Source organism: Aequorivita marina, assembly GCF_031631895.2.
Taxonomy (GTDB): Bacteria; Bacteroidota; Bacteroidia; order Flavobacteriales; family Flavobacteriaceae; genus Aequorivita; species Aequorivita marina.
In genome coordinates this window covers 345,629-399,449 of the sequence record NZ_JAVMBW020000002.1, presented here as the reverse complement: position 1 = coordinate 399,449, position 53,821 = coordinate 345,629, and the positions used below count along the sequence as shown (strand labels likewise).

Sequence of the window (53,821 nt, the reverse complement as noted above, 5' to 3'; positions counted from 1 at the left end):
GGTGGGGATTTCGGCCACAACTTCCGATGGCGGCACACCTATTTGGGAAGTAACCAATGAGGATATGATTGGCCAGCCAGCAGCTTATAGCACTGGTAGTTGGTTTGATTTGTACGATACCTCAAAAGATGGGGTGTATGTATTCTCTGCTGAATGCGAACCTAGGGAGACAGGAGGTGGAACGACCGACTGCGGTACGGAAATAACGAGCAGTGGTTTTTCCGACGGCATTGAATGTAACGAAGCCAACGGTGAAATTGCGGCCAATGACATTCTTGTGCCTGTTGATTCCGATCTTACCCTAAATAGCATAATGGCAAATATGGCCATCGCAGAAGGAGAGACCATAACCTCTGCCACTATTTGGATTTTTGAAGATGAATATGGCTATCCATATATGTATCCAGGATATGAAATTACCTCCCAAGTAGTGGTGCCCACTTCTCACACTTTTCTTTACAATGACGCAGATATGGACCTTTATGAAGTTTTGTGGGATCTTACCCCCATTGTTCTTGAAGGCCAAAGCGAATACGAAACCCGCTATTGGGTGGGGATTTCGGCCACAACTTCCGATGGCGGCACACCTATTTGGGAAGTAACCAATGAGGATATGATTGGCCAGCCAGCAGCTTATAGCACTGGTAGTTGGTTTGATTTGTACGATACCTCAAAAGATGGGGTGTATGAATTCTCTGCTGAATGCGAGCCAAGAGAAGGTGGAGGCGGAGGAGATCCTGGAGGTGACCCTGGAGAAGAGTGCGATATTGCTTTAGAAACTGATACAGACTTCCTTGGAGAAGGTGTAAATTGTATATTTTCTGGTCATAGTAGTACTAGATATGCAGCAAATGACCTCACTGTAGAACAAGGAACCGATAAGGTTCTTACAGCCATTAAGCCAAGTATAATTCTAGATGCTGGAGTAGGAATAGACGCCGTTCAGATTAGAGTCTATAAGGACAATAGTGGCTTGCCGGGAGAAGAAATTAATGAACAATATGTAGGCGTTACGTCGATGGATTTAAGAACTACTTTTGACGATAAAGAAGTATATGAGGTACTGATAGATATGGAGCCTGTGTTCTTAAGAGGTTATGAAGATGAGGACACGGTTTACTGGGTGGCAATAGCGGTATCAACTTCAGACAGCAGTATCCCATATTGGGAAGTTACCTATGAAAACAGTTTAGGAAACCCATCAGCACTAAATACGGGAGCTAATTATTCAAGTCCTAACCCCAATCAAGATGGGGTCTATACCTTTTATGCCACTTGTTTTGATATTGATGGCAATAACGGACCTAACGATGGCTATTGCCCGTTTTCATTTGTCGATGTAGAACAAACCCAGGATAATGATTGTTTTGGAATGGTGAGTGACGGTGGCATGTTTCAATCTTTTACCGCCGCAGAAGTAGAATCGTCTGGAGCGGGAATAAAGTTCACCGATCCCTCTCGCGGTATTGAAGTAACTCTATCCCTGTGGGACGGTCTTTCCACCCAAGGAGGAATTATGTTGGCTTCTCAAACAACACAAACATACGGCGAACAGTGGGTAGATGTTTTCTGGGGTGAAGCTGTCGATTTGGAAGTAGGAACGGAGTATTTCATTAGAGTAGAAGGCGATGACGAACTATCCTGTATTCGTGCTGCCCTAGATCCCTATCCAGGAGGTCAGGCTTATTCTAGATTTCAAGCCTATCCAGACTATGACTATACATTTAGAACTTATTATTGTAATGATATCAGTTGTATTCAGAGTGATAGCGGTTATACAGGTTACGATGAAAATAGTACGCTTACCTCAAAAGATCAAGATAATTTATTAGCAACCGATATAACAGTTCCCGTAGGTGAAAATTTCACTATAGATAAGTTATCAGTATTTGTTTGGGTGCTGCCAGGCGCCAATATTAACGATGCGGATATTGTTTTCTATCAAGACGACAACGGGTCGCCGGGTGAAGTAATGACAATCTTTGAAAACGTAGAACCCGTTTCCGAATATGTAAATACAAAATACGGTTTTGATATCTATGAAGTGGATTTTGAAATAGCTCCACTGTTTTTAAGTGGTGAAATTGATAACATAAGCACCTATTGGGTTAGCCTCAATATTGGAGCCAATTTGGGCAGTGCTTATATGAGTATAGGTTCCAGTAGAATTATGGGGAACGAAAGCTATAATTCACCTGATAATGGAATTACCTGGGAAGTAATAAGCGGTTGGGAAACAAGGTATGAGTTTTCAGGTTTATGTGAAACCATAGTACATAATCCTTGTGAACTTCCAGAATTGGCTATTGACCAATCTGCGGGTACAGGGTGTATAACCCATGCGCATACAGGAGCAGCTCAATCTTTCACAGCAACCATGGAGGCCTCTGCAGGGGCAGGAATAAAGTTCCTTGCCCCCTCAAATTCTCTTAACGTAACTTTATCACTCTGGGACAATCTACCAAATCAAGAAGGAAATATGCTTGCTACCAAAACGGTTCAAACTGTAGGGGAAAACTGGGTAGAGGTCTTTTGGGATGAGATAGTCCCTCTTGAATTAGACGCAGTTTACTTTCTTGTCATCGACGGAGATAATGGATTGCCTTGCTTATCTGGCAGTTTCGAAGATGTGTACCCTGGTGGACACTTATATGTTACAGACTATGAACCTTACCCAGACTGGGATTATACGTTCAGGATATATAGTTGTAATGTAGAAGATCCAGCAGGAAATTGTGAAGAAGAAAATCCAAACGATTTCACTTTTGAAACAGGAACAAACGCTTCTCCATATTCAGAATTTAGGACAGCGAATGATCTAACAGTTGCGGCAGGTGAAAACTTTACTTTGACCCAGATTGTGGCAAGTGTCATTTCCAACTATCCTATTATGGAGGTAGATGTGCATTACTACACCGATGATTCAGGCTTTCCAGGCGAGGAGATAGCAAGTGAAACTGGAATACCTGTAACAAGACAACGATTACTCGGGCAGCGTCAAACTATGAATGTTTATGAAATCTTTCTAGATGTAGACCCTTTTCTTTTCGAAGGGCAAATAAACGAATCCACAACCTATTGGATTAATATTCAATATACAGATCTCGGAAGCACTACAGAAGTTTATTGGATGATAACTTCTTCAACTTCTGTTGGTAATCCGGTGGCCTCTAGCGAGCTAGGTGGTGATTGGTATAATGTTAACCCTGACTATGATGGGGTTTATACGTGGATAGGTGAGTGCGAAGATGTTCTAAGTATAGATACGAGTACGCAGCATGAATTCTCTTTTTATCCAAACCCTACAAATGGGGAGCTCAATCTAAAGAGTAATGAGATTATGGAAGTTGTAACCTTATATAATATGCTTGGGCAAGTTGTTCAAGAGTATAGAATAAACGCCTCTTCTTCTAGTATTGATGTGTCAGGGCTTGCTGCTGGAGCTTATCTGATGAAGGTGTCAATCAATGGACAAATAAGTAGCTATAAGGTGTTGAAGGAGTAAATTGCTTCCTACTTTAATATTCCCTAGGGTCTTCTATTTATTTAGAAGACCCTTTTATATCAGGTGATTTTAGAAGGAATAATTTTAAAAAATACTCCCGTTAAATTCATTATTCAATCATTTGAATGGTAGCCCCTAATTTGAAAAAATATGTGTTATTATGCCTTATATGCGCTTAAGCCAATGTAGCACAGATCTTATGAGAAACTGGTAGTTATTAATTTTACGACAACCTCATCATTTCTTGCATTAGTTGATCTAGTGGTAGTTGTTTAGTGAGGTGCTTTAACGAGCTCTTTGCATTTTCTTTCATTTTATAGGTTTGGCTTCCTGTGATGTTGAGGTCTTCGACATTTTTGATTGAGGTTTCCATGACCACTATGTTTAGCAATCTTCTCATTTGATCTGAGCTTTAGGGAAAGAAATAATTGGAACGCTAGCGGACTCGCGCACCAGCGGGGGTATAGTTGAATGCTTTTCTTGGTTTGATATGGGATTATTTATTGCTGATTATAGCACCTCAATTTGATTGTAAAGGGACCTCAGCTTTAGATGGTTTATTGATTGAAGTGATTTGGGTTGGTTTTTAACATTAAATGGTTGATGTTAACATTTCATTTGGTTTATAAATAGGATTCGGGTACATTTGAGGTTAAATCAGTATAAACAGAAGTGTCCAATTAGGGATATATATATGCCAGGCTTTATGGAAATGAGGTTTATATGATTGTTGGCAATAATTTAAAACTAAAACTTTCATATGAAAAACATAATCTACATTTCATTACTTCTTATCAGTTATTTAAGCAATGGACAAAATGGTATCTTAAATGATTCTATTTTAAAACCTGGAATTTATTTAACAGTTGACCAAATTGTAAATAACCGTCCTATTCCAGCTCCGAATCTCATCTTTGAAAAAGATAGTGTTCATACTATGGTCAATTGGAAGAATACAGACATAAACATTTATCATTTGAAACTTTCTTGGCAACAAGCCGAGCAAACCACAAAACAGGGAGGAATATTAGGTTTTTGTGATGGAGAAAACATCTATTTATCTTCAACATTTAAAAAAAGTGATAGAGGACGATCATTTTACAAGGCGGAGCAAATTTGTCATTTCCTGTATTATGAAGGAATTAGTCTAGTATACATAAATTCTCGACCGGATCCTTTTGATAATTCTAGTCATTATTCACAAAGTATAGTCGATTTAAATAAAAAAGAGTTGAACATTGACGTAAATAACTCTAAGTTTAAAAAAATCATTTCCGACAATCCTAAATTACTTGATGAGTTCAAAAATGAAGACGATAAGTCAACGGTTTATAAAGAGTATTTAAAAAATTATTGTAATGAGTAAAACTATTGCCAACACTGTATAAAAAAAATAGGGCAAGTAAGTGCTAAACCCAATGTTTCAAGCACTTTTGCGAGGTCGCCAAATCTTTTGATTTGGCTTTTAGAACAAAAATATAAAACAAAATGCAAAAGATTTGGCTTGTGGATAATCCGAAAAGTAATCGCTTATTTACTGCCCTACTTCTTTTATACTAAACGTTGGCAATAATATTAAAAAAAATAATGGAAGAATATTTTAACACTTTGAACTTCGACAAATCGATTGGTCTTATAGGTTTTATTTTAACATTATTAAGCCTTCTATATGCGTTATTTGAAAGTAATAGAAATAAAACCAAGAAGACTATAGCGTTAAATTACGGTCAAACATTTTCAATATTTAAAAGTAATCCAACATTAAAAACAGAAGAACTAAAATTAATATGGAATAACAAAGAAGTCGGAAATCTTTTTCTTTTAGATATCTATTTAAAAAATAGTGGAAACACATCTTTAAAAAAAGAGGATTTTTTGAATCCAATATCAATAACTTTCGACAAGAATGTTGAAATTCTAAAAACTAAATTATTTTCTTCATCTGAATATACATTATTGGAATGGGAAAGTACTGAAAATGATATAAAAGTTGAAATAGACCGGCTTGAAAAAGGGAAATTAATTAAGGCAGAAATCATCTATACTAATGAATCAATTTCTCCCTTAGATGTTGATATTGCAATCTTAGATGGGAATATTGAAACAGTATCACTAAAAACAACAGAGAGCGAAAATACTGATAGAGAAATGGATGCCAAACTTTATAGCATTAGTGCTTATTATGGTAGAGTTTTAATTTTTATATTTTTACCATTGCTGGTAATGGCGGGTGCTAATAATATATTAGAGAATTATGGTTTTTTCACATCTACTCTAACCAAAATATTGATATTAGCTCCATTAGCTGTTTTAAGTTTATATAATTTATTTAAATATTACGGAGAAAGTATGAGTTTTAGAGACGTGAAAAATTGGATTGAATTTGAGAAAAATGAATAAATACTATTGCCAATAACTAAGCACTCCCCGATAAAATTCGGGGCAGGCTGTGTGGCCGGTACTGCCTGTCCCGATTTTTCGGGAACCGAATATGAATGCAGTGTTGACTGAACCGGTGTAAGTCGATTTGCCTCTATGGGGATTGGTCTGGTTTGGGATGGGTTTTCAGGAGTTGGTTGTTCCAGTTTTGGTTATACCGGACTCTTATACTTCTCTGTAATAAAAAAACACGTTGCTTTTTGTAGTTTTTCTACTCTGTTTTTCAGTTCAACGCATTGGAACGCGATGCAATCGCGCACCAGCGGGGAAAGTTTTTCAAAAATAGCCAAATTGGACTGTCAAGTCCTATAAACAGGCTTGAATATTGATTTTATCAAGAAAATAAGTCTGTTTTAAACCTTAGTTCCTGTTGCGGTTTACCCCTTATTCTTTTAGCACCTTCTCCGACCTGGTTGCAGACGTAATCAAGGGTAAGGTAGAATGTGAGGCATATTCTTATTTTTTCTACGAAATTGGAAAACGCGTGTTTTTTCCTGGCAATCGTCCTTAGGATTAGCTGGAGCAGAAGATATGTAATCAGGGCAATGTATATCTGGGACTTTACCGCATTCTCACTTGTGCCGACAAAGGTCTTGATCTGTAGGTTTTGCTTGATGGCCTTGAAGAACAATTCGATGTCCCACCGCTTTTTGTACAGGTCCGCTATAGTTCTGGCCGTCCAGTCCAGTTGATTGGTTATGATTTCTATTACCTTGTTCTCATCTGCCTTGTACACGTGTACCAACCGAAGTGGCACTTCACTAATTCCCGTCTCAACGGCCTTTTTGCTGGAAAGGATTATAATCTCATCTTTCAGGATATCCTGGTCGCAATTCTCCGGAAGTTCCAATTCCCTGACCGTTTCAAACACGGTATTGGTCTTAATGCGCGTTACGAATACATTCTCCGCAATTTCCCTCTGCAGCATCAGATGGAAATCAAAATAGGCCCTGTCCTCAACGACTACCGTCCCTTTTGGAAAGACCAATTGCTCTAGGCCATGCCTGTCGTGGAGCTTGGCCTGTGTGATATTGACCACGTCTGGTATCATCATGGTATCGTCCCAGCAGGTATGTATCTTAATACCTCCCTTTGCTGTCCGAAACTTTGCCCAGTCGAACATCGCCAGGCACAGGCTGATAACGGTACTGTCAATGAGCTTAATGTTTCGGTCTTTGATCTCTTTAATAATATGCGACTGATGGCGCTTGGAAAGGATGGCTTCATAATGGGTCAACAGCCTGTGGTATAGGGTCTCGAATACCTTATAGCTCCTTTTCCTGTTTCCGTCGCTCATCGTTGAGCGAGCTGGGCTCTGCCCAAGCCCCAAACTCGATATAAACGCCTCTGAGACCCCGATACCAGTAGAAATATCGCTCAAGGTCAGACACTTATTGAGCTGTCCGAAAGTTAAGGCCACAAATTGGTCCAAAGTCTTATACCTGCTGCACCCCTTGTCACTTTTATATTGCTCGGCACAGCGCGCAAGCATCCAAGAAGGAACTAGGTTTAAAATTTGGCGGATTAAAGGAGTGTCAGTATTTTTGGTTCGCTTGAAGAGTCCCATAAAATGTATTTTTAGTTCGCAAACCAAAAATACGGGATTCTCAAGCTATTGTAAAAAACAAACTTTCGGATAGTTGTGAATTTAAGTATAATAACCCAACTGAAGTCCTGCAAAACAAATGTTTTAAACTTCTGGGTTGAACTCATCAAGAAAAACATATACGCTCTAAACCCGTTATGAAGTCCATTTTTATAGCACTTTTTCTATTACTGAATGCGCAGCAAGAAACTAGGCAAGAATGTAATGTGAATATACAAACAGCCATAGAAGCTATGCACAAGCAGGAGCATACCAAGTCTTTGGAGCTTCTTATCAAGGCCCAGACGATAGCTCAGGAAAATAGGTGGTACAAGGAATTATTTTTATCTCTAAATAATATTGGAGCCAATTATTATAAGTTATCAGATTATGGGGAGGCACTCGAAAATTATCTCGCAGCCTATGACGTTGCCCTTGTCCATCTAGATTCCAAACAAGAGATGGTAGTTCTAAACAATATAGGTGTTTTATTCTATCAAAAAAGTAACCTGAAAGAAGCTGAAAATTATTTTTTTAAAGCCTATGAAATTGCTGTAGCGCATTCAGATAGTTTTAAAAGAGGTTTATATGCTATAAACTTAGGGTTGGTGTATAATAATGCAGAACGGCTGGAGGAAGCACATTCCTATTTGCAAGAAGCCTTGCCGTTGTTAGAAAACAATCAAAACGTTCTTTTACAAGGAAAATATGCGCTTGTGGAAAATCTTTATTTAAAAGGTGAATACCCAGAAGCGAAAAAATTATTGGAGATCTTAATTCCAGAGTTAGACCGTACAGAGTTTATTGAACAAAAAGCATCTGGTCTGTTATTGCTTTCCAAGATGGTCCAAAGTGAAGGAAATATTGAAAAAGCAAAGAATTATGCTCTTGCTGCTCGAAGTAGAAATAATAGTTTAGATGTTCAAATATTAGTACATCAACAGTTATCCAGTTTGACCTATAACAATAAGAACTATGATCTTGCACGAACTTATAAAGATTCGGTTATTTTACTTCAGGATAGTTTGCACAGCCTAAATGGCAACAGTCAATTTGAAGCCAATCGCGTAAAGTTTGCTCTACGCAATTATGAAATGGAAATTATTGAAAAAACGAAAAATTTTCAGACGGAACGAAAACTGTTATATATTATGTTTGGAGGGATTGTCATCTTGCTTCTAATATTAATTTGGGCTTGGCGAAGCAATGTTATTAAATTCAGACAGAAAAAAATTATAGAAGAAAGAAACCAAAAGATTAAAATACTGGAGATGGAGAGTGAGCTGGAAGCGAAAAACAGAAAATTAGCCGCAAAAGCATTGAATCTGTCCAGTAGAAACGAAATGCTGCAAGAGGTAATTCAGAATATAAAGGAGCAGCCAGATTTGGCTGACAAACCTGAAATTCGCCAATACGTTTCAAAATTAAACAAGTATTTAAAAAAGGACACCGCCAAGGATGACTTTCTAATACATTTCAATGAAACCAATTATGGATTCTTAAGTTCCTTACGCGAAAAGCATCCAAGTCTCAATGCCAACGATATTCGTTTTATTTCCTATTTATATATGAATTTATCTATAAAAGAAATATCCTCCTTGTTAAACATAACTCCGGATGCAAGTAGAAAAAGAAAGGAACGCATCGCAAAAAAGATGAATCTACAAGAAACGGCAGAATTATTTTCCTATCTCTCAACTATCTAAAACAAAGGGTTGTCGCATAATTTATTGTGGTATGTCCTACTTATTCGTGTCTTTTTTCGGTTGAAAATGATATGTATTTGGCAATTTAGCGCTATCAATCATTTTAAATAATAAACACTATGAAAAAACAAATTACACACTTCTCATTTTTTCTCCTAATCTTTTTGGCATGCAATCCATTCTATGGGCAATTAGAATTTATAGGGTCATCAGATTATGGACGTATTTTTAATATAACCTACGACCCTTTGGTTGAAAACAAACTTTATGCAACCTCTTTAAACAACCATATTCTCGCTTCTGAAGACAACGGAGAAAATTGGGATGTTTTATTTTCTATGACCTATGGAGAGGTAACAGAATTTCAAAAACTGAGGATGACAAATAACAATACAGCCTTGAGCTTTATTAAATACAATCAAGATTCTCCAGATAATACAATTTTAATTTTCGACTTAGAGACTGAAACTGTAATAAACGAAATTGAGATACCTGCAACTTCAAATATAAGTACCATTCAATCTTATAGTATTTATCCGCAGGATCCTGATATCATTTTAATGAATACAGTGTTGGATTTCGGAACATTGGAAAACACCTACTATACAACAGATGGAGGCCAGAATTGGGACGTTGTCTATTCCAAGAGCGATTTCAACGATGTTTCCTTAAACGATATTGCAATTAACCCAGAAAACCCACAACAATTAATTTTAACCCGAGGTTTTGGTCCCAATCGGGAAGAGGGGGGTATATTAATCTCCAATGATGCCGGTCAAACGTGGGATGAAAAGCTGGAGGGGGTTATTTTGAACCCAATAAGCTTTAATCCATTTAACACAGATGAAATTTATATAGGAACAGGGATGAGTTTTGGAAGCACTCCAGAAAACCTATACCGTTCCAGTGACGGTGGAAATACTTGGGAAATCATTCCGTTAATGTGGACGGCTGGAGAATTGGACAATATCAATTATATAGCATTTAGCCCAATTAATGAAGGTCAGATAATCGTACTGGAAGAAAATGAAATCGTAATTTCTATGGATAATGGCGTTTCTTGGACAAACTATGTATATGACATGAACGATGTCCATACCTATTATTCTGGATGGAATCTTTCTTTCAATCCTTATAATGAAAACGAAGTATTTATTAACAGTGATTATTTTCCGTTATTTTCGGAAGATGGAGGGGCAACTACGGTCTGGAAAAAGAACAACTATTTTAGGTCTACAGGAACTTTAGAATTGTTTTCTGGCACTACAGATCATCTGTATTATGGAGTTCAACAAGGCTATGTGCACCGCAATCTTTCTACCGGGGATGAAGCAGACTTTGACATCCTGCCTTTGACGGCCTATTCGCAAGGGGGAGCTCCTCCATTGTTTGTAGATAAAACCACGGAAAGCAGAGTGTTTATCTTTAGTGCTGGATGGTTGGGTGCCGACTTAAAAGTGAGTGTTGATCACGGGCAAACACAACATCAGATGCACAATACATATATGGACTATGTTGATGCGTTGGAAGCAAACCCTTTAAATACAGATGTAGTTTGGTATTCTTTATCTAACAATATGGGCAATGTGGAATTTTGGAAAGCCGATTTGAGCGATCTCAATGCGGTTACCACCACCCCAATAGAAATTCCAGATACAGGAACGGTTAACGGAATATATTTTGATGATGCTGTTTCAGGCAGGGTCATGATTGCCATTGGCACCCATATTTACAAAACTGAAGATGGTGGAGAAACTTGGACGAATTCTAGCGGAGGTCTGGAAGAATTGGTTGCAGATGTCGATTTAATTATAGACCTAGCAGTTAATCCATTAAATCCAGACCAGTTTAGTATTTCAACCAATAAGGGAATCTTTACGAGTGTTGATGGCGGGGATAATTGGACTAAGATATATGAGGATCTTGTTTACAAAACGTACCACTCCCCAGTTACGGAAGGCCACATCGTGGGGATTGTTCTCAATTCGGCCATTTCAGACTTTTCCCTTGTCTATTCTAGCGATGCCGGAGAAACCTGGGAGGAATTGGAAAACGACGACCTTCTTAAAACAGCCGCTACTGATGCCACCGTAAAGTTTCAGGAAGAGAGTGCTGAGGTTTATATAGGGAGTATAGATCTTGGACTCATGCTATATACAATCGATTTACATGAATTGGGAAATGAAGGAATACCTGCGATTTCTTCTTTGATTGAAGCCTATCCCAATCCGGTAAATGATATTTTAAATCTGGAGAGCGACGCGAATATTTTGACCGCAAGCCTGTACTCCTTAACAGGGCAGCTTTTACTTACAAAGCCTATCGGCAGTACCTCCACCCAATTGGATGTAAGCTTCCTGGCTGATGGAATTTACCTGCTTAGAGTTGAAAACGAAATAGGTTTTGAAACACTTCGAATAATAAAAAAATAGGCCAGAAAACAACGCCTATCTTAAGTTGGAAATATATTAATAAGGGTTTGACTTCGGGAAAAAGTCAGACTCTTTTTTTGTTGACCATTACGTTTATTTTATTCATACCTTCGCACCACATTTGGTTTGCTTTTGAAAACTTTCAGAGCAATTAAAAGGGAATCAGGTGCTATTGGTTTACACCAATCTAAACCTGAGCTGTTCCCGCAACTGTAAGCTTTGTCCATCGATGGTGGATGCCTGTAATTAAATCTTCAAGAATTCCACTGTTCGCCTCGGCGAATGGGAAGGAGAACTACCGGACGCGAGCCAGGAAACCTGCCACTTGTCAATCAATTTAAATACGTTGGCTTTCGGGTAAAATGCCTCGGGTTATGAAAGAAATTTTCTACATCCTGTTTTTTTACATGGGCTTTGGTCAGATGATTTATTCTCAAGGGAGTAGAGGTGTTTAACAATCTGGTTTTGAGTATTGATAGTGACAAAATAGTTTCTGTATCAATCTACCCAAACCCGACTACAAGTTACCTTTACATGAACACAAAGCATGCAGTGCAAGCAACCATCTATGAGATGAAAGATAGTATTATTTTGTTTTAAGTGAATAACGGGCAACACGGTTTAAGCATTTCCGCAATTCAAAATGAAGTACAAGTTTTACGTATAGGTTTCAAGAATAAAATGAACCTATTTAGATTTACAAAGAAGTGTATTTAGTTACTTATTAAATAATTAAAATGAATATAGAAAAACGAATAGAAAAATCGGAAACGCGAATTTTCAAGGCAGTATTCCCCAACACTACAAATCATTACGATACTCTTTTTGGAGGCACCGCTATGCAGCTCATGGACGAGGTGGCATTTATCACTGCTACTCGCTTTAGTAGGCAGCGTATGGTTACAATGTCTTCAGATCGTATTGATTTCACAAAGCCTATTCCTTCGGGGACTATTGTAGAGTTGGTTGGCAAAGTCTCCTATCTGGGCACAACGAGCCTAAAGGTTAAAGTAGAGATATATATAGAGGAAATGTATACCTATAGCAGAGAAAAAGCTGTTAGTGGCGTTTTTACCTTTGTAGCAATAGACAAAAATAAAAACCCTATTAAAGTTTTAAAATAATCGATTTATTTAAAAATCAACGGATTATCAGAGTAGAATAGATGGGTTTTTCAACATCAAAACAACAATTCGCAGCTTTCTATTAAACGATCACCCCAGCCTATCTCTCTACGAAACTTCTAAATAAATCATAACCCCATTCTACTTTAAACCTCCCAATCACTACCGCATAAGCGGTGAGTCAAAACTGGATTTTCTGGCAGTTCTTTGCTCGTCCAAAGCTTTTGCACAGGCGGGTGGGTGTGGCAGTTATCTGCACGCTTAACTTGCGGGCTGCAGAAAGCTAGGCACGTGGAGGTAAAATGTCGCATTATTTAAGTCCAATACCTGACACTGTGAAGCCGAAATCACCATCCCCTCAGCTACCGTGCGATTGCACCTCAAATCCGCAACTCTATAAAGAAGCATAGAAGTTTCTATGATTTCTCCTTCTAAAACTGTAAAAAGCAGAGATTGGCAATTTTAGGTGATTTTTTAGCTCTGTAAAAAGCGTACCTTTCCCTTTAAAGGATTTATTCTTTCTAAATTTATTGTTGAATGTTAAAGAACTTTTGGCACGAAAGGAATTGGTCAAATTTCCCAAAGGATAGTTCCATAGACCCTGAGGTGCCACTGTCTGGAACGATAGACCCACTTTGCCGGAACGGCAATAAATCTAAAAATGAACTTCTTGACCCTGTATTTTGGATGTAGGCCTTTTACTTTTTTGGAAAACAGGTTTATCAGGTAATGATAAATATTTCGGCAAATAGCAGTAATCTGTAAATAGACCTGATATTGCTCTAATGTGGAAAAAGGCAGTTTTTGCCACCCAAAATCATATTTTAAAACTTCAAACTCCCTTTCTATTGTTCCTCTTTGATTGTAATAGTGAACAATGTTTGGTTCGTCCATCTTTATTGTTTATAGTCTGGGATGGGTGAAGCCTGAACGGTGGTAGTAAGGCTCGTATTTGTTAGGATAGGCGAAGTCCTTTTTTAAATATTTATGGACTTGCTTTTCTGTTTTAGTTAAGGCGGTTTCGTAGCACATATTTTGTAGATTTGAGATGTGAGGCAGAGATGGTGCAGTTTTGCCCTTCGGCTCCGCTCAGGGATTAAGGTTCAGCCCTTTGATTGTTCTTCGGCTCTGCTCAGGAAAGGCTGATCGGGGTGAAGGTTTTAAGTTTGTGATAATTTCATTATTTCTTGCATTGGAACGCGATGCAATCGCGCACCAGCGGGAATCATAACAGAAATCGAAATCGAAATCGAAATCGAAACCGAAAACTAAATCTTAATTCTGGAATTGGGTGTTGTAGGGTGGGAGATGAGGGAAAGCTTGGGTACTGGAAAGGCAATTGTTAGGAACGCGAGCGGACTCGCGCACCAGCGGGGGTTTTGAAATACTGGGTGGCAGACATTTTACGACCAACGACGCACTGGCTTTCCAGAATTTAATACCGATGGTGGGGGAGTGGTTAACAATGGTAAAATTGCCAAACGTTTTGTGTACCTTCAAAATGAAATAGTAAAAAATGCTACAAACCTATATAATGCCATAAATAATTAATTTCCGAATGGCGATAATATAAACGAAGTGATGTAGTTGTTAAACTAAAATTAAGTGATAGTTTAAATTAGCGAAGGCCGTTTTAAACCTTGAGACAGCTTTTTTATTTTGTCAATTTCAAGTATTGTAAAAGACTTTGTTGATTATCGACTCTCGCTCCCGCACGAATCCTTAGTGTGGTGATGCACTCATTCTTTCACAGTTTTCTAAGTCTCAAGTGGTAAACCTATATCAGGAGGTGTACATCCCTACTTAGTGTTGACCGTTTTTAAATAATTTTCATATAACGTATACTAGGATGCATAAAACTGTTTGTTTAAATAGTTAAGTTTACAGCGTTCTATTTAAATAGTTTTTTATGTACCCCAAAATTGAATCCTACTTTTCTATTTTAATGCTTTTCGGTGCTTCACAGGCTTTTACTGGTATATATCTTTTATTTAAAGATAAACAAAGGCCCTATTCCAACAATATGCTTGCCTTGCTTCTTTTTGCTTGGGGGTTTTCGTGTTATTGGTTTTTTGCATTTATACATAAAGAGCCATTTTTCAGTGTTACTCTTACTACATTTATAGGACCGATGCTAGCACTTACCTTGTTTCCGCCTATATATTTGTATGTAAAATTCATGTTTTATGAATACAAAAAATTTCAATTTAAAGACCATTTACATTTTTTACCCATTTATATTTACTTAGGATTTACACTCTATTTATTTATAAGTAGCGACTTCTCCATAGCAAATATGCGTGAACACGAGTGGTATAATATTAGAATGAATATAAGTTCATATGTAGCAACCCTACAGGGGCCTTTCTATTTTATTAAAACTAATCGAATTCTAAAGAAAAGGTACCAAATCCTCCAAGAACAATACTCCGAAATAGAAAGCAGGAAGCTAGAATGGTTCCATGTTATTAACTATAGCTTCGCTTTAGTTTTTATAATAGGTGGAATTTCGGCAATAATTAAAATTACTTATATAGACCCCTATTTATTGTATATGGCGTATCATGCTGTAATTGCAATTAGTATTTTTTATATAACACTTATGATATATAAATATCCAAAACTTTTTAGTCAACCTATTCCTATATCTGAAGTCAGCTCAATAAATACAGTAAAACCTTTTGAAATGAAGCGTGATAAGGAATCAGGTGTAACTCACGAATCCTTTAACAAAGAAGCTGAAATAGAAAGTGAAATAATAGAAAAGTTAGACAAATTAATGAAAGAAAAGAAGCTGTATAAAAACCCAAACTTTTGTCTAAACGATCTAGCGACTGAAATGTCAGAAAAAAGGAATGCAATTTCATATGTGCTAAACCACAATCTAAACAAAACGTTTTATAATTATATAAACGAGTTGCGAATTGAAGAAAGCAAAAGATTGCTTTCAGATAAAAATCTTCTTCACTACACCATCGAAGGTGTTGCTGCAGAATCAGGATTTAAAACAATGTCGGTCTTTTATAGATTCTTTAAGGATATGGAAAACGTAACTCCAGCAGTTTATCGTAAATCTCGCCTTAATTTGTAGGTTGCTAATTGTCAATTTGTTGTGTTCAAAAGTGTTTGTTTGGGACTAAAAGGAGGACTATAAATTGGCGAATTACCCTTAAATCGATTAGTTTGCTAAGCAATTAAATTACACCCTTCTTTGGGTGCTAATAATTTTTTTAATCTAAAATTCAATAATGAAAAAAACTTACACAATTATTCTCTTGGCTTTGCTCTTTGCTTTCAAAGGGTGGTCACAGGATTTATTACAACCTTTTATAGAGGATGTAGAACAACAAGCAGATTTTTCGCAAACCAATTTAGAAGGATGGACTTCACTTGATTTGGATGGTTTAAATACAGCCGGACCATTTCAAAGCTTCCCTGGAAAGGGGGGACCCTTAGGCTTTTTTGTTTACACGCCTTCACAAACAAATCCACCAAATACCTTAGAGGCTTATATACCTCATTCTGGTGAAAAATATTTTGCTAGTGTTTCTTCATATAGTGGTCCTGCAAACGACTGGTTAATTTCCGATGAACTTCAAGATCATCCTGGAGGAGTGCTTTCTTTTTATGTAAAAAGTTCATTCGATTATTCTGGGCTCGATGAGTTTAAAGTAGGATATTCTATGTCGGGATCAAATACCGAAGACTTTACTTTGTTTAATGGAGGAAATACTACCTCGCCTACCACTAATTGGGCTAAGTATGAGTATGTAATTCCTCCTGGAGCAAAACACCTTGCGATTAACTGTGTTTCTCAAGCTGTTATGATGTTGGTAGACGATATTCAATTTGTCCATAATGTAGATTCACAAGCCCCAAATGCAATTACAGACTTATCTGTAAATACTGTATTAGGAAATGATATAGAAGTTACTTTCAATTGGAATAACCCAGAGATTGATAAAGCTGGTAATCCTTTAACTGACATAACAGGGGTGAAAGTTTATAGAGGTACAAACCCTATGAACTTGACCGAAATTGCAGATGTAAGCGGTGCTGTAGGTGAGAGTATGACCTATGTTGATTTATTACCTGAGGGCGGTTCATATATTCACAGGATGGTACCGTACAATAACTCAGGAAATGGAGTTGTGCATACAACCCCACTTACTTTTTTTGGGTATGAAACTATTCCTGGAGCCCCTAACAATATTACTTTTACTCAAAATGGAAGTTTACAAACAGTGATTTCTTGGGATGAAGTTGATTACGGTGTTTTAGGGGGTACGCTTGAAGATCCTGTAGTTGGATATACTATCATTAGAAAGCTAGGGAGCCAAACAGAAACTCTTGTCGAAATGTATGCAAATACAACGTATACTGAAACAGAAATTCCAGATTTTAACCTTTATACTTATGAAATAATTGCACAAACTAGCCCTAATAATTTAGGAATACCTGCAGTTGTTTCAGCCTATTCAGGAATGGGTGAAAATCAAATGTCTGTTACTAATGGTAATAAAGCTTCAGATCAAGGGTTTGAACTAAGTAGAGCATCTATTATATCACAAAGTATTTATACAGCCGATCAGATTAGTAGTACAGGTCTTATCACTTCGCTTTCTTACTTTGGTAACTTAGGAACTACTAGTTCAAGTCGTTATAAAATATACATGAGTACAACAAATAGGGAAACATTTGGTACAAGTTTGAATAATGCGGTTTGGGAGTATTTTGGAGATCAAAAACTCTTATATGATGGAGATATTGAGTTTTTGGAAGGTAGAAATGCCATTACAATAGATTTAGACCAGCCATTTTATTATGATGCGGCAAGTGGTGAAAATGTTATTATAACTATCGTCAAACCGCTATTGGAAAACCCACCTTCGGTAAACCCTAGAGAGTTTTATAACACTCCTGTAGAAGGGATGCGTACATATTATTCTATTGGTTATACTACAGACTTAAGTTTAATAACAAACCAACCGCCAGCTTGGTCTACAGAGGAGGTGACTACTATACCAAGTATAGTTATGGAAAAAAGAACCGACTATGGTAGCCTTGCAGGGACAGTTTCGCTTTTAGATGATAACTCTCCTATAGAAGGAGTAACAGTTACAGTTACACCAGAAGGAGCTTCAGCATATCAAACGGAAATAGTACTAACAAATGAGTTAGGGGTTTATACAGTTCCAGCATTAATGCCAGGAGATTATTTGGCTACATTTAGTAAGGATACTTATAATACTTATGAAACAAGTTTTACTATTACAGCAAACCAAGAGCTTATTTTAGATGCAATGCTTACCAATGCAACCCCAATTGTAATTTCTGGGTCTGTAATGGATGAAGATGGAACAGCAATCCAAGGAGCTACTTTAACGCTAGCTGGCTATTCTGACTATATAACAACTACTGATGCTTTAGGGAGCTTTACTTTAGATGCATTCGGAGAAAAGGGATACGAACTCGAAGTATTTCACCCGCTTTATGAATCAGAGAATATAACTTTTACTAGCGAAGAAGCAGATTATACTCTAGATCCTTTTCAATTAGAACTAGCATTGCATAAACCTGTTGATATTGCAGCTGTAAACAATAATGGAGTAGGCGATGTGGATTGGAATACACCGGTAGGATACTTCAATGAGAAAACCATTGGCTGGGGAAGTTTTAATACTACAGGCGAAAAATGGGGTAATGGAGGAGATCCATTTATTTCTGGAATTAGGTTCGAAACTTCTGATTTAGAAACTTTAATTGACGAAGATGCTAAACTTACACATGTTAAAGCATATATCTCTAATAATGCCGAAATTATCGTAAAGGTTTTTGAAGGTGAAAATGCAGAACAATTAGTGTATTCTCAACCTGCATCTATCACTGAAGAAGGGTGGTATATCTTCGAGCTTTCTACCTCTATACCTATAGATGTGTCAAAAGAGCTGTGGATAAGTATAGAGTTTTTAGCCGGACAATACGGAGCTTACCCTATAGGTCTAGACGACGGGCCTAGTGTACCTGGAAGAAAGGGCGGAATGAAATATGAAAATGGTGTTTGGACAGGCCTAAACCTTACTAATAAAAACTGGACTATATATGGTATTGTAAACAATACTATGGATGCTAACCCTTCTGGGTACAAGGTTTACAGAAGTCCTGCAGCTGTAAATGATTGGACTGAATTAACACCTGCACCAATTACTGAAACTACTTTTAGTGATACCTCTCTAATTGACCAAGAACCTAATATGTATAAATATGGAATTAGCGCTCTTTATGAAACGGATCTACTGTCAGAAAAAGGAATTTCAAATGAAATTCAACATAATATGTTTTTTGATTTCACTCTAGAAATAAACACTGATTTTGGAAGTGCTGAAGGTGCTTATATCTCTATTTGGAATGCGGATAATTTTGTTGAGGGCTTTATTCCTAATGGTACAAACTCGTTAACCTTCCCTGACTTATTAACAGGAGATTATACAGTAAGCGTAGAATTAGAGAACTATGATGTTGTAGAGCTTACAGATGTAACTGTAGAAGATACTAATACCATAGTTGTACCACTTACACTTTTAAAAGTACAGCCATCAAACCTCATAGCTGCCATAGAGGGGGCGTCTTCTGCTAGACTAGATTGGACGCTTCATCAATCTTTTACAGATAAATTTGAAAAGTATGAAGATTTTGAGCGCGAGAATATAGGTGAATACATACTCAAGGATTTAGATGGACTTGAAACGCATACTTATACAAACTTCACTTGGCCAAATGCTGGGGCACCAATGTCTTTTATGGTATTTAATCCATATTCAACGACTCCTGCAATTGACCGTGAAGCATTATCAGGACGTAGATATCTAACTGCCTTTGCTGGGCCAAATGGTGCAAATAATGATTGGCTGATAATTCCTGCAGGTCCTGGTGAATTTAGTTTTAATGCCTCATCGCTTGTAGGATCAGATCCTGAAAAAATAAAAGTCTTATATTCTACTTCAGGAAGTGAACCTTCGGATTTTACGGCTTTTGGTGGTGAAATCACTGTGCCAGAGAATTGGACTGAATATAGTTTTGACGCTCCAGAAGAGACTAAATATGTTGCTATTAACTATGTAAGTAACGATACGTATTTCGTTTTGATTGATGATGTTGCTTATGAAAGGAATTACAGTCATGAACTTTCATATAATATATACCTAGATGGGGAACTGGTTTCTTCATCCGTAACCGAAACAACATTTACTTTAGAAAACTTGACAAGTGGATCGCATTTGGCTGAGGTTGAGGCAGTTTATGAAACAGGAGTATCTGAAAAAACTGAAGTGTTATTCACCTTGCTTGACATAGAAAGTTACAATAAAGATGCTTTTCAGATATATCCAAACCCTACATCAGGGATATTTTCAATAGTACTTGCCGAGCAAGCTGATGTAAGTGTAATAGATATGCATGGTAGAGTATTACGCAAGTCTGTAATAGAAGCAGGTACATCTTTAATGAACCTAGACCTTTCTTCAGGCACCTATATTATAAATGTAGTGTCGGAAAATGGAATGTCTTCTAAAAAACTAATTGTGCATTAATTAATGCTAAAGTCATAATTATTAAAGCTGTCTTATTTTTAGGAATTAGGCAGCTTTTTTATTGGTAATAACTAGATGCTTACCTTCATTTTTAACAATCTCCTGCTCCCGCACGTATCCTTGGTGCGACGATATACATTTGCTTTCACAGTTTTCAACGTCTTAAGTCATCAACCCATATCAAGGTCGTACACTTTGGCAGTTCCTATTCAGAATTACCAGATCATGCTCCCGAAGGTTGTGGTAGGTAGGTAGCGGGAAGATTTATGAATGGATGATATCTCGGGGGCTTTAATATTATAAATGTATAAGGAATTGGGGGGGTGAATGCTATGCAATCGCATGCCAGTGGGGAGATGACGAGAATTTAAGTTTGATGAGAAAAGAACGCGAGCGGGGGAAATCCAAACGGAAACCGATAGCCCTTACTATTGGAACGAAATCGAAGTCTTAGAGTTGGGTGTTGTAGGGTAGGGGTTGTATGGGAGTTTGGGTACTTGGTACTGGAATGAGACTTGTTAGGAACGCGAGCGGACTCGCGCACCAGCGGGGGAATTGAAACCGAAACCGAAACCGAAAACCAAATCTTAATTTTAGAGTTTAGATGGTTTATTGATTGTAGTGATTTGGGTTGGTTTTTAACATTAAATGGTTGATGTTAACATTTCATTTGGTTTATAAATAGGATTCGGGTACATTTGAGGGTAAATCAGTATAAACTGTAGTGTCCAATAGGGATATATATATGCCAGGCTTTAAGGAAATGGGGTTTATATGATTGTTACCTGCAAGCTGAAAAGCCAACGCGCAGTCAAGCCCATTTTGTTTTTCTCGTACCTCAAAAAACAAAAAGAGCTTGCCTTTACCAACCACTTACGAAATTTGAAATTTATTTTATACTCATAATATGAGATATTGAAAATACTTTTTATACATTAGACGACTGAATTAAAATGATTCAAAAATGAACCGAATAAAGGAAGTTCTAGAGCAAAAAGGGAAAAAGCAAGTTTGGCTAGCTGAACAGTTAGGTAAAAGTTACAATATGGTAAACTCATATGCTCAAAACCGAAGACAACCGAGTATAGAAATACTTTATGAAATTGGAAAGATTTTAAAAGTAGATGCTAAAGAACTATTAATAAGTTCAAAATTATTAGCGCATAATGAATAGTCCTTTAAAAAACAGTTTTCGCGTTCAAATTGAATCTCTAAATTTATTCAAATTTCAGGATTTTATAACTGAACTTTTTATTTTAAGATATGGTTCTGAAAACTATATTCCACCAAGAGAGATAAAAGATAAAGGTGCAGATGGAATTATAACTTCATCAAATACATTAGTTGCTTGTTATGGTCCAAAAAGTGTTGACAAAAATAGATATTTAAAAAAAATTGAGGATGATTTTGAATCATACGAAGAAAATTGGATAGACGATTATAAAAATTGGATGTTTGTAACGAACAATGATATTCCAGAATACGCTATAAAAAAAATAAATGCTTTAAAGCCTGATGCGACTCAAATTGGTATTAAAAACATACTACAGTTTATTGAAGAACTAACTAGCTCTCAAAAAAGAACATTAGGCACTTTTTTAAATATCAATCGTGATTTATTCGCCAGAGATTACTTGAAAGAGCTAATTGAAGATTTAATAAAAGATGCAGAGTTTACTATAGAGAACGTTGATTATAAAACACAAATCTATTTTCCTGATAAAGTTTCTATAAATTTTAAACAGAAAGACATTAATAAGGTTTTAGACGAATATGATAGTTATTTCGAAAATGGAGTTTTCAATGTAATAGGCGGTTTGTTATTTGGTTATGAAGACGAAGATTTTGAAAAGTTAAAACACAAAATAAAATACGATTATACAAATGAATCAGGAAGCTTTAAAAAAAGATTAAAGCAAATGATAGATAAGTACTTAAACAAATATGCATCTGAAAATGACGATGAATATTTATATTATTTAAGAGCCATTTTACTATATTTATTTGAGCAATGTATTATTGGAGATAAAACCAAAGCAGAGAAATGATTTTACCACATCCAGAAACAGATTTTTCAACCAACATTTTAGTTGTTGCATCTGATATTATTAAAGAACTTCAAAAACATAAGACATCTGTTCTTTTAGAAAAAATTATGGACTCTTTTTTGAAAAAAGACATAAAACGTACACCAGATTTATTTATCAAAAGCATTACTTTTTTATATAGTTTCGGTTTGATTGAATACTCAAACTATAAGGTAAAATTAATTCCAAAAGAACCTAAACACCAACAACAGAATCTATTTTAATAAAAAATGCTAAAAAAATTATTTTCAAATACAGGATTAATAGATGAAGTTGTTTTTCACGCTGGAATTAATATTATTCTTGGTAAATATTCTAAAGACAAAGAGGCTCAAGGAATAAATGGAATTGGTAAATCTACTTTAATTCGATTAATAGATTACACCTTTTTATCAGATAGTGCTCAAAAAATATTCTTAAATAAAAAATATGATTTTTTAAGAAAAAGTGAACACGAAATCACATTAGAATTTGAAATAAATAACAAACCTTATTTCATTCAAAGGGATTTCAGTACTAAAATGAAAATTCAATTTGGCTCTTCACTTCATAAGTTAGATAATTTTGAAAAAAGTGAATTGAAATCAATATTGACTAATTTGTATTTGCCTGTTGAAAAAAATGACGTATTCTTCACAGGTAACAAATTTAGAACGCTTTTTGACTTCTTTATAAAAGATGATTTAGACAATCAAAAAAGATTTGAACCTCTCAATTTTCTTAAATACAATGCAAATTTAAAAGAAAAAGCAATATTCAATTTTTTCTTACTTGACTTACCTACTTCACATTTGATAGACTATAACGAACAATCAAAAGAGTATGATAAATTCAAATCTGCAATTGATACATCAGAACAAAAAATAAAGATTGACACAGGTAAATCTATTCAAGAATATAGAAGTGAAAGATTTAATATAGAACAAAGAATTTCACTTTTAGAAGAAAGTTTAGATAGCTATCAATTTATAGAAAAATATAAGGATGTAGAAAAACAATTAGCAAAAGTAACTAAACAAATAAATGATAAACTGAAAGAATATAATTCTTTAGATATCAAAGTTTCAAAAATAAAAGAAAGTTATGATTTAGACCAGAATGTGGAAACACAAGAAATTAGAAAAATCTATAACGAAGTATTAGAAAATTTTGGAAATCAAGTTGCAAAAACATTAGAAGAAGTTATTGATTTCAAGAATAACATTCTTAATAATAGAAAAAAGTATTTATTACAAAAAGAACAAAAATTACAGTTAGTAATCGATAGCGTACTTCAAGACATTTCAATACTTGAAAACAAAAGAAGTCAACTTTACAAGGCTTTAGATGAAAAAGGAGCACTTGACAGTATAAAAAACACATACGAAGAACTAGTAATCGAAAAAACAGACCTTGAAAAAAACCTTCAATTAATTAAACAAATTGATGAGTACCAAGAAATGTTAACCAACCTCAATGTTTCAATTAGTGAAGTAAGAAGATTAATTTCTGTAGAAATAAAGGAATTTCAAAGACATATAGATGACTTAAGAAAGTTATTTATAGATATTCTCAAAAATGCAATATTTGTAGATGAATCTTACGAAAATGCATATTTTGATATTACACCTAATCCTTCTTCTAACAGAAAAAAATTACCGTTTAATATTGAGATTGAGATACCTAAAGCTGATGCACTAGGACAATCAAGACTTAAAATTGTTGCCTACGATTTAATGGTTTTTTTATACAATATTGAAATTAACAGAAAGGTTCCTGATTTTCTGATTCACGATGGTGTTTTCCACGGAATTTCAATGAAGACGAAAATTAATACAATCAATTATGTTTATCATAAATATCTTGAACATATTGACAAAAAACAATTCCAATATATTTTGACATTTAACGAAGATGAAATAATCACAAATGATGATGACTCGGAGTATGGAATTTTTGATTTTGATTTTCACAAAAGTGTAATAGCTGAATTTCAAGATGTCCAAGATAAAACTATATTTAAACGAATTTTTGGATAGTGGAATTGCCAACGCTTAAAGCCATACACATTTACAGTCGCTTAAGCCAAAACATCACCAAAACTGTAAAAGAGTATAGCTCTGCCAACGCTAGCAAGTTTGCGGAATGAAAAGCCAGCAGGTAACACCGTATATAATTTATTGCTGGCTTCTCGCCTACTTACGAAAGTCCTCGCGGACTTTCTTGGTTGGTAATTATTTACTAAATTAGTTGCTTAAACCACGCAACAAACCATATACAAACACGTTGGCAACAATTAGAAAAAAAAATCAAGAAAGAATAATTATGATTAAAATTAGATTAATAATTCTGTTAATTTTAATTTCAAATTCATTATTAGCTCAAAATGAAAATGAAATTATTCAATTTAATGATAAACTAAATAAATTTAACAATGTACGAGATTTCTGTATTTCTAACGATGGAGCTGAAGCTTTTTTTACTATACAAAGTCCTTTTTCAGAAATCTCACAAATTGCAAGTATCAGAAAAGAAAATAACGAATGGCTAGAACCTGAACTATTACCTTTTTGCGATTCCTATATGTATTTAGAGCCTTTTTTATCAGCAAATGGAAACCGCCTATTTTTTGTTTCGGACAAACCAATAGATGTAAATAATAATAATAAAGATTTTGACATTTGGTATGTTGACAGGAATAATAAAGATGATAAATGGTCTGAACCTAAAAACATTGGAAAACCTATTAATTCAGATTTAGATGAATTTTACCCTTCAGTTAGCGACAATAACAATCTATATTTCACAATGGATTCCCCAAATGGTTTTGGGAAAGATGATATTTATTTTTGTAAATGGGAGAACGATAAATATTTAGCTCCTATCCTTTTAAGTAAGAATATAAATAGTAATGGATATGAATTTAATGCTTTTATATCCAAAAAAGAAAATTTTCTGTTATTTACAAAATATAATGAGAAAGATGGACACGGAAGTGGTGACTTATACATTTCAAAAAAAGATAAAAGTGGAGAATGGCAAAAAGCGAAAAATTTAGGGACTCCTATTAATACGAAATATATGGAATATTGCCCTTTCTATGATGAGGAAAACCAAATCTTATATTTTACAAGCAAAAGAAACAATCTTAATCCCAAAAAATTTAACAATATTTCAGAATTTAGAAAATATATTACAGAAAACTCAAATGGCTTGAGTAAAATTTATTCAACATCAATAAAATTAAAATAATAACTGTTGCCAATAACTAAGCATTCCCCGATAATAATCGGGGCAGGCTGTGTGGTAGGTACTGCCTGTTTCGATTTTTCGGGAACCGAACATGAATGCAGTGTTGACTGAACCGGTGTAAGTCGATTAGCCTCTATGGGGATTGGTCTGTTTTGGGATGGATTTTCAGGAGTTGGTTGTTCCAGTTTTGGTTATACCGGACTCTTATACTTCTCTGTAATAAAAAAACACGTTGCTTTTTGTAGTTTTTCTACTCTGTTTTTCAGTTCAACGCATTGGAACGCGATGCAATCGCGCACCAGCGGGGGATTAGAAAACTATACCTTGACTCCGCTCGGCCACCGGAGCTTCGAAACAAAATTTTAAAACAATAAACCAGGTGGAGTAACCTCTTTAAGAATATGAGGTTTGTCCGTATTGATGCTTCGTTTGTAAAGATCGGTGCTTACGGGGTGGGCTTTGAATTCTTTTGAGGTGAAGCCGTTAGCAATTAATTCTAAGATATTTTCTTCATTTAGATTGGGGTTGAACCATTCGTTGTATAGGCCTTCGTCTATGACGAAGGGTTGGCGTTTTTTTATATTGTGAACCTCAGTAAAGAAGGGATTGGCTTCCATTGTCAAGATGGAACAGGAAAATTGGTTGGTATCTTTTTCCATTTCGGAATAGATGCCACCAAAAGCGAAGAGGTGACGGCCATCTTCAAAATTTTCGGAGGGAATATAACAGAAGTAGGGGATGGAGGTTCCTGCGGTTTTATGAGGTTCAAAAAAGCCGTCTGCTATTATTAAACAGCGTTTGTCATTTGCTCCTTCTTTGGAGAGGCCTTTAAAAAGGCTTTCGGAGCGTATGTTTAGTGTGTTATATTTTTTTTGAAACGCAGGGATGTCTTTCATTCCCCAAGTAGGGATATATCCCCAACTTGCAGGATAGATGGTGTTAGGCTCGTCCATTTTTATTATTTGTAGCTTGGGATGGGTGAAGCCGGAACGGTGGTAATATGGCTCGTATTCATCTGGATCAGCAAACTTTTTATGGAAATATTCCTGGACTTGGGATTTCATTTTTGTGAGGGCGGTTTCATAACACATTTTTTCTAGATGTTAGATATGAGACGTGAGATGTTAGATGATTTAGTTTTGTGATAACCTCATCATTTCTTGTATTAGTTGATCTGGTGGTAGTTGTTTAGTGAGGTGTTTTAAAGAGCTCTTTGCATTTTCTTTCATTTTATAGGCTTGGCTTCCTGTGATGTTGAGGTCTTCGACATTTTTGATTGTGGTTTCCATGACCACTATGTTTAACAATCTTCTCATTTGATCGGAGTTTAAATGAGGGGCTCCTTTTGCGTTTAGAAAGTTACTAAAATATTTTATGTATTGCATTGCTCGGATTTTATCCAAAAATATGGAATATTTCCAAAATATAGGAGTTGATTTTTAGATTGTCGTTAGAAATGGGATTCTTATGTTTAAAATCTTGAGACTTGACTATATATCAGGATTCTCTGACTCCATAGAAAAGTTGCTGTGATGCGTTTAATACAGGGGCTTAAACTTGAATAGATTGTACAGCGAGATAAGAGTGCTGGGATGAGAATTGAATAGGGAACGCGAGCGGACTCGCGCACCAGCGGGGGTGCCTATGGCAAAATCGAAATTGAAACCAAATCGATTTCGATTGCTATTGAGCGAAATCTTAATTCTGGAATTGGGTGTTGTAGGGTGGGAGATGAGGGAAAGCTTGGGTAATGGAAGGGCAATTGTTAGGAACGCGAGCGAACTCGCGCACCAGCGGGGGCTTAAACTTGAATAGATTGTACAGCGAGATAAGAGTGCTGGGATGAGAATTGAATAGGGAACGTGAGCGGACTCGCGCACCAGCGGGGGTAGTGATGAGGATCGATTAGAATATTTGTTTAAACTATATGACGAGATGCTAAATAAAGAAACTTTGTTTGCAAAGCAGAGGAAAAAGAGAATCAAGAAATAGTTTGCTTACGGTTTTCATTGTGTTTTCGAAACCAAAGTGTTTAGCTGTCGGTTTTCGTCATCAAGATAGCTTGTTTACGGTTTCCCTTTTTTTTTCGTAATCAACGTATTTAGCTATCGGTTTTCGTCATCAAGATAGTTTATTTACGGTTTTCTCCATTTTTCCGTAATCAAAAGTGTTTTAAATTAATATTTTCAATATTTTTGTTATACACAAGAAGTTACTATGGAATACAATATAGAAAATGCTGTAAAATATCATTACGATAAATTTCCGCCAGAAAGCATTGATTTTTCAGTATTTATACAGGAATTAATTGGTGCAACCGAGGCACTTGCACGTTTTGACCAGATGTTGAAGAATTTGCATAATACGGAGATTTTGCTGGCCCCATTACGAAATCAAGAAGCAGTCATCTCGTCGAGGATAGAAGGTACAATCAGTACTATGGATGAAATTCTACAATATGAAGCCGATCATGATGGAGTAGAGGATACTTCGGTCCGCTCGGATGTTATCGAAACCATCTTATACCAGCGAGCATTAAAGAATGCACAATCTGCATTAGAGGATGGCTACCCCTTTTCGATAAGTTTTGTAAAACAAATGCATCAACAATTATTGTTTTTAGGACGTGGAGCAAAGAAGTCTCCTGGTGAATTTAAGCAAGAACAAAATTTTCTTGCAGATAAACTGAAGAAGGAGATTCTATTTATTCCAATTAGTCCAGAAAAACTGATAGATGGTTTAGAGCTGCTGTTTCAGTATTTAGAAGAGAGTGATTTACCAGCATTGATAAAAACAGCTATAATGCATTTAGAGTTTGAGGCTTTACACCCTTTTCAAGATGGAAATGGGAGAATAGGAAGGATGATGATTACTTTAAATTTATGGAAAGAAAAATTGCTTTCTCAACCACATTTTTATATCAGTGGATATTTTGAAGAGCATAAGGAGGAATACATACAGCATATGCGAAACGTATCGGTTAGCAATGATTGGAATGAATGGATAAAATTCTTTTTAATGGCCGTAGAAAATCAGGCAATACGAAACTTAGAAGTAGCGGAAAGCATCAAAAACCTCTATGAGCAAACAAAAGCAGAGTTTTCTGAATTACTTGCTTCTAAATGGAATTTGGAGATACTAGATTATATCTTCACGAATCCTATATTTAGAAATAATAAATTTGTGAAGAGCACAGGGATTCCAAATGCTACAGCGGTCCCTATTATAAAAAAACTTGTAGAAGCAGAATATTTAGTGGTTAGAGAGGAGTCTTCGGGAAGAAGAGCAGCGTTATATGCTTTTGAACCAATGATGAAATTGGTTAGAGTATAATTATAAGGTTCTTTCTAAACATATTAAAAACAGAACAACCATATGAGTCAAAAAAAATATACTGATTACGTAAAGCCTATCAATACGGTAGAGGTAGCCTATGCTCAAACAGGAAATAGTAAGCGTACGAACGAAATGGGAATGCGAGAAATGCAGACTAAAGCTTATGAAGCTCGAACTGCTCAGTATTTACTTTTAAAAGCTCCTTCTGCTTCTGGAAAGTCGCGTGCATTAATGTTTATAGCATTAGATAAGCTTTATCATCAAGGAATAAAAAAAGCGATTGTAGCGGTTCCAGAACGAGGATCGGGTTTTTGTCATTTTCAATTACTCCTAAAGTGCAAAACAAAATATAGTCCTAGCTGTTCGGCTGCATCACGCTTAAACTATTAAATATTTAACATTATTGAGGAATCCCTTAATAGGATGACTTTTTCTTTTTGTAAATTGTCCGACTTGATATGGTCCCTAAAGAATGCTATGACAATGGATCAAGTTAAAATCCATTTCTTAATAATTTAAGTCCTGTATAATATGGACAATCATTAAGGGAGCATCATTATAAACCTAAAACATTTAATAGAAAATATACAATGACAAGTACAAATCAACGCGCCCAATTACAAAGCCAAATTTGGAGAATAGCCAACGATGTTCGTGGCTCGGTAGATGGATGGGATTTTAAACACTTCGTGTTAGGAACACTCTTCTATCGCTTTATTAGTGAGAACTTCACTCTTTATATTGAAGGTGGGGATGATAGTGTGGATTACGTCAGCTTATCGGATGATGTGATAACAGCGGAGATTAAAGATGATGCGATTAAAACGAAAGGCTATTTTATCTACCCAAGTCAGCTTTTTAAAAATATCGCTAAAGGTGCCAATACCAATGAAAATCTGAATACAGATTTGGCTGCTATTTTCGCTGCTATTGAAAATTCAGCCAATGGGTATCCGTCCGAAGATGATATAAAAGGATTATTTGCAGACTTTGATACGACCAGTAGTCGATTAGGGAATACAGTGAATAATAAAAACAGCCGTTTGGCAAAAGTTTTAAAAGGTGTAGAAGGCTTGAACTTGGGCGATTTTGAAGATAATGAGATTGACCTGTTTGGGGATGCGTATGAGTTTTTGATTTCCAATTACGCAGCGAATGCGGGAAAATCGGGAGGGGAGTTTTTTACACCTCAAAATGTGTCGAAACTAATCGCACAATTAGCTATGCATGGACAAAAAACCGTCAATAAAATTTACGATCCGGCCGCAGGGTCTGGATCTTTATTGTTGCAGGCTAAAAAGCATTTTGACAATCATATTATTGAAGAAGGATTTTTTGGGCAGGAAATCAATCATACCACCTATAATCTGGCACGTATGAATATGTTTTTGCACAACATTAATTACGACAAGTTTCATATTGTACTTGGAGATACGCTTATAGATCCAAAGTTGGGAGACGACAAACCCTTTGATGCCATTGTTTCTAATCCTCCTTATTCTGTAAAGTGGATTGGGAGTGCCGACCCAACGCTAATCAACGATGATCGTTTTGCGCCTGCGGGTGTTCTTGCTCCCAAATCTAAGGCAGATTTTGCCTTTGTGCTGCATGCGTTGAGTTACCTATCGAGTAAAGGTAGGGCTGCGTTGGTCTGTTTTCCTGGTATCTTTTACCGTGGGGGTGCAGAACAGAAGATTAGAAAGTATGTGATAGACAATAACTTTGTGGAAACTGTTATTTCTTTGCCTCCGAATCTCTTTTTTGGTACTTCTATAGCAGTAAATATCCTGGTGTTGTCAAAAAGTAAAACAGATAACAAGACACAATTTATCGATGCCAGTGGTGAAGATTTCTTCAAGAAAGCTACCAACAACAATGTGCTGACCGACAAGCATATTGCGAAGATTATGAAAATTTTCGACAGCAAAGAAGCTGTGGAGTATGTGTCAACTACGGTTGATAATAAAAAAATAGCGAAGAATGATTACAACCTTTCGGTAACTTCCTATGTGGAATTTGAGGATACCAGAGAAGTGATTGATATTGAGGTGCTCAATTCTGAAATAGCTGAAACGGTGAAAAAGATTGATCGCCTTAGAACGGATATTGATTCAATTGTAAAGAGTATATCTTAGAATGGAAAGCAGTATGGAAGAACAAAAAGGTGAATTAATCATATATCAAAGAGAAGACGGATTAACTAAAATTGAAGTTCGTCTTGAAGATGAAAATGTATGGCTTTCGCAACAACAAATGGCAGCGCTTTATCAATCATCGAGAACCAATGTGGTGGAGCATATTAAAAACATCTATGATGAAGGGGAGCTAGACAAAAATTCAACCTGTCGGAATTTCCGACAAGTTCGATTAGAGGGCAATCGTCAAGTAGAAAGAGAAATACCTTTTTATAACCTTGATATGATTATTTCATTGGGGTACAGAATAAAGTCCTCCACTGCCACAAAATTCCGTATTTGGGCTACCCAACGACTTAAAGAGTACATTGTCAAAGGTTTTACTATGGATGATGACCGTCTAAAAAACTTAGGCGGAGGAAATTATTGGAAGGAACTACTGGACCGTATCCGCGATATACGTTCGAGTGAAAAAGTGATGTATCGGCAGGTATTGGATTTATACGCTACGGCTATTGATTACGATTCCAAAAGCGAAGAGAGTATCACTTTTTTCAAAATTGTTCAAAATAAATTGCATTACGCTGCACATGGCCATACAGCAAGCGAGGTTATCTATATGCGTGTGGATAGCGATAAACCCTTTGCAGGTTTAACCAATTTCAAAGGAGAGCAACCGACACAAGCGGAAGCTATGATTGCTAAAAATTATTTGGAGGAAAAGGAGTTAAAAATACTCAATAATTTAGTTGCTGCTTATTTTGATTTGGCCGAATTAAATGCCATAGAAGAACGGGAAATGCGTATGGCCGATTATATAAAAGAATTGGATACTATTTTAAAATCTGCAGGGCGTAAAATACTTAGTGATGCCGGCAAAATATCAGCTAAAGATGCCAAGATAAAAGTAAGTTCAGAATATAAGAACTATAAAAGCCAAACACTTAGCGGGGTAGAAAAGGATTATTTAAAAACGATTGCTGAAATTGAAAAAGAAGCAAAGAAAAAAGGGAAGGCATGAGTTATTTAGAGAAATTATTGAAAGGGGTTGAAATAGAGTGGAAAGATTTGGGAGAGCATACAATCTATGAACAACCAACTAAGTATAGAGTAAAATCAACGAATTACAATGATGAATTTGAGACACCTGTTTTAACAGCAGGAAAATCTTTTATTCTTGGATATACTGATGAACTTAATGGTATTTATTATGCCTCGAAAAGTCCAGTAATTATTTTTGATGATTTTACTACAGCAAATAAATGGGTTGACTTTGATTTTAAAGTTAAATCATCTGCGATGAAGATGATTACTTCAAAGGATGAATCTAAATTATTATTAAGATTTGTGTATCATTGGTTAAACACATTGCCAAGTGGATTAGTTGCAGGTGACCATAAAAGACAATGGATTAGTAATTATGCTAAGAAAAAAATCCCCATCCCACCCCTCGAAATTCAGGAAGAAATCGTTCGTATTCTCGATACGTTTACAGAGCTTACAGCAGAGCTTACAGCAGAGCTTACAGCTCGTAAACAACAGTATGAGTATTATCGGGAGGAGTTGTTGAGTTTTGAGGAGGGAGACGGTTCGGCAAGCTCACCGCAACGAGTGGAATGGAGGACGTTGGGGGAAGTTGCGGAAAATTTGGACTCAATGAGAAAACCAATAACAAGTGGACTAAGAGAATCAGGTGACATACCATATTATGGCGCATCGGGTATTGTTGATTATGTAAAAGACTATATTTTCGATGGAGATTTTTTATTGGTTTCCGAAGATGGAGCAAATTTAATCGCAAGAAATACACCTATAGCATTCAGTGTAAGTGGGAAGTGCTGGGTGAACAATCATGCTCATGTGTTGAAATTCAAGAGTTATTCAGATAGAAAATTTGTTGAATACTTTTTGAACAGTATTGACTTAACGCAATATATATCAGGTGCGGCTCAACCTAAATTAAACCAGAAGAACCTAAACAGTATCAAAATTCCAACCCCATTACCCGAAATAAAAGAAGAAATAGTAGCTATCCTCGATAAATTCGACACGCTTGCAAATTCTATCAGCGAAGGTTTACCCAAAGAGATTGAATTGAGAAATAAACAGTATGAGTATTATCGAGATTTGTTATTGACTTTCCCTAGCACTAACCACGAAAAACACAAAAGGCACGAAATACAGTAATAAAAGAATGATGAACGAGAAGATAATTTATAAAGAAGAAGGCTATGCTATTCAGGGGGCTATTTTTGAAGTGTATCGTGAAATGGGTTCTGGTTTCTTGGAGGCCGTTTATCAAGAGTGCTTAGAAAAGGAATTAAGTTTTCGTAATATTCCCTTTGTAGCTCAGGCAGTATTGGCATTATCATATAAAGGTGAAGCGTTAAAACAAAGGTATATTCCCGACATAATTTGCTACGGCAAAATAATTGTAGAACTTAAAGCCTCAAACCAAACCGCACCTATACATGAAGCTCAGGTACTCAATTACCTTAAAGCAACAAATATGAAATTGGGGCTACTCGTGAATTTCGGCACCTACCCTAAAGCAAATATTAAACGACTCGCATTATAATTTCGTGTTTTTCGTGCCTTTCGTAAAAAACACCTTCCATGGTTAAAAACTAAAAACAATGAGTACATACAAAACAATCGCAGAATCCAATAACTTCATCGTTCTTGATAAATACACCAAATATTCGGAGGCACATGAAACTTCCGCTTCTTACCAAACGGAATCTGCATTGGAGCGAGAATTTATTCAGGATTTAATCAACCAAGGGTATGAAAGTCCTGATAATCTTACTTCGCTTCAAGCTATGCTTGCCAATGTTCGAGTGCAACTGCAAACGCTGAATGATATGACGTTTTCTAATGGGGAATGGGCGCGTTTTGTAGAGGAGTATTTGGATAGACCTGGTGATAATATTGTAGAGAAGACAAGAAAGATTCACGATGATTATATCTATGATTTTGTCTTTGATGATGGGCGCATCCAAAATATTTATTTGGTTGATAAAAAGAATATTGTACGCAACAAGGTTCAGGTAATCAAACAATTTGAGCAGACAGGGACACATTCCAATCGGTATGATGTTACCATTTTGGTGAATGGCTTGCCTTTGGTGCAAGTGGAATTAAAAAAGAGAGGGGTTGCCATCCGCGAAGCTTTTAATCAATTGCATCGATATAGTAAAGAAAGCTTCAACAGTGAAAATTCGCTTTACAAGTATTTACAGGTTTTTGTTATTACCAACGGAACAGACAGCCGTTATTTTGCCAACACCGTAAAGCGCAATAAAAACAGTTATGACTTTACTACGAACTGGGCAAAGGCTGATAATTCCTTGATAAAAGATCTAAAAGATTTTACAGCTACCTTTTTTCAAAAACATACCTTATTAAATGTACTGCTTAATTATTCGGTTTTTGATGTAAGCGACACCTTGCTTATCATGCGTCCGTATCAAATTGCAGCTACGGAACGAATTTTATGGAAAATCAAAAGTTCCTATGAAGCCAAAAAATGGTCAACTCCTGAAGGTGGTGGTTTTATATGGCATACTACCGGATCGGGAAAAACCCTGACCAGTTTCAAAGCAGCAAGATTAGCCACTGAATTGGATTATATAGATAAAGTCTTTTTTGTGGTGGACCGCAAGGATTTGGACTATCAGACGATGAAAGAGTACCAACGATTTTCTTCTGATAGTGTAAACGGATCGGAGAGCACTGCGGGGTTAAAAAGAAATATTGAAAAAGATGACAATAAGATTATTGTCACCACCATTCAGAAGTTGAATAATCTGATGAAAGGCGAAAACAATTTGACCATTTTTCAAAAGCAAGTGGTTTTTATTTTTGATGAAGCCCATCGATCACAGTTTGGGGAAGCACAAAAGAATTTAAAAAAGAAGTTTAAAAAGTATTATCAATTTGGATTTACTGGAACTCCCATTTTTCCGCAGAATGCGTTGGGTTCAGAAACAACAGCAAGCGTATTTGGTAGGGAATTACATTCGTATGTAATTACAGATGCTATTCGCGATGATAAGGTGCTTAAATTCAAGGTAGATTACAATGATGTACGACCACAATTTAAGGGAATAGAAACCGAAATAGACGATAAAAAGCTGAGCGCTTCTGAAAACAAGAAAGCCTTGCTCCATCCGGTTCGAATCAAAGAAATTTCGCAATATATTCTGCAGAATTTCCGACAGAAAACTCATAGAACACGCGGCAGCAACACGGGTTTTAATGCCATGTTTACGGTGAGTAGCATAGATGCGGCTAAATGTTATTATGAAGAATTAAGCAAACTACAAAAAGGAAGTGAAAAGCCTTTAAAAATAGCAACCATTTTTTCGTACGCAGCCAATGAGGAGCAAAGCGCCATTGGTGAAATACTGGATGAAAGTTTTGAGCCTTCAGCAATGAATCTTAGTGCAAAAGAATTTTTGACCGGAGCGATCGATGACTATAACAAAATGTTTAAAATGAATTTTGGCGTTGACAGTAATGGTTTTCAAGACTATTATCGAGACCTGGCCAAACGGGTAAAAAACCAGGAAGTTGATTTGTTGATTGTAGTTGGCATGTTCCTTACTGGTTTTGATGCGCCTACGCTCAATACGCTCTATGTAGATAAGAACTTGCGTTATCATGGATTAATTCAGGCTTTTTCCCGCACAAACCGAATTTATGATGCAACCAAAACATTCGGAAACATTATTACTTTCCGCGATTTAGAAAAAGCAACCGTTGACGCTATCACCTTGTTTGGAGACAGTAATACTAAAAACGTAGTATTAGAGAAGAGTTACAAAGAATATTTAGAAGGCTTTTCCGACATTGCCACGGGAGAAGCTAAAAGAGGTTATATTGAGGTTGTAAGAGAACTAAACGAAAAATTTCCAAATCCCGATGAGATTTTCAAAGAGACGGACAAAAAGGAGTTTGTAAGGTTATTTGGTGAGTATTTGCGGGTTGAAAATATTCTTCAAAACTATGATGAGTTTACCAATCTTAAAGCACTTCAATCTGTTGATTTGACTGATTTGGAGGCTGTAGAAGAGTTTAAAGAAACTCATTTTGTTACGGATGAGGATATCGCTGCAATGCGAGCCATTGAATTGCCGGCAGACCGTACCCTCCAAGATTATCGCTCTACCTATAATGACATTCGTGATTGGTTGAGAGAAGAAAAGAGAGGTAAAGAAGCGGAAGAGTCTTCCATTGATTGGGAAGATGTGGTTTTTGAAGTGGATCTGCTTAAATCACAAGAGATAAACTTAGATTATATCCTTGAGCTGATTTTCGAAGAAAATAAAAAGACAAAAGACAAAGCCTCTTTAATTGAGGAAATCAGAAGAATTATTCGTGCCAGTTTGGGTAATAGAGCGAAGGAGAGCTTGGTTGTTGATTTTATTAATAAAACTGAGCTTGACACCATTGAAGATAAGGCAGGTATTATAGATGCTTTTTTTGTGTATGCGCAAGAAAAGCAGCAAATGGAGGCCACGGAGCTAATAACAACAGAGGATTTAAACGTGGAAGAGGCAAAGCGTTATATCACTGCTTCTTTAAAACGCGAGTATGCTAGCGAGACCGGAACAGAACTCAATTCCATTTTGCCCAAAATGAGTCCGCTAAACCCACAGTATTTGACTAAAAAGCAAAGTGTATTTGAGAGGATTGTTGCTTTTGTGGAGAAGTTTAAAGGGGTTGGTGGGGAGATATAGATACTCTAGATCAAAAGGCAGACATATTGCCAAAATCCTTACGGAATAGCATTTATTAAACAAAAGAAAGTCACATCTCTTTTTTAAAAAAATAATGATTTGGAAAGCTAACAAGATCTCAATGGCACAACAAAGACTTTTTGAATTAATACGAGATGAAGATGTGGTTCTGTTTGTAGGAGCTGGGGATTTTACTTCAGAATCAGGGAAAGTTGCTTTAGCATCGGGAAAATTAGAAGCTTAAATGATTCAGTTTTAAAGAGCAATGGCATTTATCGAGATTTTCAGAAAGCAACACTCGGAGCATTAATAAGGATTGCAAACGAAAACAACCTTTTACTGAAAATGATAAAACAGCTTTTAAAGCAATTTCTAAACAACGAAATTATTTGACACATAATATTTATGCGCTATTTACGGACTTGATTGACGAAACAATCTTAAAAAAAGTAAATTTAATGGATTCAGATATTAATCTTTATATTGATAGAACTTAGCAATTAAGAGATAGTTTAAATGAGCTTGCTGAAGTTATCAGAAAGAAAACAGTTGTCAAATAGCTATACTATATTGAAAACTTACTTAATTTTTTTAATTAACACCTTCTGTTAATTAAAATATTATATCTTTGTTCCCGAGGGGAGTGCAATATTTAAACCAATGAAAATTACGTTTGCAACCAAGAGACTAAGCAAATATGCACACCACGACCGAGAAGCTGTTAAGAAACTTGGCAAAAGATGCGCCGTTATATTTAAAACACGACTGGATGATTTAAAAGCAGCTGCTACTCTTGAAGATGTTAGATACTTGCCCGGTCGCTATCACGAGTTGACTGGGAATAGAAAAGGACAATGGGCTTGCGATCTTAAGCATCCCTATCGCTTAATTTTTGAACCCCATGAACAGCCTATACCGACAGGTGAAGATGGCCAGTATTTGTGGGTGGAAATAAAAGGAATTGAGATCATCGAAATTACGGATTACCACTAATTATGAGCTTAAAAGAAAATCAATATTATCCAGAAGTTGTTACTCATCCCGGTTTCACTCTGGGGCAGAAGTTGGAGGAATTGGGAATGGGGCCTAAGGAATTTGCCATTCGTGTGGACAAGCCCCAGAAGACTATTTCCGAGATTCTTTCAGGTCAGAGTTCGATTACTTCTGAAATGGCAGTGAAATTTGAGGATGTTTTAAAGATTCCTGCTTCTTTTTGGTTAAAAAGACAACAGGATTTTGACGAGGCAAAGGCGAGAATGGAAAGGGAGGAAATTGTAAAAAACGCTTCATCTTGGGCACGCTTATTTCCTTACGCCAAAATGGCTGCTAAAGGGTGGGTACCCAAAACCCGAAAGGTGGAGGAAAAAGTGAAAGCATTATTCAGCTTTTTTCAGGTTTCTACTCATGAAGCTTGGGAGAGATACTATTTTGAGAAAGCGCTGCTGGTGGAATTTAGAATTTCCTTGGCGCATGCGAATAAACCTTATGCTGTTGCGGCCTGGTTAAGACAAGGTGAGTTGCAAGCTGCATCTATAGAGACTCAAGAATACGATTCGAAACGGTTACGAGCAAGTTTGCCTGAGATCAAAAAAATTATGGCTACTCAGCCCGAAGATTTTTTCAACCGACTACAGAAAATTTGTGCAAATGCCGGGGTCAAGGTTGTTTACACCCCTTGTTTGCCCGGTGCTCCTATTCACGGATCTACGCGTTGGTTAGGTAATACACCTTTAATTCAGTTGTCAGCCAGGTATAAAACCAATGATAAATTTTGGTTCACATTTTTCCACGAGGTAGGCCATATTTTATTGCACGGTAAAAAATTTATTTCCATAGAAAATGTCTCTTATGATGGTTGGGACAGCGCTAAGGAAAAGGAAGCTGATGATTTTGCAGTGGCTTGGACTTTTACCCAAGAAGAGGAGGAGGAGGTATTGAGCCAAGTACCTTTAAGTCCTGAAGATATTATGAAATACGCAAGAGAATTTGGAACACATCCAGCGATGATTATCGGTCGTTTACAACATAAAAAATTGCTTCCTTACTATAAGGGGAGGGAGTTTATTGAGGCTATTGAGCTTGAGGAAGGATAGAATATTGAATAAGATTTTACTGTTAGTAACGTAGGATATAATTATAGATACCTATCTGAATTGTAATAGCTGGATTGAGGAAATCATAATTATCTTTTAATAAGGAGTTGATGAAGTAGGAAAGTTCTTTTTTATAAAGCAAAATTCAATTGGCGACAGATGACTTAGTGAGATGGTAGATTTTTCCGAGACTTTTATTAATGGGTTGGAGATTCTCTTTCGCTAGGGTTTGTAGGAGAATGTGGTTTCCAACGGAGCGAAATGAGTAATTGTTTAGAGTGAGTATTTGTTGGGGGTTTTTAGTGGTGGGGACAAGAATCTTCCATAGAAAGAATACCGTTTTAAAATAACATAGTAGATGCTTACCCATGCTTTAAGAAGAAGAGTATTGATTATGATTAAGTTGGCTAATTATTTGGCAGCCTGATTGATTATTGGTGCTAAATAAATAATGGGAGAAGTTTGGTTGGATAAGTGGGGGGATTGGATAGGGGTTGTTTTTGAAAATGTTAGTCTAAGATTTTGCAATTGGATGGTAAGTAGTTATGAACAAAAAAGAAGATTTTTTATTGGGGCTCGATGCTGATGGAAGTAGCAGTGATTTTTGGCGAGAATATTATGATTTTTGTCAAAATCTTGAAACCTTAAATGTGGATATCCTTTTTAACTCCCTTACTCTGCTTTTGGAAAGAATCGAAAATGATGGAGCTTTAATTGAGTTTTTAAATGGTGTTGAAAGAGCCTCATCCACCTGTTCTGATTTTGGAAACGATCTATACCATAAATTAGTTAATCAAGAAGATTCTAATAAATTAAGATTGCTAACCAAAGTCTTATCTGGTTTGTATAAAAACGAAAAGAAGGAAACTGTTTTAAAAATTAAAGAATTAGTGCATTCTGGTGATAATGCCAAAGTGATCATTGGTATCCAATCTATCGCTGAACTTGAATCAGAATCATTAAAACTTGAACATGAATTTTTAGAAATTATCGAAGATAAATTTGAAGAGTTTCTTGAAAACCAAGAGTTCAAAAAAATATGGCCTTCGATTCTATTTGCATGTAGAAATAAACGGGAGGTAATAAATAATGCGGATGAATTTATAGGAAGAATTTGGAATGAACCTAGTATAGAAATTCAAATCGAGTTGATTTTTCTTTTATCTTACAATTTAGATATTAATAAAGAAAAGGAGCTCTATATAGAAGTGCTCCATAAGTTAATTTCTCTAAGTATTGAATATAAAGGCGCATATAATCAACTTTCATATACTCTTGGCGATAAAATTAAACAGGAGCCCGAGACAGTAATTAATTTTTTGAATAACTGGGTTGCACATGATGTAGCACACGCAAAGAATATAGACTTATTTAAATTCTTGATTAATTCTATAATTGATGTTGATGTAAGCATATATGCTGAACTTATAACCAACTGGCTGAATTGTGATAATTCCAATTTTCATATCGCCGTTTTTGAAATAATGCGCGCCAAGCATATAAGGAATATTCCAGAGATGAGGATTCCAAATAAATTACTCGAAGAGATGACGGCTTTTGATGTGGAGTATATTACATATAAAATTCTAGGTTATATATATGATAAAAACACTTCAACCTCAATGATATATTCAATTCTTGAAGCTAAAATAAATGACGAGACTGTAGTGAGCTTTTTGAAGAAGGTTTTCGTGGCATATTTTATTTTCAATTACTATGGAACAATCGAATATTTACGTAATAAAAGAAAAAATGCAGCTCCTAAATTAAAAACAATGATTGAAAGCATAATCCTAGAGGGGGAGAAACATTACACAGCATACTCTGAATTGGAATTTTTAAAAGAATTTTCTCCATCAGAAATGAGACTTGGACACATACATAAAATTCAACAAAAAAAAATCAACAAGTCATTTAAAGAAGTCGAGAGAAATGATGATTCTTTCCTCAAACATCTTAAAAACATTCAGTTAAAAGCGGGTGAAACTTCTTTTAGTAAATATATGGGCCAATATACCAAGAAAATGAAACTAGCTAATGTATCCTCAAGTGCTGAGCTACCCAGAGGGGAGTTTATTGATCCAATAGGTCAAAGTAAATTGCGATTGATTTGGCGAAACCATAAAAGACAAGTATGAGATTTTTATTAAGCGAATACATAAGTCTTTTAAAGGAAGACGGTGAACTAGACACTCTGATTACTGATCTTTTGGTAGGGATGAAAATAACGCCATTGTCTAAACCTCAAAAGGGTAGGCAGTATGGGGTGGATATAGCTGCGGTTGGCGTTGACCCCTCGGATAATATCAAAAAAGTATTTCTAATTGCTGTCAAACAGGGAAATTTGACAAGAACGAATTGGGATAGTGGAATTCATTCAGTACGACCCACCCTAAACGAAATAAAGGATACTTATCTAAATGTTATCCTAGACAAAAAGTTAAAAGAATTACCGAAAAAAATTATAGTATGTACTAATGGAGAAATTGTACAAAACGTACGAATAAATTGGAGTACCTACATTAACGAAAACAGTCAGGATAATTTAGAATATGCTTTTTGGGGTATTGGAAAAATCTCTGAAATGCTCGATGTGTATCTGAATAACGAAAAATTATTCCCTTTAGAATATCAATCCAACTTGAGAAAGACATTGGTTTTTATAGATTTACCTGATTATGATTTATCCCATTTTTACGAGTTGATTGAAAAGATTCTACAAAAGGCTGAAAAACAAAAACGAAAAATTCTGCGGCAGCAACGACTAGTTCGATTATGCTTGAACATTATATACAAATGGTCTGAGGAAATAGATAACTTGAAGCCTGCTCTATTAGCAGGGGAAAGATGTATGTTGTTGTCCTGGGACTGGCTTCAGAAAAACCAGCGTCTCGATAAAGAATACGCGCGAAGTGAATTTTATAAATTACATTTCTTAAAAAGGACTATTGGGATTAATTATTTTAATAAAGTAAATGCTCATTACACCACACCTCATAGTCTCTATAAGTACTCCAAAAACAACTTAGAATATACTTTTTCTGTATGGGAAGAAATAGGACTTCTGTCTACTATAGGTTTAACAGAAATTCAAGAGTTTAAAATTCATTATCGAGAAGAGAATGGGGAGCCTGCAGAAACTTATCTTGGAGGGGCACATTCAATTGCAAAGGCTTTAAGTGCCTTAATTCTTCAAAATCCACCAGCTACCTATCCCGTTTATGATGAACATAATATAGAAGTTGCTTTAGCTTTAAATTTTTTAATCAAAATGAACTATAAGGATGTGGCAAAGACTTGGATTAATAATTTAAGTATCGGCATCCATGATAATTTTGCGTTGAACAGATTCTTTCCGCTTTTTCTCACGAATTTTGATAAGCTTGTTGATATAGAAAATGGGGATGATGTTTGTGATATTGATTCTTCTATGTTGTTGATTCTTTTAATTGAATATTCAGTTGTTTTAAATGAAGGTCATCTTTACAACTCTTTAAGAGAGATTATTAAAGAAAAATTTCCCGATTTGAATCTTCAAATTTGGTTTGCAACTAAGGAAACGGAAGATCTTTTCTGTAGAAAGCCATACGATAGAGATACTGGAGCTGTAAAGCATTCAGTAGAGGTTTATGAGAAATTGGAAGACTATCGAACTGAGATGATCGAAGAAGTTGAATTGTTTGTTCCTGAAGATAAATTTAGAATATTCACAGATGGATTTGATATTATCGGGCATTTAGCAAGCCGTCATTATAGGGCACAGCCATTTCCGATTTATTGGAGATCACTACTAAAATCAAATTAGGATATAAGCGTTAATTTACGTCTAATCATTATAGACAATATTAATATTTTCGAAGTTTTAGTTTCAAAGTTTAAAAATAACTCGTTTTTCTTTACACGTTAAGGAATTGTGTTAGGTTTTTTTGATTTTGTGAATAGATAGGTTTTATATGTAAAGAGATTGGAGTTTGCTTTACAATGTTCGGTTTGCAGTATTTAAAATAGGCCATCCAAATAAAGATTGAATTACGATAGTTCAAAAGAGTTCTTTTTCTTCTTTTTCGAGGATTTAGCAATTATTGTTTTTGTCGATGAAGTTCTTCTATCTACGAATAACTATCAAGATATTTTATTAAATCCTGAATATCCTGCTCTTCTTGAGATTTTTTACGTTGGGTATATTCGGCATCGGTTTGGTCTTGGGAGGCTGAAATGATCCAATCTTTATAGGGTGGGGCTGTTTCTAATAGTTGGAGCATGGCAGCGCGAATTTCGTGATCGCTATAGACTGCAAAAGTAAGTGAAGGTGGCCCATCATTGTCGGCTGATATATGTAGCTGAGGTTTGATTCTTGGATTGTGGTAATCCAAATGTTTGTTGAGCCAGTACAATAGTTCTTCTTGTTCACGCTTGGGGAGTGTGTGTATTTGCTTGAGCTTATTTTTGTTGGCGGTGAACCACCGCCAGAAGGCTGGGGTTTTCATTGTCTTTTATCTTTAGTGTTTTTGTCAAAACCTATTACGTTTACCATTTCGCGAAGGCGACTGCGGACTCGGTTGCCGTAACGGTCTTCTATTTCTTCGGCGTTGAGGTTGGTGGTGATGTGGGTAAGGTTGTTGTTTGTGGGACGTTTTGCGTGGTGTTGGACGTTGGAGGTGTAGTTTATAAAGCGTTCGTATCGTGAAAGAAGAATTTCACCTATTACGTTGCAGTCTTTGCCGTAGTGTTTGCCTTCGGGTTCTACGCCGAGGTCGTCGAAACAAAAAAAATGATTGTTGCCGTATTGTTCGATGATGGAATATCCAATGTTGTTAAAGGCAAATACGATGTTTCTTGTTGGGATAATATCATAAGGTCGCTGATGTGGTACTAGGTATCGTAATAATTTCATTAAGGTGGTTTTGCCACAGCCTACCGGGCCGCTGAGTAGGAGGCCTTTGTTGATGTCGATGTTGAATTTTGCACAATTGTCTTTGTCTTTGATAAAATAAAGGCAGAGCTGATATATCATGGAATAATCTTCTTTATAGATTTTAAACTTTTTGCCGAAGAGCATTTTGCCTTTAGCCGATAGATAGTGTAGCATTTTAGGAAATTCATATTGTATGGTGTCTCCTTTCATTTTTCCTAAGGTAAACGCTACACCTCCTTCTTGAAGAATGTGAGGGGTTTCTGGGTTGTATTTTGGAAGGGTGGTCATATTTTTTAGGTTGTGGGTTAACGGTTATCGGTTATCAGTTGTCGGTTCCCTTCGGCTCCCTTCGCCGTCGCTCAGGGATCGTCCTTCAGGGACCGACGCTCGGGGATCTTAGATTTTGCTTTTAATTATATTTATAAGGGTTCTTTATAGTTTTTGGATTTGGTTGTTTTTAGGTTATTACTTCCGTGGGTTGAACGGTTGTCTTGATTTTGGGACACTAGGGGCGGACGTTTTAAATTGAGCTCTTCGGCTTTTAACATCCAGCTTTTTGCTGAGGCGTGCCAATCGTTCATTTTTATTTTACCGCCTATTCGCCAGCCTATTGATTTGTAATGTGCGAAAAACTTTTGCGCTTCAATTTTTGGCCAATTATTTTTAATAAAAAATGAAATAACTTCTTTTTCATTTTGCGGGAGATCTCGTTTAAATAGGTTTTTATTTAGTTTATTATTGTTTATATATGATACCAAGGCTTGTCCTTGATTTGGGACAGCAGAGTCTAAAGGTGGTTTAGAGGTTGTCCCAAAAATGGACAAGCTAATGCGACTTCCTTTAAAGATATTATGCGAGGGTTTATACCGGATATAATTCCAAGTATCGAGTTGTTTAAGGCAACGATGATAGGTTGATTTGGAGCCGATTTTAGAGCTTTTCATCACCTCGTCACGGATTATGATAAAGTCATCTGGGAATCGGTTGATGTTCCATTGATTAAACAAGGCCATATACAGGCTAATGTGGGTTGGGTTAAGTCTGGAGTCTTTTGCAATAATCATAAAAAATGCATTTAAATGCGTGATGTAATTGACATTGGCCATGGGGTTTTTAATAAGGTGCTTTAAAACAAATAATTTGATTTCTAGCGATTTGAGACTTTGTTTTCTTCCAAAACGCGTTCTATTTCTTCTTCTTCATAGAGGATAATTCCGCCGATTTTTGAATAGGGGAGGGTGCCATTGATTCGTAGGTTTTGTAATGTTCCTGGACTAATGGAGAGCAGTTCCATGACCTCGGAAGATTTAAGGTATGCTTTGGACTCTTTGGGTTTGGGTTGTGATAGAAGTTTTTTGATTTCGTCGAGTAGCTCTAGTTTGAAATCGTATAGATCATCGGTGGTAAGAATAGTTACTGGCATAATACTTTTATTTAAGAGTTAGAAAAATAATCCCCGCGGGGAGACGGGGATTTAAAAGTTGCCAAAGGTTATGGTTTTTAGATTGACAACTTTTTGTACGATTTGACCTTCGTGTGATAAAGGTCTGAAGATTGCAGGAATAAAATTCACAAGCTGTACCCAAGATGGGTGAGATTTTTTTTCAGTCTCTATGGCCATGCGGGTTTACCGCATTCTTGCTTCTGAAGCTATAGTCAATTGCTATTTATAGGGAGAAAAGTGATTCAATAGAATGTAGAGGAATTTAATTTTCTTTGATGTTGATTTGAATTGTGTTTATATGTGAGTGCCATTAATGGTAGGCATTTGGAGAGATTGGGTTAAGGTTTTTGTCAGGGATGTTGAGCGGATTATAAGGTTTGTAAAAAGAAGAATTGAGTAAACTCACAAGTTGTACCCAAGGTGGGTGTTTTATTTTGTTAGAAGGGGTTATATGTGGGTGATATTTAATGGCTACTCTTCAACTTTTCCGGAAGTAAATTTGAGACACTCAGGAGTCTTTGTTATAGGAGTTTAGATAAAGCTGGAGGTTTGGCGTATGTAGGTTATTTGTAAGCTTGGTTTATTCTTTTTACAAGGCTATTTTTTATTCGGTCTAAGAAATTTGTTTGGTTTGTTTTTCGGGACCGGATTTCGATATAGGTACGGTAATAATCTCCGAGGTTGATGTTTAGGAAGTGTTGGAATATTGTAGCTATTTCTTTGATATCTGAGTTTCCGTTATTGATAGCTCCAGATTCATATAGCGCATAAATTAATTCTATAAGATCTACTTTATTGCTAGTCCATTGTAGGTGGGGTAGTGATTTTGGCTCTGGATCTGGTGGAGGATTTTCTAATACTTTCAAATCATTTTTTAAGCGATTGATAAGTAATTTGTGTGCGAAAATCTTTGCAGCAATGAAATCGTGTGAAGTTGAAAAGTCCTTGTCTATGCAATATGATAAGCTATCGGGGTGAAACTTAACAGGACGATTAGTTCGTAAAAAGTACTGTTTATCTTTATCGGTTCTTTTTCTTTCTAAATACTGATAGAAAAATTTATGTTCGCGGCAATAGTTTTGATAATTAGCTATATGATCTTGAATATACTTTCTAACCTTTTTTAAAGTGTTTTTGGGTCTATTGGTTTCATATTCTGCTAGGTTGAGGTAATATATTAAATACCCCAAGGGCTTTGGTTTTATTGATTTAAAAAATAGGCATTCATCTGCAGTTGATAGAAAACCATCTGAGAGGATTTTCTTCCGTAGTTTTTGCAGAACTAACTGGCTCTTAATGACCCCTATTTCGATCTCTTCAAAAATAGTATTGGACTCGGAATTTATTTTGTGAATATTCCTTTCTAAGCGGGCTATAACTTTAGTACAGTATTCCATGATTATGAAAATTTAAATGATTCTAGAGGGGGCTTAAATAGGGGGATTGTAACTACTTATAAATTAAGAAAGTTTTGAAATTACTGGTAATGGAATTCCTTAAAAAAAGTAAGGTAAAACCTTACTTTATATTTCATTTTAACTAAAAAACAATTTTTATAGTATTGATTTTCAGGGGTTAATGTGAAATATGAAAATTATTTTTTGCCTTAAATATTGACTTTATTATGTTTGTTATACCCCAAAATCCTCTAAAGAAATAAATTATGGACTCTAAAAAAGTCGATGTTTTAATTATTGACAATTACCCATTACATGTCCAGGTTTATCGCAAGCTTTTGAAGGAGATAGAGCTGACTAATGAGGGGTGGTCTTTTAGGGTATCGGAAGCTAATAGTTGCGATTCTGCTATAGATTTATTGGATAGGATAGAAGCTACACGTGGGACTATTAATTTGGTGTTTTTAGAGATTAAAATTCCGCCCTCAAAGCGGAAGTCTTATTTGTCTGGTGAGGATATCGGGACTGAAATAAGAGAACGTTTTCAGGGCGTAAGGATACTAATAAACACAGTACTCGATAACAGTTACCGAATAAACACCATATTTGATAATATTAATCCGGAGGGTTTAATAATTCGATCGGATGTTAATTTTGAGGTTCTTTTATTCGCGATAAAGCAGGTGTTGATCGACAATCCGTATTATAGTGGACAAGTTTTACGATTTCTTAATAAGTCTAAAGATTACAGTATTTCTTTGGATATATGGGACCGAAAGATACTTTATGAGCTTTCGTTGGGCACTAAAATGAAAGACCTTCCAGTTGTTCTTCCGCTTTCTCTTGGTGCCATTGAAAAGCGAAAACGAAACATTAAATTGCTTTTCGGGATAGAGGGCGTCGATGATAGAAAGCTTCTTGATAAAGCCCGGAGTTTTGGTGTTATTTGATTTTCTTATTTTTCATTTTCTCCTGTTGGTATAGAATGTTTTTTAAATTTCCGATGTCGTCGCTAATTCTACTTTCCAGAACACGTGCATAGATTTGTGTTGTCGATAGTTTGGTGTGTCCTAATAATTTTGAAACGGTTTCGATTGGCACGCCGTTGCTGAGTGTAATAGTTGTTGCAAACGTATGACGTGCACAGTGGAAGGTTACATTCTTGTGGATTTTCAATTTACTTGCGATTTTCTTTAAATATTCATTGATTTTTTGGTTTGAATAGACTGGTAGCAGGCGGTTATCCGTTGTCATTTCATCTTTATATTTATCGACAATATATGCTGCGGGATCTAATAGGGGGATTTTTACTACCTGATCGGTTTTTTGCCTACGGGTGTATATCCATTTGTTTCCGTCTATACCTATTACAATATGGTTTTTGACTAATTTTTTTACGTCTATATATGAGAGGCCGGTGTAGCAGGCAAATATGAAAATATCTTTTGTTTTGTTCAGGCTGTTATTTTTAAAGTTTGCCTGATAGACTTTATCGACTTCACTCTGGCTTAAGTATTCGCGTTCAATTTTTATAAACTTAAGGGAGAATTTTACAAATGGGTCGCGGGTGATCCATTCGAGCTTTTGGGCCAGATTGAGCAGTTTTTTTAACCGCTCTAGGTGTTTCATCAAGCCGTTATTGGTAAGGGGTCTTGATTGTAGCTGCGCTACATTGTTCCGTAGGAAGTTTTCGAAGTCGATTATGAAGGCATAGTTTAGGTTTTCTAGATATATATCGTCGATTTTTCTTTCTATTTGGAGGAATTTTTTCAGGTATTTTTCTGTGGTATAATAGTTCTTTAGGGTTCCTGGTTTGAGTACGGATTTCATGTTGAGGTTGTGGTATGCACTGAGCTGGAGCAGGGTTTTGTGGATTTGATCTTCACCTCGGAATCTAGCCATTACCGTATGCGGGGTGATGAGTTTTTTTTCTTTTAGAAGCTGGCCATAAGCTTCGTGAACCCCCAGAAAGACCTGATCAAGGAAAGCGTTGATTTGCTGTGCTTCAATGCTGGATCCTTTGAGTCTGGTCTTGGTGGGATCCCATAGTGCAGTAGTAAAGTTTCGTTTTAGGCTAAACCTTGTTCGTTTGTCGTTGGCATTAATTCTAATGTACAAAAGTGTTTTGCCTTTGGATTCTTTTTCGAATCGTGGTTGAAAAAGGACGGAAAATGTGCCTGAATTTCTCATGATATTTACGCTTTCGGGTTAAAAAATGTTGAAAACGAGTGTCAAATCAGTGGTTGTTCAAGGAGCTGTTTTTTTTAAAAATGGAACCAAAATGGAACCAAAATGGAACCAAAACAGGTTCATTTTATATGGTTTGGAACCATAATGGAACCAAATATAATGTTTTTTTGCTATGGGCATAAAAACGAAAAACCCTGTAAACAATACGGTTTACAAGGTTTTGTTGTCAAATGGTATTTGACTTAGTCGGGATGACAGGATTTGAACCTGCGACCCCACGCCCCCCAGGCGTGTACGCTACCAGACTGCGCTACATCCCGATTTTTATTCCTCAAAACTTGATGATCCAAAAAAAGCCCAAAATTTTGAAGGGCAAAAATAGTCAAATATTAAAGTATAGCAAGTAGCTTCCTAAATAATTAAATAAAAACCAAGTTGGGAAGCAGCAATTAATTGTAAGTATTAATATTTCTTTAAGCAAAAAGCGACCTGCCAATGTTTAATTTTGGATAAAACCAACAATATGAGCAAAACGAACTTCGAGGATCAATACGACCTTATCTGTGTAGGTGGGGGTATTATGAGCGCCACCTTGGCCCTAATGCTAAAACTGATAGATAAAAATCAGAAAATACTTATTTTAGAACGCCTGGATAAAGTGGCCTTAGAAAGTTCGGCAGCATGGAACAATGCCGGCACGGGGCATTCCGCTTTTTGTGAAATGAATTATACTCCCAAAATGGCTGATGGCTCCATAGATATTTCCAAGGCGATTAAGGTATGTACACAATTTGAAAAATCGAAGCAGTTTTGGTCTTTCTTGGTCAAACACGGTTATATCGAAACCCCAAAAGATTTTATTCATCCTGTGCCGCACCACAGTTGGGTTGAAGGTAAAGACAATGTAAACTTTCTGAAAAAACGGGTTGCTGAATTGACCAAGCACCCCATGTTTGAAGGGATGCAGTTTTCTGAAGACTTCAAAGAAATGGAAAAATGGTTTCCTTTATTGATGACAGATAGAAAAGACACTGAGAGTTTAGCTGCCACAAGGATGGAACTGGGAACCGAGGTAAACTACGGTGTGCTTACCCGAACCTACTTTGAAATATTAGAAAAAAACTTTGATACGCCCGTGCATGCCATGCACGAGGTTAAAGATGTAGATCCTACGGAAGATGAAGATTGGCTGGTAGAAATTAAAAACCTAGAAACCGATGATAAGTTCTATGTTGATGCGGAGCATGTTTTTATTGGAGCTGGTGGCGGTGCCTTGCCATTGCTTCAAAAAGTGGAAATCGAGGAAAAAGAAGGCTACGGCGGATTTCCGGTAAGCGGAGAGTGGCTCATTTGTAAAAACAGAGATATCATTGATAAGCATCATGCCAAGGTTTATGGTAAAGCTGAGGTTGGTGCTCCGCCAATGTCTATGCCGCATTTAGATACCCGTTATATTGATGGAAAACAAGAGCTCTTGTTTGGTCCTTTTGCTGGCTTTAGCACTAAGTTTCTAAAAGAAGGCTCGTATCTAGATCTTTTTAAAAGTATTAAACTGGATAACATTCCTTCAATGTGGGGCGTGTTCTGGCATAATATTCCGCTTACAAAGTATTTAATAGAAGAGGTAAGTATGGGGCATGAAGATAGAATGAAGGCCTTGCGGAAGTTTGTAAAAAATGCTAAAAGTGAAGACTGGGAACTAAAAGTAGCTGGGCAACGGGTTCAAATTATTAAAAAAGATGAAGAAGAGGGAGGCAGCTTAGAATTTGGAACCGAAGTTGTGAACAGTAAAGACGGCAGAATTACGGCACTTTTGGGAGCATCGCCCGGCGCTTCGGTGGCGGTAGATATTATGGTTGAGCTTTTGCATTTTGCATTTCCCAAGAAGGCAAAATCTGATGAATGGCAAGAGAAGCTTACTGAAATGATACCTTTTTGGAACACCGAAATTTCCCAAAATCTTGAAGCTTTTAAAAATACTAGGGAGGATTGTTCCGAAACCCTTCAAATAAATCTACCAAAGCACACTAATTAAGTAAATAGCATCTATATTGAGTAAATTCTTCCCAGCTTTTAAGGTTACATTCGCATTAAAGTTGTTATTTTTGCACATTGGAAAATTATTGAATAGAATATCATGAGCGAAACTATTGAAAGAATAAAATGCCTTATTATTGGGTCGGGACCTGCGGGATACACCGCTGCTATTTACGCTGCACGTGCAGATCTTAAACCTGTTCTTTATACAGGAATGGAGCCTGGAGGACAGCTAACAACTACAACCGATGTTGATAACTTCCCTGGCTATCCAGAAGGCATAGATGGGCCTACCATGATGGTGCAACTACAACAACAGGCCGAACGTTTTGGTACACAGGTACGAATCGGGATGGTTACAAATGTTGAGTTTAGCGATAAAGTTGGCGGAATTCATAAAGTAACCGTTGATAATACCACTCAATTAGAGGCGGAAACAGTTATTATTTCAACAGGAGCCACGGCAAAGTATTTAGGACTTCCAAGTGAGCAGAAGCTGCGTGGCGGTGGCGTATCAGCCTGTGCGGTTTGCGATGGTTTTTTCTATAAAGGTCAAGACGTAGCCATAGTAGGGGCAGGAGATACCGCTGCTGAAGAAGCTACCTATTTGTCTAATATTTGTAACAAAGTAACCATGTTAGTCCGTAAGGATTATATGCGTGCGTCAAAAGCTATGCAGCACCGCGTAAACAATACCAAGAATTTAGAAGTGCTTTTTAATACTGAGGTTGATGAAGTACTAGGCGATACCGTTGTTGAAGGTTTAAGAATGGTAAACAATCAAACTGGAGATAAAAAAGATATAGAAATTACAGGTTTATTTATCGCGATTGGCCATAAACCAAATACCGAGATATTTAAAGGTCAGTTAGATATGGACGATACCGGTTACATTTTGACCAAGGGTAAAACTACTGGTACCAATATGCCTGGTGTTTTTGCAAGTGGTGATGTGCAGGATAAAGATTACCGCCAAGCGGTAACGGCTGCAGGAACAGGTTGTATGGCAGCCTTAGATGCAGAACGCTATCTTGCCACTATTGAGACTGAGGTTACAGCTTAAGAACAACAACATATTTATTTAAACAAAAATGCCGCTATTTATAGCGGCATTTTTGTTTATAACGGTAAGCTTAATCCTTATATTTTGGTAAAAGTAAGGAGTTCGGTGTCACCATTGGGGTCATCATCGGTGTCATCAGAAAGCTCAACCTTGGAGTTGCTAACCGAAACGATATCCCAATCATCACTGATTTCTGAAAATGGTTCGGTTCCGGAAAATTGCAATACTAATTCTTCTTCTGATGTGCTCGAAGTATTATCATAAGCCCAAGTTCCAGTCTCTGTAAATAAATCGGTTTCGCCTTCTACGGTTCCATCTTCTTTAAAGGTAAATACAAAACTTTCAAAAACAAGGGTCTTGTCTTCCTGCCCGTCAATAAATGTGGTTATTTCCCATGTACCTTGGGGCAGGGTTGTTTTAATGTTTTCAAATTCATTGGTGTTAACGGTTCCTGAGTCATCATCTGAACTGCAGGATGCGAAAACAACTATTGCGATTAATAAAATTAACTTTTTCATAATATTCCGTTTTTATTCAAAGGTGCTGGTTTGAGAAGGAAATCCTCTTAAAATTATTATAAATGCACAAAAACCTAACAGTGTTTTATGAACCTGTTAGGTCTTTTTTATAAGTTTCTGCTTTTTTAGATAGTACAACCTGCTAAATAAGGTGAATAACGGTGGTTTACATTTTCTCTACACTTCCGGAATAACTTTTATTTGAATTGACAGAAACCGGATTTCCATAGTATTTTATATGTCCGCCGCTACTTACATGCGTGTCCAGTTTGTTTTTTACATTTACGTTTACTTCAGCTCCGCTTGAGGCCTCCGCATAACAATTTACAACTAGAAGCTCTTCGGCATCAATTTCGCTTCCACTTGAAGCATCTGCCTTTAAAGAAGATGATTTTCCCGATACTTTTACCTCCGATCCACTACTAGATTTTACAATTAAGTCTTGTGAAAACACTTCAACTTCTAGATCGGCGCCGCTACTGCTTCGCAGCGATAGGTTTTGGCTCTTAATAACCGAATTACCGATAACGTCTGCTCCGCTACTGGCTTCAATGGTATTTAACTCCTTAAAAGTTACATATACTTTTTTCGCTTTTGCCCAGCCAATGTTGCTGGAGGTGGTTATATGAAGCTTATTATTTTTTATTTCGGTTGAAATGTACTGCTGAATGTTTTCATCGGCCTCTACAACAAGCTTGTTTTTATCACCTTGAACCAAATACACATCTAAACCAGCACTACCTTTTATCGCGGTAAAATTATCGGTGAGATTTCGTTCTTGTGTTATGACGTTCCCATTTCCTTTTTCGCCATTATTAAGGTTTATATTACAAGAACTTAAAACCAGCGTGGCTAATATAATGAGGGTAATGTTTATTGACTTCATGATTTTTTGGTGTTTAGGTTATAGCTTTAGTTTGTGTTAAGGACGTGATTTAGTTTTCAAAATCTTCCTGAACCTCCTGTTCCCAGGTTTTATTCGGAAGGGTTTTTGTTGAGTCTATCACTTCTTCAGAAATTAATAGCGCTGAAGAATCGGTAGCTTTGGTTGTTTTTTGTATTTCGAAACAGTCAAGACATTCAAACTTATCTTTTAAAACTTTAAAATAATGTGCGTCGTTGTCCCAATTGCTCATTTCGTTGAAATCTGAATTAAATCCGTAATAGGAAGCTGTATTTTCTTCAGAATAAAGAACCGTACCTTCTGGCAAGTAGATGGTGAGTTCTATTTCTTGATCACGAAACTTATTG

The 53,821-nt window shown here is 36.2% G+C and carries 43 protein-coding genes, 1 tRNA gene and 1 riboswitch (1 of these 45 only partly in view); of the genes, 29 read left to right on the top strand and 15 right to left on the bottom strand.

The genetic code is table 11. From position 1 onward, the window contains the following. The coding region (locus QPK98_RS05785) for a T9SS type A sorting domain-containing protein (RefSeq protein ID WP_310992112.1) at nt 1–3,505 on the top strand (3,505 nt) is incomplete at its 5' end. 223 nt (nt 3,506–3,728) lie between these two features. On the opposite strand, the gene QPK98_RS05780 is transcribed toward QPK98_RS05785, so the two are convergent. Then, complete coding sequence (locus QPK98_RS05780) at nt 3,729–3,878, bottom strand: hypothetical protein (protein WP_310992111.1); 150 nt, start codon at nt 3,876–3,878, stop codon at nt 3,729–3,731. A gap of 387 nt (nt 3,879–4,265) precedes the next feature. Here QPK98_RS05780 and QPK98_RS05775 point away from each other — a divergent pair, with 387 nt between their 5' ends. Further along, the gene (locus QPK98_RS05775) at nt 4,266–4,871 is read left to right on the top strand and encodes a hypothetical protein (RefSeq protein WP_310992110.1); all 606 of its coding nucleotides are present in this window, start codon (nt 4,266–4,268) and stop codon (nt 4,869–4,871) included. A gap of 197 nt (nt 4,872–5,068) precedes the next feature. Further along, nucleotides 5,069–5,905, top strand: coding sequence for a hypothetical protein (locus tag QPK98_RS05770; protein WP_310992109.1), 837 nt, complete (start codon nt 5,069–5,071; stop codon nt 5,903–5,905). A 373-nt stretch (nt 5,906–6,278) separates the two neighbouring features. Here the strand turns inward: QPK98_RS05770 and QPK98_RS05765 are convergent, their stop codons facing one another. Continuing rightward, a complete protein-coding gene (locus QPK98_RS05765) occupies nt 6,279–7,511 on the bottom strand; it encodes an IS4 family transposase (protein ID WP_310992108.1) in 1,233 nt (410 codons plus the stop codon). Nucleotides 7,512–7,687: 176 nt separating this feature from the next. On the opposite strand from QPK98_RS05765, the gene QPK98_RS05760 reads away from it, so the two are divergent. From QPK98_RS05760 to QPK98_RS05750, 4 genes are all read left to right on the top strand, one after another. Further along, the gene (locus QPK98_RS05760) at nt 7,688–9,235 is read left to right on the top strand and encodes a tetratricopeptide repeat protein (RefSeq protein WP_310992107.1); all 1,548 of its coding nucleotides are present in this window, start codon (nt 7,688–7,690) and stop codon (nt 9,233–9,235) included. Nucleotides 9,236–9,354: 119 nt separating this feature from the next. Continuing rightward, complete coding sequence (locus QPK98_RS05755) at nt 9,355–11,667, top strand: T9SS type A sorting domain-containing protein (protein ID WP_310992106.1); 2,313 nt, start codon at nt 9,355–9,357, stop codon at nt 11,665–11,667. 105 nt (nt 11,668–11,772) lie between these two features. Then, nucleotides 11,773–12,007: riboswitch (cobalamin riboswitch) on the top strand. Between the two features lie 107 nt (nt 12,008–12,114). Then, nucleotides 12,115–12,267 (top strand): T9SS type A sorting domain-containing protein, encoded by a 153-nt coding sequence (locus tag QPK98_RS15770; protein ID WP_494337529.1) that lies wholly within the window; start codon nt 12,115–12,117, stop codon nt 12,265–12,267. A 137-nt stretch (nt 12,268–12,404) separates the two neighbouring features. Then, the gene (locus tag QPK98_RS05750; protein ID WP_310992105.1) at nt 12,405–12,791 is read left to right on the top strand and encodes an acyl-CoA thioesterase; all 387 of its coding nucleotides are present in this window, start codon (nt 12,405–12,407) and stop codon (nt 12,789–12,791) included. A gap of 570 nt (nt 12,792–13,361) precedes the next feature. Here QPK98_RS05750 and QPK98_RS05745 read toward each other — a convergent pair. Then, the gene (locus QPK98_RS05745; protein WP_310992104.1) at nt 13,362–13,685 is read right to left on the bottom strand and encodes a transposase; all 324 of its coding nucleotides are present in this window, start codon (nt 13,683–13,685) and stop codon (nt 13,362–13,364) included. Nucleotides 13,686–14,700: 1,015 nt separating this feature from the next. Here QPK98_RS05745 and QPK98_RS05740 point away from each other — a divergent pair. From QPK98_RS05740 to QPK98_RS05710, 7 genes are all read left to right on the top strand, one after another. Beyond that, nucleotides 14,701–15,882 (top strand): helix-turn-helix domain-containing protein, encoded by a 1,182-nt coding sequence (locus tag QPK98_RS05740; RefSeq protein ID WP_310992103.1) that lies wholly within the window; start codon nt 14,701–14,703, stop codon nt 15,880–15,882. A gap of 157 nt (nt 15,883–16,039) precedes the next feature. Next, entirely contained in the window at nt 16,040–20,380 is a 4,341-nt protein-coding gene (locus QPK98_RS05735) for a choice-of-anchor J domain-containing protein (protein WP_310992102.1), read from the top strand. 964 nt (nt 20,381–21,344) lie between these two features. Next, on the top strand, nt 21,345–21,554 hold the full coding sequence (locus QPK98_RS05730; RefSeq protein WP_310992101.1) for a helix-turn-helix transcriptional regulator: 210 nt from the start codon (nt 21,345–21,347) through the stop codon (nt 21,552–21,554). Further along, the gene (locus tag QPK98_RS05725) at nt 21,547–22,428 is read left to right on the top strand and encodes a hypothetical protein (protein ID WP_310992100.1); all 882 of its coding nucleotides are present in this window, start codon (nt 21,547–21,549) and stop codon (nt 22,426–22,428) included. Before QPK98_RS05730 ends, QPK98_RS05725 begins: the two co-directional genes overlap by 8 nt. Continuing rightward, nucleotides 22,425–22,691, top strand: coding sequence for a hypothetical protein (locus QPK98_RS05720; RefSeq protein ID WP_310992099.1), 267 nt, complete (start codon nt 22,425–22,427; stop codon nt 22,689–22,691). The genes QPK98_RS05725 and QPK98_RS05720 overlap by 4 nt, the downstream gene beginning before the upstream one ends. A gap of 6 nt (nt 22,692–22,697) precedes the next feature. Further along, on the top strand, nt 22,698–24,485 hold the full coding sequence (locus tag QPK98_RS05715) for a DUF2326 domain-containing protein (protein WP_310992098.1): 1,788 nt from the start codon (nt 22,698–22,700) through the stop codon (nt 24,483–24,485). Between the two features lie 247 nt (nt 24,486–24,732). After that, a complete protein-coding gene (locus tag QPK98_RS05710) occupies nt 24,733–25,698 on the top strand; it encodes a TolB-like translocation protein (RefSeq protein WP_310992097.1) in 966 nt (321 codons plus the stop codon). 362 nt (nt 25,699–26,060) lie between these two features. Here QPK98_RS05710 and QPK98_RS05705 read toward each other — a convergent pair whose 3' ends face one another. Both QPK98_RS05705 and QPK98_RS05700 read right to left on the bottom strand, forming a co-directional pair. Continuing rightward, nucleotides 26,061–26,789, bottom strand: coding sequence for an SOS response-associated peptidase (locus QPK98_RS05705; RefSeq protein WP_310992096.1), 729 nt, complete (start codon nt 26,787–26,789; stop codon nt 26,061–26,063). 42 nt (nt 26,790–26,831) lie between these two features. Continuing rightward, complete coding sequence (locus QPK98_RS05700) at nt 26,832–27,014, bottom strand: hypothetical protein (RefSeq protein ID WP_310992095.1); 183 nt, start codon at nt 27,012–27,014, stop codon at nt 26,832–26,834. Between the two features lie 901 nt (nt 27,015–27,915). Between QPK98_RS05700 and QPK98_RS05695 the strand changes: the two genes are divergently transcribed. The 12 genes from QPK98_RS05695 (at nt 27,916) to QPK98_RS05640 (ending at nt 42,811) form a co-directional block, all read left to right on the top strand. Beyond that, entirely contained in the window at nt 27,916–29,031 is a 1,116-nt protein-coding gene (locus tag QPK98_RS05695; protein ID WP_310992094.1) for a Fic family protein, read from the top strand. Nucleotides 29,032–29,073: 42 nt separating this feature from the next. Continuing rightward, nucleotides 29,074–29,424, top strand: coding sequence for a hypothetical protein (locus QPK98_RS05690; RefSeq protein ID WP_310992093.1), 351 nt, complete (start codon nt 29,074–29,076; stop codon nt 29,422–29,424). A 200-nt stretch (nt 29,425–29,624) separates the two neighbouring features. Continuing rightward, nucleotides 29,625–31,169: a type I restriction-modification system subunit M gene (locus QPK98_RS05685; protein ID WP_310992092.1), complete on the top strand. Its 1,545-nt coding sequence runs from the start codon at nt 29,625–29,627 to the stop codon at nt 31,167–31,169. Nucleotides 31,170–31,182: 13 nt separating this feature from the next. Next, entirely contained in the window at nt 31,183–32,190 is a 1,008-nt protein-coding gene (locus QPK98_RS05680; RefSeq protein ID WP_310992091.1) for a virulence RhuM family protein, read from the top strand. Continuing rightward, nucleotides 32,187–33,356, top strand: a complete 1,170-nt coding sequence (locus QPK98_RS05675) for a restriction endonuclease subunit S (protein WP_310992090.1) — start codon at nt 32,187–32,189, stop codon at nt 33,354–33,356. Before QPK98_RS05680 ends, QPK98_RS05675 begins: the two co-directional genes overlap by 4 nt. A gap of 7 nt (nt 33,357–33,363) precedes the next feature. After that, nucleotides 33,364–33,747: a GxxExxY protein gene (locus QPK98_RS05670; RefSeq protein WP_310992089.1), complete on the top strand. Its 384-nt coding sequence runs from the start codon at nt 33,364–33,366 to the stop codon at nt 33,745–33,747. 58 nt (nt 33,748–33,805) lie between these two features. Then, entirely contained in the window at nt 33,806–36,913 is a 3,108-nt protein-coding gene (locus QPK98_RS05665; RefSeq protein ID WP_310992088.1) for a type I restriction endonuclease subunit R, read from the top strand. A gap of 94 nt (nt 36,914–37,007) precedes the next feature. Further along, nucleotides 37,008–37,157, top strand: coding sequence for a hypothetical protein (locus QPK98_RS05660; RefSeq protein ID WP_310992087.1), 150 nt, complete (start codon nt 37,008–37,010; stop codon nt 37,155–37,157). A gap of 416 nt (nt 37,158–37,573) precedes the next feature. After that, nucleotides 37,574–37,906 carry a type II toxin-antitoxin system RelE/ParE family toxin gene (locus QPK98_RS05655; RefSeq protein WP_310992086.1) on the top strand — a complete coding sequence of 111 codons (333 nt, stop codon included), beginning with the start codon at nt 37,574–37,576 and terminating at the stop codon, nt 37,904–37,906. A 2-nt stretch (nt 37,907–37,908) separates the two neighbouring features. Next, entirely contained in the window at nt 37,909–39,006 is a 1,098-nt protein-coding gene (locus tag QPK98_RS05650) for a HigA family addiction module antitoxin (protein ID WP_310992085.1), read from the top strand. Nucleotides 39,007–39,551: 545 nt separating this feature from the next. After that, nucleotides 39,552–41,144: a hypothetical protein gene (locus QPK98_RS05645; protein ID WP_310992084.1), complete on the top strand. Its 1,593-nt coding sequence runs from the start codon at nt 39,552–39,554 to the stop codon at nt 41,142–41,144. Beyond that, nucleotides 41,141–42,811, top strand: coding sequence for a hypothetical protein (locus tag QPK98_RS05640; protein WP_310992083.1), 1,671 nt, complete (start codon nt 41,141–41,143; stop codon nt 42,809–42,811). The genes QPK98_RS05645 and QPK98_RS05640 overlap by 4 nt, the downstream gene beginning before the upstream one ends. Before the next feature lie 304 nt (nt 42,812–43,115). On the opposite strand, the gene QPK98_RS05635 is transcribed toward QPK98_RS05640, so the two are convergent. The 5 genes from QPK98_RS05635 to QPK98_RS05615 all read right to left on the bottom strand — a co-directional run bounded on the left by QPK98_RS05635 (nt 43,116) and on the right by QPK98_RS05615 (nt 46,762). Next, the gene (locus QPK98_RS05635) at nt 43,116–43,493 is read right to left on the bottom strand and encodes a hypothetical protein (RefSeq protein WP_310992082.1); all 378 of its coding nucleotides are present in this window, start codon (nt 43,491–43,493) and stop codon (nt 43,116–43,118) included. After that, on the bottom strand, nt 43,490–44,209 hold the full coding sequence (locus QPK98_RS05630; RefSeq protein WP_310992081.1) for a P-loop NTPase family protein: 720 nt from the start codon (nt 44,207–44,209) through the stop codon (nt 43,490–43,492). Before QPK98_RS05630 ends, QPK98_RS05635 begins: the two co-directional genes overlap by 4 nt. Nucleotides 44,210–44,340: 131 nt before the next feature. Continuing rightward, complete coding sequence (locus QPK98_RS05625) at nt 44,341–44,985, bottom strand: hypothetical protein (protein ID WP_310992080.1); 645 nt, start codon at nt 44,983–44,985, stop codon at nt 44,341–44,343. 83 nt (nt 44,986–45,068) lie between these two features. Next, entirely contained in the window at nt 45,069–45,344 is a 276-nt protein-coding gene (locus QPK98_RS05620; RefSeq protein WP_310992079.1) for a helix-turn-helix domain-containing protein, read from the bottom strand. A gap of 584 nt (nt 45,345–45,928) precedes the next feature. Further along, nucleotides 45,929–46,762, bottom strand: a complete 834-nt coding sequence (locus tag QPK98_RS05615; RefSeq protein WP_310992078.1) for an RteC domain-containing protein — start codon at nt 46,760–46,762, stop codon at nt 45,929–45,931. Between the two features lie 266 nt (nt 46,763–47,028). Here QPK98_RS05615 and QPK98_RS05610 point away from each other — a divergent pair, with 266 nt between their 5' ends. Then, nucleotides 47,029–47,712: a DNA-binding response regulator gene (locus QPK98_RS05610; RefSeq protein WP_310992077.1), complete on the top strand. Its 684-nt coding sequence runs from the start codon at nt 47,029–47,031 to the stop codon at nt 47,710–47,712. Here the strand turns inward: QPK98_RS05610 and QPK98_RS05605 are convergent. Together QPK98_RS05605 and QPK98_RS05600 are read right to left on the bottom strand one after the other, a co-directional pair. Continuing rightward, a complete protein-coding gene (locus QPK98_RS05605) occupies nt 47,705–48,952 on the bottom strand; it encodes a site-specific integrase (RefSeq protein ID WP_310992076.1) in 1,248 nt (415 codons plus the stop codon). The genes QPK98_RS05610 and QPK98_RS05605 overlap by 8 nt on opposite strands. A gap of 246 nt (nt 48,953–49,198) precedes the next feature. Beyond that, nucleotides 49,199–49,272: transfer RNA gene (locus QPK98_RS05600), tRNA-Pro, on the bottom strand. Between the two features lie 203 nt (nt 49,273–49,475). On the opposite strand from QPK98_RS05600, the gene mqo reads away from it, so the two are divergent. Both mqo and trxB read left to right on the top strand, forming a co-directional pair. Further along, nucleotides 49,476–50,987 (top strand): malate dehydrogenase (quinone), encoded by a 1,512-nt coding sequence (gene mqo, locus QPK98_RS05595; RefSeq protein WP_310992075.1) that lies wholly within the window; start codon nt 49,476–49,478, stop codon nt 50,985–50,987. Nucleotides 50,988–51,089: 102 nt separating this feature from the next. Next, a complete protein-coding gene (gene trxB, locus QPK98_RS05590) occupies nt 51,090–52,052 on the top strand; it encodes a thioredoxin-disulfide reductase (RefSeq protein ID WP_310992074.1) in 963 nt (320 codons plus the stop codon). Between the two features lie 77 nt (nt 52,053–52,129). Here the strand turns inward: trxB and QPK98_RS05585 are convergent, their stop codons facing one another. The 3 genes from QPK98_RS05585 to QPK98_RS05575 form a co-directional block, all read right to left on the bottom strand. Then, entirely contained in the window at nt 52,130–52,570 is a 441-nt protein-coding gene (locus QPK98_RS05585) for a glycoside hydrolase family 43 C-terminal domain-containing protein (protein WP_310992073.1), read from the bottom strand. Between the two features lie 166 nt (nt 52,571–52,736). Beyond that, nucleotides 52,737–53,456 carry a head GIN domain-containing protein gene (locus QPK98_RS05580; protein ID WP_310992072.1) on the bottom strand — a complete coding sequence of 240 codons (720 nt, stop codon included), beginning with the start codon at nt 53,454–53,456 and terminating at the stop codon, nt 52,737–52,739. A 49-nt stretch (nt 53,457–53,505) separates the two neighbouring features. Next, nucleotides 53,506–53,821, bottom strand: the final stretch of a protein-coding gene (locus QPK98_RS05575) for a PspC domain-containing protein (RefSeq protein ID WP_310992071.1). 1,397 nt of this gene lie beyond the right edge of the window; the window shows 316 of its 1,713 coding nt (coding positions 1,398–1,713); its start codon lies off the right edge, out of view — the gene reads right to left on this strand; it ends in the stop codon at nt 53,506–53,508.

Bases quoted from the DNA above. Each gene is read 5' to 3' on its own strand.
- QPK98_RS05780 (WP_310992111.1), bottom strand. From the start codon at position 3,878: ATGGAAACCTCAATCAAAAATGTCGAAGACCTCAACATCACAGGAAGC.
- QPK98_RS05775 (WP_310992110.1), top strand. From the start codon at position 4,266: ATGAAAAACATAATCTACATTTCATTACTTCTTATCAGTTATTTAAGC.
- QPK98_RS05765 (WP_310992108.1), bottom strand. From the start codon at position 7,511: ATGGGACTCTTCAAGCGAACCAAAAATACTGACACTCCTTTAATCCGC.
- QPK98_RS05760 (WP_310992107.1), top strand. From the start codon at position 7,688: ATGAAGTCCATTTTTATAGCACTTTTTCTATTACTGAATGCGCAGCAA.
- QPK98_RS05755 (WP_310992106.1), top strand. From the start codon at position 9,355: ATGAAAAAACAAATTACACACTTCTCATTTTTTCTCCTAATCTTTTTG.
- QPK98_RS05750 (WP_310992105.1), top strand. From the start codon at position 12,405: ATGAATATAGAAAAACGAATAGAAAAATCGGAAACGCGAATTTTCAAG.
- QPK98_RS05745 (WP_310992104.1), bottom strand. From the start codon at position 13,685: ATGGACGAACCAAACATTGTTCACTATTACAATCAAAGAGGAACAATA.
- QPK98_RS05740 (WP_310992103.1), top strand. From the start codon at position 14,701: ATGTACCCCAAAATTGAATCCTACTTTTCTATTTTAATGCTTTTCGGT.
- QPK98_RS05735 (WP_310992102.1), top strand. From the start codon at position 16,040: ATGAAAAAAACTTACACAATTATTCTCTTGGCTTTGCTCTTTGCTTTC.
- QPK98_RS05730 (WP_310992101.1), top strand. From the start codon at position 21,345: ATGAACCGAATAAAGGAAGTTCTAGAGCAAAAAGGGAAAAAGCAAGTT.
- QPK98_RS05725 (WP_310992100.1), top strand. From the start codon at position 21,547: ATGAATAGTCCTTTAAAAAACAGTTTTCGCGTTCAAATTGAATCTCTA.
- QPK98_RS05720 (WP_310992099.1), top strand. From the start codon at position 22,425: ATGATTTTACCACATCCAGAAACAGATTTTTCAACCAACATTTTAGTT.
- QPK98_RS05715 (WP_310992098.1), top strand. From the start codon at position 22,698: ATGCTAAAAAAATTATTTTCAAATACAGGATTAATAGATGAAGTTGTT.
- QPK98_RS05705 (WP_310992096.1), bottom strand. From the start codon at position 26,789: ATGTGTTATGAAACCGCCCTCACAAAAATGAAATCCCAAGTCCAGGAA.
- QPK98_RS05700 (WP_310992095.1), bottom strand. From the start codon at position 27,014: ATGAGAAGATTGTTAAACATAGTGGTCATGGAAACCACAATCAAAAAT.
- QPK98_RS05695 (WP_310992094.1), top strand. From the start codon at position 27,916: ATGGAATACAATATAGAAAATGCTGTAAAATATCATTACGATAAATTT.
- QPK98_RS05690 (WP_310992093.1), top strand. From the start codon at position 29,074: ATGAGTCAAAAAAAATATACTGATTACGTAAAGCCTATCAATACGGTA.
- QPK98_RS05685 (WP_310992092.1), top strand. From the start codon at position 29,625: ATGACAAGTACAAATCAACGCGCCCAATTACAAAGCCAAATTTGGAGA.
- QPK98_RS05680 (WP_310992091.1), top strand. From the start codon at position 31,183: ATGGAAGAACAAAAAGGTGAATTAATCATATATCAAAGAGAAGACGGA.
- QPK98_RS05675 (WP_310992090.1), top strand. From the start codon at position 32,187: ATGAGTTATTTAGAGAAATTATTGAAAGGGGTTGAAATAGAGTGGAAA.
- QPK98_RS05670 (WP_310992089.1), top strand. From the start codon at position 33,364: ATGATGAACGAGAAGATAATTTATAAAGAAGAAGGCTATGCTATTCAG.
- QPK98_RS05665 (WP_310992088.1), top strand. From the start codon at position 33,806: ATGAGTACATACAAAACAATCGCAGAATCCAATAACTTCATCGTTCTT.
- QPK98_RS05660 (WP_310992087.1), top strand. From the start codon at position 37,008: ATGATTTGGAAAGCTAACAAGATCTCAATGGCACAACAAAGACTTTTT.
- QPK98_RS05655 (WP_310992086.1), top strand. From the start codon at position 37,574: ATGAAAATTACGTTTGCAACCAAGAGACTAAGCAAATATGCACACCAC.
- QPK98_RS05650 (WP_310992085.1), top strand. From the start codon at position 37,909: ATGAGCTTAAAAGAAAATCAATATTATCCAGAAGTTGTTACTCATCCC.
- QPK98_RS05645 (WP_310992084.1), top strand. From the start codon at position 39,552: ATGAACAAAAAAGAAGATTTTTTATTGGGGCTCGATGCTGATGGAAGT.
- QPK98_RS05640 (WP_310992083.1), top strand. From the start codon at position 41,141: ATGAGATTTTTATTAAGCGAATACATAAGTCTTTTAAAGGAAGACGGT.
- QPK98_RS05635 (WP_310992082.1), bottom strand. From the start codon at position 43,493: ATGAAAACCCCAGCCTTCTGGCGGTGGTTCACCGCCAACAAAAATAAG.
- QPK98_RS05630 (WP_310992081.1), bottom strand. From the start codon at position 44,209: ATGACCACCCTTCCAAAATACAACCCAGAAACCCCTCACATTCTTCAA.
- QPK98_RS05625 (WP_310992080.1), bottom strand. From the start codon at position 44,985: ATGATTATTGCAAAAGACTCCAGACTTAACCCAACCCACATTAGCCTG.
- QPK98_RS05620 (WP_310992079.1), bottom strand. From the start codon at position 45,344: ATGCCAGTAACTATTCTTACCACCGATGATCTATACGATTTCAAACTA.
- QPK98_RS05615 (WP_310992078.1), bottom strand. From the start codon at position 46,762: ATGGAATACTGTACTAAAGTTATAGCCCGCTTAGAAAGGAATATTCAC.
- QPK98_RS05610 (WP_310992077.1), top strand. From the start codon at position 47,029: ATGGACTCTAAAAAAGTCGATGTTTTAATTATTGACAATTACCCATTA.
- QPK98_RS05605 (WP_310992076.1), bottom strand. From the start codon at position 48,952: ATGAGAAATTCAGGCACATTTTCCGTCCTTTTTCAACCACGATTCGAA.
- mqo (WP_310992075.1), top strand. From the start codon at position 49,476: ATGAGCAAAACGAACTTCGAGGATCAATACGACCTTATCTGTGTAGGT.
- trxB (WP_310992074.1), top strand. From the start codon at position 51,090: ATGAGCGAAACTATTGAAAGAATAAAATGCCTTATTATTGGGTCGGGA.
- QPK98_RS05585 (WP_310992073.1), bottom strand. From the start codon at position 52,570: ATGAAAAAGTTAATTTTATTAATCGCAATAGTTGTTTTCGCATCCTGC.
- QPK98_RS05580 (WP_310992072.1), bottom strand. From the start codon at position 53,456: ATGAAGTCAATAAACATTACCCTCATTATATTAGCCACGCTGGTTTTA.